Annotated in this window: 55 protein-coding genes (2 of these 55 only partly in view); 37 read left to right on the top strand and 18 right to left on the bottom strand. The window is 57.3% G+C overall.

Features of this window, described 5'->3' with window-relative positions; genetic code table 11:
• Nucleotides 1-1791, top strand: the 3' portion of a protein-coding gene (locus GOV90_RS10175; protein WP_171094630.1) for an adenylate/guanylate cyclase domain-containing protein. 1515 nt of this gene lie to the left of the window's left edge; only the last 1791 of its 3306 coding nucleotides appear in the window; its start codon lies off the left edge, out of view; it ends in the stop codon at nucleotides 1789-1791.
• Nucleotides 1792-1896: 105 nt separating this feature from the next.
• Here GOV90_RS10175 and GOV90_RS10170 read toward each other — a convergent pair whose 3' ends face one another.
• A complete protein-coding gene (locus GOV90_RS10170; RefSeq protein WP_171094622.1) occupies nucleotides 1897-2589 on the bottom strand; it encodes a Crp/Fnr family transcriptional regulator in 693 nt (230 codons plus the stop codon).
• A gap of 185 nt (nucleotides 2590-2774) precedes the next feature.
• Between GOV90_RS10170 and hemA the strand changes: the two genes are divergently transcribed.
• Complete coding sequence (hemA, locus tag GOV90_RS10165; protein ID WP_171094621.1) at nucleotides 2775-3998, top strand: 5-aminolevulinate synthase; 1224 nt, start codon at nucleotides 2775-2777, stop codon at nucleotides 3996-3998.
• A 56-nt stretch (nucleotides 3999-4054) separates the two neighbouring features.
• Here hemA and GOV90_RS10160 read toward each other — a convergent pair whose 3' ends face one another.
• From GOV90_RS10160 to GOV90_RS10135, 6 genes are read right to left on the bottom strand one after another with little or no spacing between them, the layout of a single operon-like run.
• A complete protein-coding gene (locus tag GOV90_RS10160) occupies nucleotides 4055-4342 on the bottom strand; it encodes a nitric oxide reductase F protein (RefSeq protein ID WP_171094619.1) in 288 nt (95 codons plus the stop codon).
• 4 nt (nucleotides 4343-4346) lie between these two features.
• Nucleotides 4347-4895, bottom strand: coding sequence for a cytochrome c oxidase subunit 3 (locus GOV90_RS10155; RefSeq protein WP_171094617.1), 549 nt, complete (start codon nucleotides 4893-4895; stop codon nucleotides 4347-4349).
• Complete coding sequence (locus tag GOV90_RS10150; protein WP_171094615.1) at nucleotides 4892-6817, bottom strand: nitric oxide reductase activation protein NorD; 1926 nt, start codon at nucleotides 6815-6817, stop codon at nucleotides 4892-4894. Before GOV90_RS10150 ends, GOV90_RS10155 begins: the two co-directional genes overlap by 4 nt.
• Before the next feature lie 9 nt (nucleotides 6818-6826).
• The gene (locus tag GOV90_RS10145) at nucleotides 6827-7642 is read right to left on the bottom strand and encodes a CbbQ/NirQ/NorQ/GpvN family protein (RefSeq protein WP_171094613.1); all 816 of its coding nucleotides are present in this window, start codon (nucleotides 7640-7642) and stop codon (nucleotides 6827-6829) included.
• Nucleotides 7642-9009, bottom strand: coding sequence for a cbb3-type cytochrome c oxidase subunit I (locus tag GOV90_RS10140; protein ID WP_171094611.1), 1368 nt, complete (start codon nucleotides 9007-9009; stop codon nucleotides 7642-7644). Before GOV90_RS10140 ends, GOV90_RS10145 begins: the two co-directional genes overlap by 1 nt.
• Before the next feature lie 16 nt (nucleotides 9010-9025).
• Complete coding sequence (locus GOV90_RS10135) at nucleotides 9026-9475, bottom strand: cytochrome c (RefSeq protein WP_171094608.1); 450 nt, start codon at nucleotides 9473-9475, stop codon at nucleotides 9026-9028.
• A gap of 241 nt (nucleotides 9476-9716) precedes the next feature.
• Between GOV90_RS10135 and GOV90_RS10130 the strand changes: the two genes are divergently transcribed.
• Entirely contained in the window at nucleotides 9717-10823 is a 1107-nt protein-coding gene (locus tag GOV90_RS10130; protein WP_171094606.1) for a Hint domain-containing protein, read from the top strand.
• Nucleotides 10824-10844: 21 nt separating this feature from the next.
• Here GOV90_RS10130 and GOV90_RS10125 read toward each other — a convergent pair whose 3' ends face one another.
• On the bottom strand, nucleotides 10845-12041 hold the full coding sequence (locus GOV90_RS10125; RefSeq protein ID WP_171094604.1) for an NnrS family protein: 1197 nt from the start codon (nucleotides 12039-12041) through the stop codon (nucleotides 10845-10847).
• Between the two features lie 244 nt (nucleotides 12042-12285).
• Between GOV90_RS10125 and GOV90_RS10120 the strand changes: the two genes are divergently transcribed.
• The 28 genes from GOV90_RS10120 to GOV90_RS09985 all read left to right on the top strand — a co-directional run bounded on the left by GOV90_RS10120 (nucleotide 12286) and on the right by GOV90_RS09985 (nucleotide 39388).
• Nucleotides 12286-13962, top strand: a complete 1677-nt coding sequence (locus GOV90_RS10120) for a cytochrome D1 domain-containing protein (protein ID WP_171094602.1) — start codon at nucleotides 12286-12288, stop codon at nucleotides 13960-13962.
• Nucleotides 13963-14086: 124 nt separating this feature from the next.
• Complete coding sequence (locus GOV90_RS10115) at nucleotides 14087-15871, top strand: NapC/NirT family cytochrome c (RefSeq protein WP_171094600.1); 1785 nt, start codon at nucleotides 14087-14089, stop codon at nucleotides 15869-15871.
• Between the two features lie 54 nt (nucleotides 15872-15925).
• Complete coding sequence (locus tag GOV90_RS10110) at nucleotides 15926-16327, top strand: plastocyanin/azurin family copper-binding protein (RefSeq protein ID WP_171094598.1); 402 nt, start codon at nucleotides 15926-15928, stop codon at nucleotides 16325-16327.
• Between the two features lie 187 nt (nucleotides 16328-16514).
• Nucleotides 16515-17276 carry a uroporphyrinogen-III C-methyltransferase gene (gene cobA, locus GOV90_RS10105; protein ID WP_171094596.1) on the top strand — a complete coding sequence of 254 codons (762 nt, stop codon included), beginning with the start codon at nucleotides 16515-16517 and terminating at the stop codon, nucleotides 17274-17276.
• Between the two features lie 64 nt (nucleotides 17277-17340).
• Nucleotides 17341-17649: a cytochrome c gene (locus GOV90_RS10100; protein WP_171094961.1), complete on the top strand. Its 309-nt coding sequence runs from the start codon at nucleotides 17341-17343 to the stop codon at nucleotides 17647-17649.
• The gene (locus GOV90_RS10095; RefSeq protein WP_171094595.1) at nucleotides 17646-18791 is read left to right on the top strand and encodes a cytochrome D1 domain-containing protein; all 1146 of its coding nucleotides are present in this window, start codon (nucleotides 17646-17648) and stop codon (nucleotides 18789-18791) included. Before GOV90_RS10100 ends, GOV90_RS10095 begins: the two co-directional genes overlap by 4 nt.
• Nucleotides 18792-18794: 3 nt before the next feature.
• The gene (locus GOV90_RS10090) at nucleotides 18795-19784 is read left to right on the top strand and encodes an AsnC family transcriptional regulator (RefSeq protein ID WP_171094593.1); all 990 of its coding nucleotides are present in this window, start codon (nucleotides 18795-18797) and stop codon (nucleotides 19782-19784) included.
• A complete protein-coding gene (locus tag GOV90_RS10085) occupies nucleotides 19781-20230 on the top strand; it encodes an Lrp/AsnC family transcriptional regulator (RefSeq protein WP_171094591.1) in 450 nt (149 codons plus the stop codon). Before GOV90_RS10090 ends, GOV90_RS10085 begins: the two co-directional genes overlap by 4 nt.
• Nucleotides 20227-20709 (top strand): AsnC family transcriptional regulator, encoded by a 483-nt coding sequence (locus tag GOV90_RS10080; RefSeq protein ID WP_171094589.1) that lies wholly within the window; start codon nucleotides 20227-20229, stop codon nucleotides 20707-20709. The genes GOV90_RS10085 and GOV90_RS10080 overlap by 4 nt, the downstream gene beginning before the upstream one ends.
• A 3-nt stretch (nucleotides 20710-20712) precedes the next feature.
• Complete coding sequence (gene nirJ / locus GOV90_RS10075; protein ID WP_171094588.1) at nucleotides 20713-21930, top strand: heme d1 biosynthesis radical SAM protein NirJ; 1218 nt, start codon at nucleotides 20713-20715, stop codon at nucleotides 21928-21930.
• Nucleotides 21931-22003: 73 nt separating this feature from the next.
• Entirely contained in the window at nucleotides 22004-23527 is a 1524-nt protein-coding gene (locus tag GOV90_RS10070) for a nitrite reductase (protein ID WP_171094586.1), read from the top strand.
• Nucleotides 23484-23747, top strand: coding sequence for a hypothetical protein (locus GOV90_RS10065; RefSeq protein WP_171094584.1), 264 nt, complete (start codon nucleotides 23484-23486; stop codon nucleotides 23745-23747). The genes GOV90_RS10070 and GOV90_RS10065 overlap by 44 nt, the downstream gene beginning before the upstream one ends.
• Nucleotides 23748-23835: 88 nt before the next feature.
• The gene (locus tag GOV90_RS10060) at nucleotides 23836-24300 is read left to right on the top strand and encodes a DUF2946 family protein (RefSeq protein ID WP_174825495.1); all 465 of its coding nucleotides are present in this window, start codon (nucleotides 23836-23838) and stop codon (nucleotides 24298-24300) included.
• On the top strand, nucleotides 24291-26471 hold the full coding sequence (locus tag GOV90_RS10055; RefSeq protein ID WP_171094582.1) for a NosR/NirI family protein: 2181 nt from the start codon (nucleotides 24291-24293) through the stop codon (nucleotides 26469-26471). The genes GOV90_RS10060 and GOV90_RS10055 overlap by 10 nt, the downstream gene beginning before the upstream one ends.
• Nucleotides 26472-26485: 14 nt before the next feature.
• On the top strand, nucleotides 26486-28393 hold the full coding sequence (gene nosZ / locus GOV90_RS10050; protein WP_171094580.1) for a TAT-dependent nitrous-oxide reductase: 1908 nt from the start codon (nucleotides 26486-26488) through the stop codon (nucleotides 28391-28393).
• Between the two features lies 1 nt (nucleotide 28394).
• A complete protein-coding gene (locus GOV90_RS10045; RefSeq protein ID WP_171094578.1) occupies nucleotides 28395-29651 on the top strand; it encodes a nitrous oxide reductase family maturation protein NosD in 1257 nt (418 codons plus the stop codon).
• Nucleotides 29641-30534, top strand: coding sequence for an ABC transporter ATP-binding protein (locus GOV90_RS10040; RefSeq protein WP_171094576.1), 894 nt, complete (start codon nucleotides 29641-29643; stop codon nucleotides 30532-30534). The genes GOV90_RS10045 and GOV90_RS10040 overlap by 11 nt, the downstream gene beginning before the upstream one ends.
• The gene (locus GOV90_RS10035; protein WP_171094574.1) at nucleotides 30531-31352 is read left to right on the top strand and encodes an ABC transporter permease; all 822 of its coding nucleotides are present in this window, start codon (nucleotides 30531-30533) and stop codon (nucleotides 31350-31352) included. Before GOV90_RS10040 ends, GOV90_RS10035 begins: the two co-directional genes overlap by 4 nt.
• A complete protein-coding gene (locus GOV90_RS10030) occupies nucleotides 31349-31864 on the top strand; it encodes a nitrous oxide reductase accessory protein NosL (RefSeq protein ID WP_171094573.1) in 516 nt (171 codons plus the stop codon). The genes GOV90_RS10035 and GOV90_RS10030 overlap by 4 nt, the downstream gene beginning before the upstream one ends.
• On the top strand, nucleotides 31861-32757 hold the full coding sequence (locus GOV90_RS10025; protein ID WP_171172841.1) for an FAD:protein FMN transferase: 897 nt from the start codon (nucleotides 31861-31863) through the stop codon (nucleotides 32755-32757). Before GOV90_RS10030 ends, GOV90_RS10025 begins: the two co-directional genes overlap by 4 nt.
• 133 nt (nucleotides 32758-32890) lie before the next feature.
• The gene (napF, locus tag GOV90_RS10020; protein WP_171094569.1) at nucleotides 32891-33406 is read left to right on the top strand and encodes a ferredoxin-type protein NapF; all 516 of its coding nucleotides are present in this window, start codon (nucleotides 32891-32893) and stop codon (nucleotides 33404-33406) included.
• Nucleotides 33403-33696, top strand: coding sequence for a chaperone NapD (locus GOV90_RS10015; RefSeq protein WP_171094567.1), 294 nt, complete (start codon nucleotides 33403-33405; stop codon nucleotides 33694-33696). The genes napF and GOV90_RS10015 overlap by 4 nt, the downstream gene beginning before the upstream one ends.
• Nucleotides 33693-36185, top strand: coding sequence for a nitrate reductase catalytic subunit NapA (gene napA / locus GOV90_RS10010; RefSeq protein WP_171094565.1), 2493 nt, complete (start codon nucleotides 33693-33695; stop codon nucleotides 36183-36185). The genes GOV90_RS10015 and napA overlap by 4 nt, the downstream gene beginning before the upstream one ends.
• 27 nt (nucleotides 36186-36212) lie before the next feature.
• Nucleotides 36213-37031 carry a ferredoxin-type protein NapG gene (gene napG / locus GOV90_RS10005; protein WP_171094564.1) on the top strand — a complete coding sequence of 273 codons (819 nt, stop codon included), beginning with the start codon at nucleotides 36213-36215 and terminating at the stop codon, nucleotides 37029-37031.
• Nucleotides 37028-37945: a quinol dehydrogenase ferredoxin subunit NapH gene (gene napH / locus GOV90_RS10000; protein WP_171094561.1), complete on the top strand. Its 918-nt coding sequence runs from the start codon at nucleotides 37028-37030 to the stop codon at nucleotides 37943-37945. Before napG ends, napH begins: the two co-directional genes overlap by 4 nt.
• A gap of 12 nt (nucleotides 37946-37957) precedes the next feature.
• Nucleotides 37958-38395, top strand: coding sequence for a nitrate reductase cytochrome c-type subunit (locus GOV90_RS09995; protein ID WP_171094559.1), 438 nt, complete (start codon nucleotides 37958-37960; stop codon nucleotides 38393-38395).
• A gap of 29 nt (nucleotides 38396-38424) precedes the next feature.
• Nucleotides 38425-39117 carry a NapC/NirT family cytochrome c gene (locus GOV90_RS09990; RefSeq protein WP_171094557.1) on the top strand — a complete coding sequence of 231 codons (693 nt, stop codon included), beginning with the start codon at nucleotides 38425-38427 and terminating at the stop codon, nucleotides 39115-39117.
• Nucleotides 39118-39130: 13 nt separating this feature from the next.
• Nucleotides 39131-39388 carry a hypothetical protein gene (locus GOV90_RS09985; protein ID WP_171094555.1) on the top strand — a complete coding sequence of 86 codons (258 nt, stop codon included), beginning with the start codon at nucleotides 39131-39133 and terminating at the stop codon, nucleotides 39386-39388.
• A gap of 46 nt (nucleotides 39389-39434) precedes the next feature.
• Here the strand turns inward: GOV90_RS09985 and GOV90_RS09980 are convergent, their stop codons facing one another.
• Together GOV90_RS09980 and GOV90_RS09975 are read right to left on the bottom strand one after the other, a co-directional pair.
• On the bottom strand, nucleotides 39435-40481 hold the full coding sequence (locus tag GOV90_RS09980) for a glycosyltransferase (protein ID WP_171094553.1): 1047 nt from the start codon (nucleotides 40479-40481) through the stop codon (nucleotides 39435-39437).
• 69 nt (nucleotides 40482-40550) lie between these two features.
• On the bottom strand, nucleotides 40551-41249 hold the full coding sequence (locus GOV90_RS09975; protein WP_171094551.1) for a class I SAM-dependent methyltransferase: 699 nt from the start codon (nucleotides 41247-41249) through the stop codon (nucleotides 40551-40553).
• A 466-nt stretch (nucleotides 41250-41715) separates the two neighbouring features.
• On the opposite strand from GOV90_RS09975, the gene GOV90_RS09970 reads away from it, so the two are divergent.
• Genes GOV90_RS09970 through GOV90_RS09950 form a run of 5 tightly spaced genes read left to right on the top strand, consistent with a single transcriptional unit; the run spans nucleotide 41716 to nucleotide 49859 of the window.
• The gene (locus tag GOV90_RS09970) at nucleotides 41716-44913 is read left to right on the top strand and encodes an adenylate/guanylate cyclase domain-containing protein (protein ID WP_171094549.1); all 3198 of its coding nucleotides are present in this window, start codon (nucleotides 41716-41718) and stop codon (nucleotides 44911-44913) included.
• A gap of 53 nt (nucleotides 44914-44966) precedes the next feature.
• Nucleotides 44967-45851, top strand: coding sequence for an encapsulin (locus GOV90_RS09965; RefSeq protein ID WP_171094547.1), 885 nt, complete (start codon nucleotides 44967-44969; stop codon nucleotides 45849-45851).
• 14 nt (nucleotides 45852-45865) lie between these two features.
• Nucleotides 45866-46690, top strand: coding sequence for a DUF3237 domain-containing protein (locus tag GOV90_RS09960; protein ID WP_171094546.1), 825 nt, complete (start codon nucleotides 45866-45868; stop codon nucleotides 46688-46690).
• On the top strand, nucleotides 46683-48785 hold the full coding sequence (locus GOV90_RS09955; protein WP_171094543.1) for an FAD-dependent oxidoreductase: 2103 nt from the start codon (nucleotides 46683-46685) through the stop codon (nucleotides 48783-48785). Before GOV90_RS09960 ends, GOV90_RS09955 begins: the two co-directional genes overlap by 8 nt.
• Before the next feature lie 3 nt (nucleotides 48786-48788).
• On the top strand, nucleotides 48789-49859 hold the full coding sequence (locus GOV90_RS09950) for a polyprenyl synthetase family protein (protein ID WP_216602343.1): 1071 nt from the start codon (nucleotides 48789-48791) through the stop codon (nucleotides 49857-49859).
• Here GOV90_RS09950 and GOV90_RS09945 read toward each other — a convergent pair.
• From GOV90_RS09945 to GOV90_RS09930, 4 genes are all read right to left on the bottom strand, one after another.
• Complete coding sequence (locus GOV90_RS09945; RefSeq protein ID WP_171094542.1) at nucleotides 49850-50320, bottom strand: hypothetical protein; 471 nt, start codon at nucleotides 50318-50320, stop codon at nucleotides 49850-49852. The genes GOV90_RS09950 and GOV90_RS09945 overlap by 10 nt on opposite strands.
• 66 nt (nucleotides 50321-50386) lie before the next feature.
• Nucleotides 50387-51166 (bottom strand): carnitinyl-CoA dehydratase, encoded by a 780-nt coding sequence (locus GOV90_RS09940; RefSeq protein ID WP_171094540.1) that lies wholly within the window; start codon nucleotides 51164-51166, stop codon nucleotides 50387-50389.
• 3 nt (nucleotides 51167-51169) lie between these two features.
• Nucleotides 51170-53185: an acetate--CoA ligase family protein gene (locus GOV90_RS09935; protein WP_171094537.1), complete on the bottom strand. Its 2016-nt coding sequence runs from the start codon at nucleotides 53183-53185 to the stop codon at nucleotides 51170-51172.
• 2 nt (nucleotides 53186-53187) lie between these two features.
• Complete coding sequence (locus GOV90_RS09930) at nucleotides 53188-54348, bottom strand: acyl-CoA dehydrogenase family protein (protein ID WP_171094535.1); 1161 nt, start codon at nucleotides 54346-54348, stop codon at nucleotides 53188-53190.
• An 80-nt stretch (nucleotides 54349-54428) separates the two neighbouring features.
• On the opposite strand from GOV90_RS09930, the gene GOV90_RS09925 reads away from it, so the two are divergent.
• Complete coding sequence (locus GOV90_RS09925) at nucleotides 54429-55361, top strand: GlxA family transcriptional regulator (protein WP_171094534.1); 933 nt, start codon at nucleotides 54429-54431, stop codon at nucleotides 55359-55361.
• A 22-nt stretch (nucleotides 55362-55383) separates the two neighbouring features.
• On the opposite strand, the gene GOV90_RS09920 is transcribed toward GOV90_RS09925, so the two are convergent.
• From GOV90_RS09920 to GOV90_RS09905, 4 genes are all read right to left on the bottom strand, one after another.
• Nucleotides 55384-55683 carry a DUF202 domain-containing protein gene (locus tag GOV90_RS09920; protein ID WP_171094531.1) on the bottom strand — a complete coding sequence of 100 codons (300 nt, stop codon included), beginning with the start codon at nucleotides 55681-55683 and terminating at the stop codon, nucleotides 55384-55386.
• Between the two features lie 43 nt (nucleotides 55684-55726).
• Nucleotides 55727-56089, bottom strand: coding sequence for a fluoride efflux transporter CrcB (gene crcB, locus GOV90_RS09915; RefSeq protein WP_171105422.1), 363 nt, complete (start codon nucleotides 56087-56089; stop codon nucleotides 55727-55729).
• Nucleotides 56082-56468: a CrcB family protein gene (locus GOV90_RS09910; protein ID WP_253284764.1), complete on the bottom strand. Its 387-nt coding sequence runs from the start codon at nucleotides 56466-56468 to the stop codon at nucleotides 56082-56084. Before GOV90_RS09910 ends, crcB begins: the two co-directional genes overlap by 8 nt.
• An 89-nt stretch (nucleotides 56469-56557) precedes the next feature.
• Nucleotides 56558-57333, bottom strand: the 3' end of a protein-coding gene (locus GOV90_RS09905; RefSeq protein WP_171094527.1) for an FMN-binding glutamate synthase family protein. Its footprint extends 805 nt past the window's final position; only the last 776 of its 1581 coding nucleotides appear in the window; the start codon falls outside the window, past its right edge; the stop codon is at nucleotides 56558-56560.

The following is a 57333-nucleotide window of genomic DNA, read 5'->3' as shown; positions in this document are numbered from 1 at the left end:
GCGCGCTCGAATGGGGTTCCGCTCTATGTTGAAGAAGTCACCAAGGATCTGCTGGAAGCCAGTTTCCGGCCGGATAGCCCGGATGACTATACACCTGATCAAACCTCAGCGTCGTCATCAGTTCCGAAAACTCTTCATGACGCCTTAATGGCCCGACTTGATCGATTGAGCTCGGCCAAGGAGGTCGCCCAGATCGGAGCGGTCATTGGCCCGCAATTCTCGTATCCCTTGATCGCGCAGGTTTCGCGTTTTGATGAAACGGCCTTGCGGGCAGGTCTGGATTTGTTGGTGGATGCAGGCATCATGACGCTGTCGGGAACAGAATACGAAGAAACCTTCAGTTATCGGCACGCGCTGATCCGCGACACGGCTTACAATAGCCTTTTAAAGCGAGAGCGCCGGACGCTGCACGCTCGCGTGGTTGAAGCTCTGAACCAGACTGAACATCAAGACACGGCTGTTGGACCTGAAATTCTGGCCCATCACTACACGATGGCGGATATGCCAGAACAGGCGATCGATCACTGGTATCTGGCGGGTCAACGCGCTGTGGAACGATCAGCGGGCGTGGAAGCTGTGACACAGCTGGGCAGAGCTATCTCTTTGCTGGAAAAAATAGAGGAGTCCGTTGACAGAGACCGCAAAGAAACGCGGATTCAAATTCTGCAGGCTGGCGTTCTTCGTTCAACCGCAGGAATAGCAGCAGATGAAACAGGGGCGGCTTACGCACGAATTCGCGACCTGTGCAACCGGTTGGGTGAAACTGAGCAGTTGTTTCCCGTACTAAACGGCCTTTACGCGTATCACCTTGTAAGGGGCGAGTACAATTTGGCCAGGGACACGGCTTCACAATTGCTGGACCTGGCACAGCTGACCAAGGAAACGCACCATATCATGATCGCCCATCGGGCCATGGGTGCGGTCTTGCTGCACATCGGGGATTTGGAACCGGCCTGCGATCACCTGAAACAGGCGCTGGAGTTATATGAACCGGAACAACACGGCCGCCTTGCTTATGTGTATGGCACCGATCACGCAGCCATCACATCGTGTTTTCTGAGCATCGCAGTCTGGATGCGCGGCCAGCCGGATCATGCGCTCGAGATTCAACAGCAGGCAGTTTCGGCGGCTCAAAAGTTGAACCATGCGCACAGCCTGGCGCAGTCTTTGACCTATCTTTGCATGCTGCACCTGCTCCGGCGCGAGCCTGAACAGGTTTATGATGTTGTGGCGCGGCTGGAAGCTCTGGCCATAAAGCACGCTTTTCCGTTCATGACGTTGACGGCAAATGTCTGGCGCAGCTGGGCGGATGCGTTGCTTCATCCGGACCAGAAAACTTTCGGCGCATTCCGCAACGCTGCCGAAGCGTGGTGGGCCAGTGGGGCGGGAAATTACAAACCCCTGTTCTTGACTGCATTGGCCGAGGTCTCATTGAACGCAGAGGATGTAAAAACAGCGCAAGATCTTCTGGGCGAGGCACGCATGCAGCAAGATTTGACCAACGAAGGGTGGGCGCAGGCTGAAACTGATCGAGTTGAGGCAATGGTGCAGTCCTCGGATCAACCTGCCGACGCCCTTTTTGCGCGCGCTCTGAAAACAGCGCGCGAACAGCAAGCCAGAATGTTGGAACTGCGAACTGCGGTGGAGTATTTGCGGACCTGCGAGCGCTGCGATTTTGCACCACAGTTTCCACCAGACGTGGACGGCATTCTAAGCACGATCACGTGGGGGGCACAGAACCGAGATATCGCAGACGCTTTGGCCCTGCTGGAACATGCGAAAACGTCGTAAGTGTATTTTCAAGCTGGAGAGTGAGTGAACCAGTTCAAAGTCTTCCAGGTTGAATTTTGCCGTTTAATTTGTCTCGACGTGACTTCGATTTACGAGTCTCCGAGGTTATCTCTCGCTCGGGTCGCTTTCCGCATAATCGCGCAAAACGTCAATATCCGCGATATCGGCATGATTTCTGTTAATCTTGACACCGACAGACTTCAAACGTGAAAACGCGCGGCTCAGGCTTTCGGGTTTCATTCCCAGACGGCCAGCTATCAACATCTTGTCGTAGGGCAGCTCTACTTCGCACGCACCGCTTTCGATTTCACATAGATTCAGCAGGAACTCTGCAACGCGCTGCGCGCCCGTTTGCGCCTTGAGCTGCTCGAGCTGCGCAACAAGAGAATGCAGGTGTGTAAAGGTAGACGCCAGGATCGATACACCTATTTCCGCGTCTTCCCGCATCAGCGCCAACAGTACGGGGCTGGGAATGTGCATCACTTCGCAAGGTGACACTGCTTCGGCCGAGACTGGGTACGGTACATCCCGAAGGGCCACGGCCTCACCAAAACTATCGCCTCGCGTGAAAACACTGACGACCGCTTCCGCACCCGTAGGTGTAACCCGGAACAGCTTGACCCAACCGGCCAGAACGACGTGAACGGCTTTAGCTTCTTCCTCTTGAAGAAAAATCGTCTCGCCCCGGTCATATTTTCGCCAGACGGCCTGACGCAACAAAGTATCGACATGCTGCTCGGGCAGGCTGCGCAATAGCAGTGATTGGCGTGCGATTGCCTTTTGTGCCTCATGCGACATGCAGGCATCCCCCTGTTAGTCCGTTCCGGGCCGACCCCGGGTTAGCATCCCTGGGCAAAGCTATGCCAAAGCACGCTTAGTGTTGCCAGCCCTATTCTTGCGCCGAAACTTGACAATTGTCATGTCACGACCAAGTCGACTGCCTTAAATTCAGCTCAAAGCCAGTTATCCGGGGAGTACGTCAGATGGACTTCGAGCGTTTTTTCAGCCAGAGCCTCGACACTTTGAAAGATGAAGGCAATTATCGCGTTTTCATCGATTTGCAACGACGTTGTGGGGCGTTTCCGAATGCGCGGCAGACGGATGGACCGGTTCAGCGGGACGTTCGAATCTGGTGTTCGAACGATTATCTGGGCATGGGTCAGCACCCCTCGGTGATCACTGCGATGCACGATGCCCTGGAGCGCTGCGGTGCTGGAGCAGGTGGAACCCGCAACATTTCAGGCACCACCCATGACCATGTGGTACTTGAGGCTGAACTGGCTGATCTGCATGGCAAAGAAGCGGCGCTACTGTTTACCTCGGGTTATGTTTCAAATTGGGCCGCGTTGGGGACGCTGGCTGCGAAAATCCCGGGTCTGATAGTTTTCTCTGATGCGTTGAACCATGCCTCGATGATCGAAGGCATCCGCCACTCACGGGCGCAGAAGGTGATCTGGAAACACAACGACCTTGCGGATCTGGAAGCCAAACTGGCCGCCGCCGATCCCAACGCGCCCAAGATGATCGCATTCGAGTCTGTCTATTCGATGGATGGCGACATTGCCCCGATCAAAGAGATTTGCGATCTGGCCGACAAATTCGGCGCAATGACCTATCTGGACGAAGTCCACGCAGTTGGTCTTTATGGCCCACGCGGAGGCGGTATTGCCGAACGCGAAGGGCTTATGGATCGTTTGACCGTTATTGAAGGTACGCTGGGTAAGGCTTTTGGTGTGGTGGGTGGGTATATCGCTGCCTCTGTCGCACTGTGCGATTTCGTGCGCAGCTTTGCCAGCGGGTTTATCTTCACCACCGCATTACCGCCATCCATCGCGGCAGGCGCTGCGGCCTCAATCCAGCATTTGAAGCAATCGACCACGGAACGTGACTTGCAAAAACAACGGGTAGCACAGGTTCGGGCCCGGCTGGACGTCGAAGGCATTCCGCATTTGCCCAACCCCAGCCACATCATCCCGGTGATGGTTGGCGATCCGGTGAAATGCAAGTTCATCTCGGACACCCTGCTGGAAGAATTCGGCATCTACATCCAGCCCATCAACTATCCCACCGTTCCCAAAGGCACCGAGCGGTTGCGGATCACGCCGTCACCGATTCATACCGACGAGGATATCGATCAACTCGTCGGTGCGCTGTCAGCCCTATGGCAGCGCTGTCAGATCGCGCGCATGCCAATGGCCGCACAATAGTTCAAAGCACCCCTTTGCTTGAAAAACTGCCGCCCTTCGGGGCGGCACATTTTTGTTCAGAGCAGATAGAGGACGAAGACGATCAGTGCAAAGCCTTTCAGCGCAACGGAAAACCCTCGCAGCCAGGCCGGGCTGGTTGCAAGGTCGAGGTACTGCGCCAGGATGATGCGGCATTTGAGAAGCGCAAGGCCCAGAATACCTGCACCAACGATTGTAGATCCAAGCGGTAACATGGTCAGCAGCGCCGACGTTATGCTGAGCGCCAACAGGGTGAACCACGCGCGTGTGAGTACGTTCGGGGGCCTCCGGCGGGAGTATTTGTGAAAAGATGAAGACGCGGGCATCTTTTTATCCCAACAGGTAGATCACGGGGAACAACATGATCCAGACCAGATCGACCATGTGCCAGAACTGCGCGCCTGCCTCGATGTTGCGCGGATCGTCGCGCCAGGCCACCAAGAGAAGGAGTCCGACCCCGGCCAAGACATGGGCGGCGTGGAAGCCAGTCAAAAGGTAATAGAACAGAAAGAAGGGATGGGTTTCATACGTGATGCCTTGTTCAGCCTTTCCAGCGTATTCCGCGCCTTTGATAACAAGGAATACAACCCCTAACGCAGCCGCAAACACAAGTGCAAACCGTACTTTGAACCGTTCCGCAGCGCGGCGCCAGTGCAGAGCTTGCGCGGCAAGGTAACCTGACGTAACCAGCACCGCAGTGTTGAAGGCAGCTCCGGTGCGGTAGAGATGCGATTTCGCCTCGGCAAAGCCCACAGGATCGGTCAGCCGCACGCCCATAAAGGCAATAAGGCCCGCACCGAAGACCAGCAGTTCCGATATGATCAGAACCCACATCAGCAACTCGCCGGGAAGCTCGTCGATCAAGGAAGCGTCGCTCATGCCCCGACCAGTTGGCGGTAGATCTGTGGCAGAGCCATGGTCAGGCGGTGTGGATCGGGAATGACCGCGAAACCGCCCTGACCGAACATGCGTGGGAACCAGCTTTTGCCGGTTTTGTCGATGGTTACGCCAAAAACCGATTGCCCGGCACGGCGCGCCTCACGTACCGCCATGCAGGTGTCTTCAATACCGTGGCGACCTTCGTAATGGTCGAGATCGTTGGGTTTGCCGTCTGTAATAACCAGCAGCAAACGGCGCTTGCGGGATTGGCTGGCCAGATCGGCAGAGCAATGGCGGATCGCCGCGCCGAGCCGGGTGTAGTGACCGGGTCGCAGTGAGGCAATGCGTAGCTCGACCTTAGCCCCCATTGGTTCATCGAACCGTTTACAGCGTTGTACATAAACACGTTGACGTTTCAGCGAACTGAACGCGTGGATGGAGAAATCGTCGCCACAGGCGTTCAGACCCCAGGCAAGCGCGGCCAAAGCCTCGCGTTCGATGTCAATCACGGCGCGGCCTGTGACCGCGCTTTCGGTCGAGCGGCTGACATCCAACAGAATCGACACCGCCAGATCACGGGCTTCGGGGCGCGATTGCATCCAGATGCGTTCGTTTGCTTCGCCGCTCGCCCTTCGCTCGGTCTCGGCGCGTACCGCAGCCTCAATGTCCAGCTGGTCTCCGTCCAGATGGCCGCGGGTCATCACCCGTCCGGGGCGGAGAGCCTCGAACTGGCGTTTCACAGCACGGATACGGCGGGCCGTGGCGGGATCCTTGCCAAACTCAGCCGCGTCTTCTCGGATGTCGGCATCTGAAAGCAGGACATTGACGTGATCCGGCAGGTATTGCCCGGTACGCACGTCCCATTCAGGGTACAGGATCCGACCTGACAAGCGTTCGCGGTTCACATCCTCGGGCGCAAGGTCCAGATGCAATTTCAATTTGGTCGGCGGCGCTTTTGAGATCTGGCCCAAGCCGATCTCTTCCTGATCGTCAGCGGCTTTCTTGGCATTGTCAGGATCGTCGTCATCGATGCGGCGGTTGATATTCAGGAACTCGGCCCAGCTGAGGATCGCTTCGAATTTGTGCAGGATGAAACTGTCGCTGCGCTCGGCCTGATCGGATTTTCGGCGGCGGGCCCGATGGGTTTTCTCACCAGATTCTTCAGGTTCGCCCTCGGTCTCGGGGTTTTCCACCTCGTTATGTTCTGAAAACCCAACCGCCCGCAATTCGGGCCACAGGGGAACCGGTCGGAAATGTTGATAGCCCCGCGGCGCAGCCAGTTCGTCATCATCCAGCGCCAGAAGATGCTCTGCCCTTGAAGACAGAAGGGCAGGATCGCCAAGCATATGACGGACAAGCTCTTCCACTGCTGCTTCATCGGGCGGCAGGTCGGGAATGTCACGGTGATGCAGAACGCCTTTGCACAGCTCGATATAAAGCGGACGTAGCCCCGGCGCATTTTCTAGTGTTGCATCGACCATATGTTGAGCAGCGATCAGGGCGCGCAGGTCAGCGCGTAATGGGTCATCTTCGTCGATGCGGGTTCCGGCATGAGCCGCAGCCGCGGCCAGCCAGACATAAAGCGCGCCATTTGCTTCACGCGCAGGGAACACAGCCAGGCGATCCGGTAGCCGAAGCACTTCACCGTCAAACGATGCGCGGGGCATCAGTTCGGCCTCAGTCGCCAATCGGCGGCGCCAACTTAAACGGTGGCGCGAAACCTCGGGTGAGACCGGGCGTAATTCTACGCCCGGGCTACCCCCAAGTCCTCGAAAGAGGACAGCCAGCCGCCCCGCGACCTGAGACAGGTCAACCGCGGCTCCTTCATGCACTTGGGGTGCATCGAGGCGGCTGGCAAGGGTGTGCCACAGTTTCCCGATCGTTTCTTCGGGTTCCCATGGCTCAAAGTCGATCTTGACCATCGGCCGGCCTCACCCAAAGACAGCCGTGACAAGATCGAGGAGCCCGCGTTTGATGTCCTCGTCATCTGTCAGAGGTTCAACCATAGCGGCGAGGATGGCGCGGTCAGTGGACATGCCTTGCGCGATCAGCGTCGCGGCATAAACGACCAGACGGGTGGAAACGCCTTCCTCAAGGTCCTGACCCTTGAGCCCGCGCAGCTTGTTCGCCAGTCGCACCAGTGGTTTGCAGCGTTCCAGCGGCAAACCACTTTCCTGAGCGACGACTTGCGCTTCCATTTCAGGCGACGGGAAGTCGAACTCGAGCGAGATAAACCTCTGACGGGTCGAGGGTTTCAGGGTTTTCAGGATATTCTGATATCCGGGGTTATATGAAGCCACCAGCATGAAGCCGGGCGCGGCCTCAAGCTCTTCACCTGTGCGGTCAATCGGCAGGATGCGTCGGTCGTCGGTCAGCGGGTGTAGGACGACGGTGACGTCCTTACGGGCCTCGACCACCTCGTCGAGGTAGCAGATCGCGCCTTCGCGCACCGCCCGGGTCAGGGGGCCATCGACCCAGACGGTTTCGCCACCTTTCAGCAAGTAGCGCCCGATCAGGTCGGCTGCGGCCAAATCATCATGACAGGCCACGGTGTAAAGCGGGCGGCCGAGTTTAGCCGCCATGTGGGCCACAAAGCGGGTCTTTCCGCAGCCTGTCGGACCTTTCAGCAGAACCGGCAGGTCGTTGTTATACGCGGCGCAGAACACATCGCATTCATCGCCTTGGGGCAGGTAGAAGGGGGCGTTCGCCGCCCCCTCATTCAGTTTCATGGAGCCGTCCATATCCATCACTCCGCAGGGGTTTCAGCTGCGCCGGGTTCAATGACCTCTTTCCGGGGCACCCAGATCGAGTAGATGAACAACAGTGCACCAAGAACAACAACCACACCGGAACCAAGACGCATCCAGTAGAAGACTGCGATTTGGTCCTGCACATCCATGAAATAGTCACCAACCACGCGCTGCATGTGCGTTTGCACGGTACCACCGAAGGTCAGCACGAAGGTCATGAAGACCATGCCGCTGGTCATCAGCCAGAACGAGCCCATGTTCAGTACCTGATTGTACGGATCCCGGTTTTTCAGGATTGGCATCGCGTAGGTGAAGATCGCCAGGTTGAGGCAGACATAGGCGCCGTAGAAGGCCAGGTGACCGTGTGCTGCAGTGATCTGCGTGCCGTGGGTATAGTAGTTCACCCCATGCAGCGTGTGCAGGAAGCCCCAGACACCGGCACCAAAGAAGGCAAGCGTGGCACAGCCCAGCGACCACAGCAGCGCAGCCTTGTTGGGGTGGTCGCGGCGGCCCTTCCAAACCATGACGAAGGCAAAGGCCATCATTGCAAAGAACGGGATCACCTCAAGGCTGGAGAAGATCGACCCGATCCACTGCCAGTATGCAGGTGTACCGATCCAGTAATAGTGGTGCCCTGTGCCAAGGATGCCCGAGAACAGCGCGGCGGCGACGATGACATACAGCCATTTTTCGACGATCTCACGGTCCACACCGGTCAGCTTCAGCATCAGGTAGGCCAGGATCGAAGCCATGATAAGCTCCCAGACGCCTTCCACCCACAGGTGGACAACATACCACCAGTACTGCTTGTCCAGGGACAGGTTGCCGGGGTTGTAGAAGGCAAACAGGAACAGCAAAGCCAGCCCCCAAAGGCCCAACAGAAGGATGTTGGAGATGGCGGTCTTCTTGCCCTTCAAAACGGTCATCGACACGTTGTAGAGGAACATCAGCGCGGCCACGACGATGCCCGCCTTGACCCATTTGGGTTGTTCAAGGAACTCGCGCCCCTCTTTGCCCAACAACCAGTTGCCTTCAAACAGGTTGAAGACATAAGTTACGACCACACCTAATGTACCGACCACAAGAATGATCAGCTGAAGGTAGGCCAGCGTTGGCGAATGGATTTCGCGCTCGGTCTCTTCCGGGATCAGAAAGTACGCCGCACCGAAGAAGCCGAGCAGCAGCCAGACGATCAGAGAGTTGGTGTGCAGCATCCGAACGATGTTGAATGGCAGAAGCTCACTCAGGAAGTTTGGGAATACATAGATGAAACCGGCCAGCAGGCCGCCGATCACCTGTATTGCGAACAAGGCCATAGCTACCGCAAAGTAGGCATAGGCGATTTTTTGGGATTCGTATTTCATTGCTCCGTTCCCTTTCTCAGCCTGCCTCGTTGGGCGGCCAGTCCTGAGCGTCGATATTGTCCGTCCAGATCAGGAAGTTGGTCAGGTCGCGGATCTCTTCGTCGCTGAGGTTGAAGTTGGGCATCTGCCGGCGGCCGGGAATGCCGGTCGGTTGTGCTTCCATCCAGCCCTTGAGGGATTCAAAGGCCGATTCCGGGTCATCCAGCACACCCCAGCGGGTCATCACATTGCCCACTTCGGGGGCATAGTAAGCCCCTTCCCCAAGGATCGTATGGCAGTTGATACAGGCGTGTTTTTCCCAGACATGCTTGCCGCGGATCACGCTTTCATCAAGTTTGGCGGCGTTTTCCGAATTAACGATATACAGGTGCGAATGGGCCGACAGGGCCAGAAAGATGAGGATGAAGAACAGTGACCCGCCATAGAATATGTTGCGAGCCATGCTCTTTGTCATGACTTCTCGCATCGCGCTCTCCTTTGCGCAGATTAGCTAGTGTTGTCAGCATGGCGGGCGGCGCGCATCCATGCCTTAACGAAAGTCAAGACATTGGATGTGACGCGATGATGTCTCTAAAGTTCTTTATGAGCACCCAAATCGCGCCCAGAAATTGACTTAAAATCACACGATGTTAACTGATATCGCGTGAGAGTAGCCGGAGAGTGTGCCAACGCTTCGGATCAGCAGTAAAATAGTGACGGGTTAATCGATGGCGAACTATTCATATATCGGCTATGTGCCGGGGGTTATTTCACTAAACTTCACTGGGTTTAACACCGGCAATATCACGCTTTCGGGGACTTACGATGCCGCGACAGATAGACGGGTCTTTGATGTAACTGACGCGGCCGGGGGTACGCTGGTCAATGGCGCCCCCGACAATGGGACAGACTTTAACGGCGATCGGTTCAATAACGAATTTGGCGATGACCTGACCCAGACCGGTGTCGTAACCAACCTTGATGGTTCTGTCACGATAGACACAGGTGCGATCTATCTCGAGGAATCGTACAGCCTCAGCAAGCCGGGTGGCGGCACCATAGACGTATTCCGTGTCGAGGTTGAAGGTAATCTGGTCGGATACATCACTTCAGAACCTCTGGTGGCCGGAACGACTTATTCCTTTGTCAGGTCAAACGTAACACCGACCAACGCACCGGACACATCAGACCCTACCGCGATCATAGATGTCCCCTGCTTCGTGGCCGGAACACGGATCACGACACCAGATGGCCCTGTTTCCATAGAAGATCTGCATGTCGGGGATTTTGTTGTGACAGCCGATAACGGGCCGCAAGAAATACGCTGGATTGGTTCGCGTGTGTTGGATGCGACCGATTTGGCCGCGCGCCCAAAACTTCTGCCAATTCGGATAGCAGCTGGAAGCCTTGGCAAAGGGCTGCCGGAACGGGACCTCTTGGTCTCGCCTCAACATCGGATGATGCTTCGTTCACCCATCGCCGTTCGAATGTTCGACAGCGCAGAAGTTCTGGTTCCGGCGCACAAACTGGTTGGCATTCCGGGCATAAATGTGGACGTGATGGCGCAAGACGTCGTCTATTTTCATATTCTGTTCGACCAGCACGAGATCATCTATTCCGAAGGCGCCCCATCCGAGAGCCTGTTCACCGGTGCCCAGGCCATGGCCAGTATCCACTCGGACGCGCGCGCTGAAATCCTCGAACTATTTCCAGAGCTTGCGCAACCAAACTACATCCCACAGCCAGCAAGACAAATCCCGGATAAGGGCAGGCGCGCACGCGCTCTAGTCTCTCGGCATATCAAGAATGAGCGCCCGCTGATTTCCGAATGCTAGGTCTCGGAGAGCCAGTTGGGCTCAAAGCGCCTTTGCCACCCGAGGTCCTGTCAAAGCAGGCCACATTGCGAAGACATACAGCCCAACAGCTGCAATCCAAAGGCCGTCAGCCATCAACATGGCGGTCATATAGCCGCCTGTCAGCTCTGACCCCAACCAACGCACCAAAGCCGCAGCGGCCATCAACCCATAAGCAATCACCATCGGAGACGGTGCAACAAGCGGGCGGCCACTGTGACCCAGAGCAGCGCGGCTCATGACCGCGAGGGTCATGCCGCCCACGCAACCGATCCCCAGCAGGTGAATCGCACCAACCTCGTTGCCAAACCCAATAGCTGCCAGCCCCCAAAGAATCAGTCCAAGAGCCAACATTCCGAGACCTAAAAACAAAGCCAGAAGGATTGGCTGGCGCATAGCCCATCGTGCTCTCCAACGGGCCATGCGCGATAGTTGCACGCAGCCCAACACCAGAGCAACAACACCTGCCACTGGACTTGTTTGCAGCGTCAGCACAAGCAAAGGCAGAAGCAGCGCCAGAAACATCGCCGCCTTGTCTAGCTGCGGCACCGAAACAGGCCAGGACGCCTCTGGCTGACCCGCGCGTTTCATTGCATTGCGGGTAAAAGCTGGTGTGATCCGGCCGCCCAGAATCGCGATCATCGAGCAAAGAGCAAGCAACCCCGCCCGGACCCCTGTGTTCAACGTATCAGTGGTTGCTCCGATCCATTCCAGATGGACCAACAGATTGGCGATCCAGATCAAACCCAGAAGATACACAAACACCATGTTTTGCGGCTTGGGTCGACGGAACAACTGACTCGCAACTTTAAGTGCCAGAATTGGCACAAAAATCAGATCCAAAAAGGCCACGAGCAAGGGCGACAATGAACCTGAAAACCAGACGGCCACCCGCCCGGCAATCCATAGAAACGCGACAACAGTAATAAAGCGTGCCCGTGCCTCGGGGGCACCGGTCCAATTTGGAACAGCGGTCAGGAAAAACCCACCCAAGGCTGCTGTCGCATAGCCAAATAGCATTTCATGGGCGTGCCACATAACCGGTGGCATGGCATAGCTTTGATCCCAAAATGGCAACAGACCGTCCAGCGAAGCCAACCATGCGCCCCAAGCTAAACCTGCGAACACACCATAAAGACCCGCCAAGAGGAAAAAGACCCGAAATCCCTCACTGAAAACGCGTTTTATCACAGACGCCATGACCGCTCTCCATAGCCTCACCAGTGGTTACGCAAGCTCTATCGCGGCGGGTCTTACGCGGCCTTAACCGAAATCAAGCATCGCTTAAACATGTGCGAAATTCTCAAGTTTTATTGGTGTTTCAACAGTTGAATTATTGCCTTTAAGTCTCAGTTTGCGCCCCTGCCGTTGACTTTGGTCAAGGATGACATCTCCGTGATGGCTCAGTCTCTGCCTTGCCTCACCACGCAAATGGAGAGTGATCATGTCACTTGGAATCAGCTACAACAAAACTGGCCGCGCATTGGGGGTCGGATTGGCAATGTTGTTGGGCAGCGTCGCTGCTCCAACCTTCGCCGAAGAGCCAACTCTCAGCAAGGAAGCCTTTGAATCATCCAAACAACTGTACTTTGAACGCTGCGCCGGCTGTCACGGCGTGCTGCGCAAAGGGGCGACAGGTAAAAGCCTTGAGCCATTGGTGGAAACCAAAAACGCCGACGGTACCGTAACCGAATCCGGCACCCTGAAGCTGGGTCAGGAACGGCTTGAAAAGATCATCGCCTGGGGGACCGAAGGCGGGATGAACAACTTCTCGGACGTTATGTCCGAAGAAGAAATCCGCGATATGGCAACCTACATCCAGATGGAGCCGCCCCAGCCACCGGAAATGTCGCTTGAACAGATGATGGCGACACGCAAGGTCTATGTTGAACCCGAGGACTACCCGACCGAGCCACTACATGGCCGCAACTGGGAAAACTTCTTCGTTGTCATCGAGCGTGACGTGGGCAAGGTGGCCGTGATCGACGGTGACACCAAGGAAGTCCTGGCGCACATCCCGACGGGTTACGCCGTGCACGTTCTGAAAGCCTCCGAACACCATAAACTGGAAGAACCCGAAAACCCGGGCCGCTTCTGGTACACGATGGGTCGCGACGGCAAGATGACCAAGATCGACCTGTGGCAGAACCCCGAGAACATGTTGGTGGCAGAAGTGACCATTGGCTATGACGCCCGCGATGTGGCCGTTTCGGGCGACGGTAAATACGTGATCGGTGGGGCCTATTGGCCGCCGCACTTCGCCATTGTCGACGCTGAAACCATGGAGCCTAAGAAGGTTGTCTCGACCCGCGGCTACAACGTCGATGGGGATTATGTGGAAGAGGCCCGCGTGGCTGCGATCTACACTACGCCAAACGAACCCACCTGGATCGTTGCCGTGAAAGAACTGGGTCAGTTGTGGCAGGTCGATTATACCGATCTGGAAAACCTGCGGATCGACAAGATCGACAGCGCCAAGTTCCTGCATGACGGGTTCTTTGACCCGACCGGCCGTTACTTCCAGATCGCCGCAAACGCGTCGAACAAGATGGTTGTGGTCGATACCGAAACCCACAAGCTGGAAGCTCTGATCGACACCGCGCCGCTGCCGCACCCCGGCCCGGGCGCCAACTGGGATGACCCGAACTGCGGCCCTGTTGCCGGTACAACCCACTTGGGCGAAGGCACCGTGACCGTTTGGAGCAACGACCCTGAAGGTCGCCCGGATGATGCCTGGAAGGTCTGCTACGAAGTCGAAACTGACGGACCCGGTCTGTTCATCCGGACACACCCGGAATCAGACTACATCTGGGCTGACCAGACCAAGCACCCCGAGCCTGAGATCCAGCAATCGGTGCAGGTCATCGACAAGGCAACCGGTGAGATCGTGAAAACGATCCAGATCACTGAAGAGGAAGGCAACGTCGCCGTCCACTTCGAGTTCAACCAGGATGGTTCCGAGGTCTGGGTTTCCAAGTGGAACCGTTCGACCTCGAAAGAACCAAACGGTGAGATTGTGATCTTCGACGCCAAGACGCTGGAAGAGATTGGCCGCGTGAAGGGACTGTTTGCGCCCACCGGCAAGTTCAACGTCTACAACCGGTCGAACCACGTCACCTGACGGGTTTGACACTAGAACCAGAAAGGGCGGGCCCCTCGCCCGCCCTTTCTTCGTTTTCCCCATCAGCTAATCGCGTCGGCCTGACACGCCGCGCCAGTCAAGACAGCCAAGACGGAGCCCGGATATGACCTCCGAACCTGATAAAAAACCACCGATCTGGCGCCGGTATTTCCTATGGGGGATGCCCGTGGCCGGCATTGCCGCAGCCTTTGCTGCCGGTATCATCTTCTGGGGTGGGTTCAACACCGCCATGGAAGCCACAAACACCAAGGAATTCTGCGTCTCGTGCCACGAGATGCGCGATTTCGTCTACGAGGAATACACCGGCACGATCCACGATGTGAACCGGTCCGGCGTAGGGGCTGTCTGTTCAGACTGCCACGTGCCCAAGGACTGGACCCACAAGATGATCCGCAAGATAAAGGCGTCCAGAGAGCTGTATGGCAAGATGGTCGGATCCATCAACACCCGCGAGAAGTTCGAGGCCAAACGCGTTCATCTGGCCATGAACGAATGGGAACGGATGAAAGCCACCGACTCGCGCGAATGCCGCAACTGTCACGATTTTGAATCGATGATGCCCGAGTTTCAGAAACCCCGCGCGCGTCAGCAGCATCTGAACGCAATGACGGTCGGTCAAACTTGTATCGACTGTCACAAGGGGATTGCGCATTCGGACGCCCGTGACCGGGCTGACGAGGAATATCTCGAAGAGCTTGAAGCCCCAAACCCAGCGTTCATTCGTGAGATCCCAGCCGAGTATCTGGCAAGCCTCGAGAAGATTGAAGCCCAGGAAGCCGCTGAAGCCGAAGCAGAAAAAGCTGCCAAAAAAGTACAGCAAGAGGCCGTTCAGGCGCAGATCGCAGCCGCTGTCGACGCTGCTGTCACAGAAGAACGAGCTAAAGCAGCTGGAGAAGAAGCCGCGGCCCCTTCAGGCGGTGGTGGAGATATCGCAACCAACATCGACTGGAACGCGGTTGCCAGTGCAGATCTGAAACTGTTCTATCCCGGTCAGGCTTCGTTTGAGTGGGTACAGAACGGCAAGTTCCACGGCGGGGCGCGGCCCCTGACCAAAGGTGGCGATCAGTGCACCACATGCCACGCCAAGGAACTGGACACGATCGGCAACAAGATCGTTGCAGGCGGCGAGCTTGAACCAACACCGATCCCCGGAAAACGCGGTGTGATCGACGCAACTGTTCAGGCGGCGCATGACGACGAAAACCTGTATATCCGCCTGCAATGGCCGGATGCGGGCCACAACCCTGCCCCGTTTGTGGACGGCGGCAAGATGGATCCCGACAACCAGATCAAGGTCGCCATGATGATCACCGGCACAGGTATCGAGTTGGGCGAACAAGTGGGCTGCTGGGCGTCTTGCCACGCGGACAACTCTTATATGCCGTTTGATCCCGGTGCCGAGGCAATCGGCGCCAATGGTGACGTAGCCGGTCGTCTAAATACGCAGGACACTGTTACCAAATACATCAGCGAAAGCCGCACGGATGTCGAAATCAAAGGTCGACGTGGCAAGGCACTGGGCGGTTGGGACAAGCTGCAGGCTGCGGAACAGATCGAGCAGTATCTGGCCGATGGCACCTATCTTGACCTGATGCGCGTCTATGCAGACGGCAGCGCCACTAACGGCTATCTGCTGGAACAGCGCGTGGTCAATGACGGTGAAATCGCCGCGTCGGCTGAATTGTCCGGCGGTATGTGGACGGTGGTCTTCACTCGCCCGCTGAACTCTGGCGCGCCCGGTGATGTGCCGCTGGAAGCAGGCCAGACTTATACCGTTGGCTTTGCGATCCACGACGACTTCAGCGCTGCCCGGTTCCACCATGTGACGCTGAACACCAGTCTCGCGCTGGACGACGACAGTGCATTCATCAACGTGGTCAAACAATAACGGATCGGGGCCGGGTCATCCGGCCCCCGTCACTTTGGAAGGGAGACATGGACTATGAAACCCCAACGCCTTCTTCCCGCGCTGCTGCTTTTGGCCGCGCCAGCCTGGGCGGATGAAACCGCCGAACTGTGTGCCGAGGCGGAAGACCGTTATGTCGAGCTGTTTGATCAGCCTTCATCCGCCGTCGAGGACGCCCAAGTGGTGCTGATGTATAAATACAATTTCTGCCCGTTTGAGCTGACCGTGAAGGCAGGCACAACTGTCCGCTGGGTGAATGTCGATAAACGCACCAGCCATTCGGTTCTTTTGAAAGACGGCAGCGAACCCGAAAGCGACCGTTTGTTCCCTGAGGAAACAGTCGACCTGACGTTTCTCACACCCGGCCCGCAGGAATATTTGTGCGGCCCGCATTGGGAAACACAGAACATGATCGGAATGATCACCGTCGAACCCTAAAGCAATAAAATACAGGCAAGAAAACAGGAGCGCGGGCGCAAATCCCGCGCTCCTTAACTTATGTCAAGGAGGTCGGTTTGCGATTGCGCCACCTTGTTCTCATGACACGCCCGGCAGGCCCAGCGACGTCCCGTTTACGCAAGGCAGATCCGGGTTTCGATGACATTCAGACCAAGCGAGTTTGCACATGAGCGGTAAGGTTTTTCTGATTGGCGCAGGCCCTGGCGATCCCGAGCTGATGACCCTGCGCGCATTGCGGATGCTGCAAGAAGCAGATGTAGTGGTCTATGATCGGCTGGTGTCTGCCGACATTCTAAACTTGCACACCGAGGGGGCACGGCTGATCCCGGTTGGCAAAGCACCTAAATGCCACACGGTTCCACAAGACCGCATCAACGAAATTCTGCTGGAAGAGGCCAGTGCGGGTCACACGGTTGCCCGTCTCAAAGGCGGCGATCCGATGATATTTGGCCGCGGCTCAGAGGAGGCCGCTTATCTGATGGCCCACGGTGTCGCTGTCGAATATGCGCCGGGCATTACGGCGGCACAGGGTGCGTCCGCTTCTACCGGCGTTCCACTGACCCATCGCGGTCTGGCGACCTCGGTGCAGTATGTCACCGGGCACCGTCAGGCCGACAAGGTGCTGGACCTCGACTGGAAACGTCTGGCCGATCCGGACTCGACGCTGGTGGTTTATATGGGTGTTGCCAATATCGGCCAGATCGCCATGGGTCTGATGACGGAAAATCTGCCGGGATCCACCCCGGTTCTTGCCGTCGGCAAAGCGACCACACCGGGTGAAAGCCGCATGGTATCTCGGTTGGACCAATTAGCCACTGACGTGCGCGAGGCCGGGTTAAAAGCACCCACGCTCTTTATAATTGGCAAGGTCGTATCGCTTTATGCCGAACGGCCCGTGGCCGAGCTTTTGGAGCAAGCCAATGGCTAAGCTGGGACGCAGAACAGTTGCGGCAGGATGTGGCGCGCAGCGCCCTGTCGCGCGACGGCATTCGATGCCGTCGGTGTTGCTGACAACGGCTGTGCTCATCGCAACATCCGCCTTCGCCGCTGACACCCTCGACCCCAACGCCCTGAAACGCCTAGTCCATCAGGATTGCGGATCTTGCCACGGTTTGTCGCTTAAAGGCGGTCTCGGCCCCGATCTGCGCAGCGAGACGTTGAAACATTATGATGCGGACGTCCTGACCGGCGTCATCCTTGATGGCATCCCAGACACCGCGATGCCCCCATGGCGACCTCTGATCAGCGAGGAAGAGGCCGAATGGATTGCCCGCTACCTGCTGGAACAGGAGGCACAATGAAACACCTCATACTCGGCCTTGCAGCCTCATTGATGTTGACCACCGCACACGCCGAACCCACAGCGACCGGCGATCTTGGTCTTGTGATCGAACGCGCCAAGGGATCGGTCCTGTTGGTCGATCAATCGGACCGGGCAGCTCTGGCTCGTATCGAAGGTTTGGGCGATTTGTCCCATGCCTCGCTGGTCTATTCGCCTGATGAACGATTTGCCTATGTCTTTGGCCGTGACGGCGGGCTGACCAAGGTTGACATCGTCACCCGCCAGATCGTGAACCGCGTTGTTCAAGCGGGGAACGCCATTGGCGGTGCCATCTCGGACGACGGTACACTTGTTGCCGTGTCGAATTATGAGCCCGGTGGTGTGCGGGTGTTTGATGCTGACACGTTGGAAATGGTTGCGGACATCCCCACCGACAGCAAAACCATCGGTCTTGTGGACGCGCCAGGACGTCGGTTTGTCTTCACCATGTGGGACACGGGCGAGACCTGGATTGCCAACTTCGCCGAAGGCGAACCCGCGATCACCAAGATACCTGACATGGGCAAGAACCCCTATGACGCGCTGATCACCGCCAATGGCCGCACCTATATCACCGGCCTGTTTGGCGAAGACGGCCTGACCGCGCTTGATCTGTGGGCCGACACCCCGGAACCCATCCGTGTGCTGCCTGATTATGGGCGCGGGCAAGAGGAAATGCCCGTCTACAAGATGCCTCATCTGGAAGGCTGGGCGCTGACCGGGCGCGAATTCGTTCTGCCTGCAGTGGGTCATCACGAGGTGCTGTGGGTCGATGCCGACACTTTGTCCGAAACCGGGCGCACCAAAACGCACGGCCAGCCGGTTTTTGCCATGGCGCGCCCGGACGGGCGACAGGTTTGGGTCAATTTCGCCCACCCGCTGAACGACACCATTCAAGTGATCGATAGCGTCAGCAAAGAGATCATTCACGAATTCAAGCCCGGCCCTGCGGTACTGCATATGGAATTCACACCACGCGGGCATGAAGTCTGGATCAGCGTGCGCGACGCCAACAAGGTGATGGTCTACGACACGCAAACGTTTGAGAAATTGCGCGAAATCGACGCCGACAGCCCTTCGGGCATCTTCTTCACGGCCCGCGCGCACAAAACGGGGCTTTGATGGATGCAGCATATCACCGACCCGATTGATTGCCGCCTGTTGGACGACTTTCAGCGCGATTTCCCGATCACAGAGCGCCCATTTCAAGTGCTGGGAGACGCGCTGGGGCTGGACGAAACCGAAGTACTTGACCGTCTGACCCGGATGCGTGCCACCGGTCGCATCACGCGGGTTGGCGCAACCATCACGCCCGGCGCGGTGACAGCCAGCACTCTGGCAGCTGTGTCCGCACCGGAAAATCGGTTGGAAGAAGTTGCCGCCCTGATCGATGCCGAACCTGGGGTGAACCACAATTATCAGCGTGAAGATGCATGGAACCTCTGGTTTGTCGCAACAGGCCCGGACCGCGAACATGTCAACGAGACACTGGCCCGGATCAGCCGGACCTCGGGGTTGCGGGTGCTGGATCTGCGCCTGGTCCGACCGTTCAACGTGGACCTTGGGTTTCGCATGACTGCTGGCGCCAAGAACGTTCCTAGTGCGCGCAAAGTAGACGCATCAGCCATGCGCGATGGGGATCGTTGTTTGCTGCAGACACTCAGCTCGGGCCTTTCACTGGTCGCAGAGCCCTATGAGGCTCTGGCCCGTTCCTTGAACCGGAACGTGGATGACGTGATGGCACGGATCGCCGCCTTGCACACTGCCGGTATCATTTCTCGGCTCGGCGTTATCGTGCGCCACCGGGCACTGGGGTGGTCTGCCAATGCGATGGTTGTTTGGGACTTGCCTGCGGAACAAATTGACACTGCCGGGCCAGCGCTGGCTGCCTATCCCGGTGTCACTCTGTGCTATGAGCGCAATCCGGTCGAAGATGTCTGGCCCTATCGCCTCTATTCGATGATCCACGCCCGGACCCGGAACGAGGCTTTGGACGTGCTGGCCGGTGCAATGGAGCTGCCCGAACTGGCTGGCGCGCGGAATAAGGTGTTGTTTTCGACCCGCTGTTTCAAGCAGACCGGGGCGTTGATTCAAGCGCGGGAGGTTGCCGCATGACTCTGGACGACAAGGACCGCGCGATCCTGAACCGGATGCAGGACGATCTGCCGCTCACCTCTCATCCTTTTGCGGCAGTGGCCGACGAGCTTGGCCTGTCCGAAACCGAGCTGCTGGAGCGTCTGACACGGCTGAAGAAAGACCGCGTTATCACGCGCTTTGGCCCGTTTTTCGACGCAGCCGCCATGGGCGGGGCCTTCTGCTTGTGCTCCATGGCTGTACCGACTGAAAATTTCGAAACCGTCCTGACCAAAGTCAATGCGCACCCGGAGGTCGCCCATAATTATGAACGTACGCACCGGCTGAACATGTGGTTCGTGCTGGCCACCGAAACACCTGAGGGGATCGAGGCCGCCGCCGATGCCATCGAACGGGAAACGGGGATCGATGTTCTCCGTTTCCCCAAACTCCAGGAATTTTTCATTGGCTTCCGGGTGGCAGCATGATCGATGCAACCGACAGACAGATTATCGAGGCGTTGCAAGGGGGCTTACCCTTGTCGCCGACCCCGTATGCGCAGGTTGCCAAGGATCTTGGGCTTCAGGAAACCGATCTGCTTGAACGGCTGACAGCCCTGAAAGCACGCGGTGTGATCCGTCGCATTGCTGCGGCCCCAAATCACTACAAACTTGGCATGACATCGAACGGCATGACCGTTTGGGATGTGGACGATGCCAGCATCACCAAGTTGGGTGCACAGATCGGCGCCCTGCCCTTTGTGACCCATTGTTATGAACGGCCCCGCGCCCTGCCTGACTGGCCCTATAACTTGTTTGCCATGGTGCATGGTGCCAACCCTGATGAGGTTGAACAAAAGCGCGCCGAAATCGCTGCAATTCTGGGCGATGCCTGCCGGGCCAAGGACATCCTCTATTCCACGCGCATCCTGAAAAAGACCGGTCTGCGCCTGAGAAAGAAAGGCTGAGACATGTTCCGCCTGACAGAATACATGCACCAACTCGTCACCCCGACTCCGGTGCGCAAACGCCGCCCCGGCCCAGTGAAACCTGTGGTGATCTGGAACCTGACGCGACGCTGCAACCTGAAATGCCGCCATTGCTATACCGTCTCGGCGGATGTGGCGTTCCCCGGTGAGCTCAGCCATGAGCAAGCCATGGTAACCCTTGAGGATCTTGGCCAGTTTCGCGTCCCGGCCTTGATCCTCTCGGGTGGGGAGCCGCTTGACCGGTTCGATTTCTTCGACATCGCCAAACGTGCCCGTGATCTGGTGCCGATGCTGGCTTTGTCGACCAACGGTACGCGGATTTATGATGAAACCGCCGACATGATTGCCGATGTGGGTTTCAACTACGTCGGCATCTCGCTGGATGGAATTGGAGCGACGAATGACTGGTTTCGTGGCGTCGAGGGCGCTTTTGCCGACGCCTTGCGCGGCGTGCGAGAGTGCAAAAAGCGCGGCATCAAGGTCGGCCTGCGGTTCTGCCTGACCGAAGGCACGCAGCATCACTTGCCTGACTTGTTAAAGCTCTGTGATGATGAAGGGGTCGATAAGTTCTATTTGTCTCACCTCGTCTATGCTGGGCGGGGAGACAAGAACCGAGGCGAAGATGCCGAACACCAGCGCACACGCAAGGGATTGGACCTACTGTTGGAGCGCGCGTGGGAGGCCGCGTCAGGCGGGCGAGCGTTGGATATCGTGACCGGCAACAATGACGCCGATGCAGGGTATTTCCTGAACTGGATCCGCGCGCATTTCGATGCCGAGAAGGCTGCCCATGTCCGCGAGCATCTGGCCGCATGGGGTGGAAACTCCAGCGGTTTGGGAGTCGCCAATATCGACAATCTGGGTCGGGTTCATCCGGACACATATTGGTCCGATTACACGGTCGGCAATGTAAAAACCAAACCGTTTTCGGAGCTTTGGACCAGCGATGACCCGATGCTGGCCATGTTACGAACTCGCCCACGCCCCTTAAAAGGTCGCTGCGGTGCGTGTGAGCTGAAGGACGTCTGCGGTGGCAACACGCGTATTCGCGCCTTGCAACTGACCGGCGATCCCTGGGCCGAAGATCCGGCCTGTTACCTTTCAAATGAAAAAATCGGCGTGGATGACGCGGGAGAGCGCCTGCAGGTCACGCCTTTCCGGGGGAAAAGCCATGATCCGGCGCATCAGTTCTTTGGATAACCCCTCCCTGTTCCGGCAAATCGTGCCACCTGTGGAGCCTGCGGGAGCCTCCGGCGGGAGTATTTGGAAAAAGATGAAGATCGGACTGTTGTGTTCCGTTCTGACGGCTGGTTCGGCATGGGCCGACGCGCCAGCGGATTACGCTGAGCACTGCGCGCCATGCCATGGCGAGAACCGCTTGGGCGGCGTTGGGCCAGCTTTGATCCCCGAGACGTTAAAGCGAATGCGGGGGCCGCGGGTTGCAGCGGTGATCGCCGAGGGCCGCACCGCGACACAGATGCCTGCGTTTTCACATGAGCTCGACGCTTTGCAGATCGAAGAACTGGCGGGGTGGCTAAAATCTCCGCTTGAGAGCGACCCGGAATGGGGTGAAGCTGACATCATGGCCAGCCGTATTCTGGACGAGGATTACACCCCGGTCGAAGCACCCGTGTGGGATAGTGACCCGATGAACATCACGCTGGCGGTGGAGACCGGTGATCATCACGTCAGCGTTCTGGATGGCGACACGTTTGAAGTGCTGGACCGGTTCGAGACCCCTTTTGCCGTTCATGGCGGGCCAAAATTCAGCCCAGATGGCCGATACGTTTTCATCATGTCCCGCGATGGCTGGGTTCAGAAATACGACATCTGGGCGTTGAAGCAGGTTGGACGCGTTCGCGCGGGCCTCAACAGTCGCAACATCGCCATGTCAGGCGACGGAAAATGGGTGGCCGTTGCAAATTACTTGCCCAACAGCCTGTCCCTGCTGTCGACCGCGGACCTCTCGGTTGCCACTGTCATTGAAGTCAAAAGCAAGAAAGGCGTGCCCAGCAGGGTGTCTGCCGTCTATCAGGCCCCACCGCGGGAGAGCTTTGTTTTGGCCCTGAAGGACGTGCCCGAAATTTGGGAGGTGTTCTACGGGGCCAACCCGCCACAATTTGGTATCGGGCATGATTTCCGCATTGAAGGTCAGTTCAAGAATCCCAACCCCTTCCCCGTGCGCAAGATCACCACGCCCGACTATCTGGACGATTTCTTTTTCGACCAGAGCTATGAGTTTGTCATGGGGGCGTCACGTGATGGCAAAGGCGGTCAGGTGATTGATCTGGTGATCGGTCACAAGGTGGCTGATCTTGACCTGCCGGGGATGCCGCATCTTGGGTCCGGTATTACATGGAAGCATGGCGATACGACCGTGATGGCCACGCCCCATCTGACCGATGGTACCGTATCCGTGATCGACATGGAAAGCTGGGAAACCGTCAAGCGGATCAAGACGGAAGGACCGGGGTTCTTCATGCGCAGTCATGAAAATTCACCTTATGTCTGGGCCGACGTGTTCTTTGGCCCGAACAAGGATGCGATGCATGTGATCGACAAGCAGAGCCTTGAAATCGTGAAAACTCTGCGCCCCGCGCCAGGCAAAACCGTGGCTCATGTGGAGTTCACCAAAGATGGTAGCCACGCGCTGGTTTCGATCTGGGAAGATGATGGCGCGGTGATCGTCTATGACGCGCAAACGCTGGAAGAAGTCCGTCGCCTGCCGATGCGAAAACCATCTGGAAAGTACAATGTCTGGAACAAAATCACCTTCTCGGAAGGCACCAGCCACTGACGGCAAATGGCCGGTTTGGAAGCTGGCCATTCTGCTTTATCCCGCCACGGCACTGACCGTGGCTATCAATCTGTTTTTGCTGGGTTTAATTTTACACAGCGCCGGGTTTGGAGCGATTGAACCTGTTCCCGCACTTCTGTGGTCCGTCCCTTTGGGCATTCCAGCGACATGGCTGGCAGGGCGCTGGATACGCGGATTGATGGACGAGGCAGACGGCTAAGCAAAGAATCTGTCTGCCTAACCAAAGTCAAGTATCGGCTAGTAGGAATCCCATACGGTTCAGGAAAGACTTCCGAGTTGGATTCTCCATGTCCGCCTTTCACTTTCTCCACATCCTCCCTGACCGCGTCTTGCGTGCGGCATGTGGAGTGGCGGGCATCCTTCTTCTGTTGTTGCAAATGCTTGCTCCGGCGCTGGCGAGTCCCGGACAAAGCATGTGGGTGGAGATCTGCTCGGAGGCAGGCGCGGTTTGGGTTGAGGTCGACCTTGAGGAGGAAAGCACCCATCCAACCGCGCCCTGCCCGAAATGCGCCGACTGTGCGCTATGCGCGGTAACGACGGCAGGACCTGTGCCAGACACTCCGCTGCTGATCGCGGACCGCACCCTGCAAATTGCACGCCCTGGGATTGGTGATCCGTGTATTTACTATAACTCGAAACGACTGTGGCCCGAAACCCGAGGCCCCCCGTTTGCGACCGAAGAAGAATCTGAACGCGCCCTGCGCGCGTCCATGGCGTCCACCCAAATAATCGGAGGTGCGCCGTGGTCGTAAGTCGCGCAATCCATTTTCTGCTGGCTTTCTCCCTGTCCTGCCTGATTGCGATCAGCGCCCATGCCGACAGTCTGGCCAGTTTCCTGCGTGAGATTGAACCCGCCGATCTGGCCCCCGGTGCCGATGCATTTGGTCCGGTGCGCGATGACATTCCGGTCGCGCCGATCACGAAGGATGGCGAGACCATTGCCTGGGCATTCCTGACGTCTGATTTTGTGGGCACGACGGGATATTCCGGCAAACCCATCCATGTGGTTGCCGGAATCGATGAGAATGCGGTGCTGACGGGCGTGCAACTGGTCAAGCATTCGGAACCCATCGTTCTGATCGGGATCCCCAATTCCCGCATGGTCGAGCTGACCGAAGGCTATGCCGGTCTGGACCTGAAGGTCGAGGCCGAAACCGGTGGCGAGGGGCATGACCTCGACATCATCTCGGGCGCGACGGTCACGATCATGGTCATCGATGACAGCCTTGTGCGCGGCGGCATTAAGGTGGCGCGCGCGCTGGGGTTGGGCGGGTTGTCTCCGCTACAAGCTGATGGGCCGAAACGCGAAGTCGATATGGCACAGGACGAGGTCTTTGACTGGACCACCCTGTCCGGGGACGGATCGGTACGGCGGTTGACGCTGGATATCGGGCAGGTCAACGCAGCGTTTGAAGCAACCGGCGATCAACGGGCGATCAAACGCCCAGAACCGGGCGAACCCGATGACACCTTCATCGACATGCATATGGCGCTGGTTTCGGTCCCATCGATCGGCAAGTCGCTGCTGGGTGCGGCAGAATACCAGAACCTTGTAAACTGGCTGGAAGAAGGCGAGCAGGCCATTCTGGTGCTGGGTCGCGGAGCTTACAGCTTCAAGGGTTCAGGCTATGTGCGGGGCGGTATATTTGACCGAATCCAGCTGATCCAGGGCGACAGCTCGGTTCGGTTCTTTGACAAGCAACAGCGCCGTTTGGGCACAGTTGCCGCGTCGGATGCGCCGAGTTTCACGGAATTGGACATCTTCAAAATCCCTGCTGATGCCGAGTTTGATCCGGCTGAGCCGTTCCGCCTTCAACTGCTGGTACAGCGCGCGATTGGTGCTGTCGAAAAGACGTTCTTAACCTTTGACCTGGGCTACAAGCTGCCGGAACAGTACCTGCTGCCGGTCGCCGCGCCCGTGGTGGTCAATGACGCCACCGGCGAAGCTGCCGCCAAAGCTGCCCTGTGGCAGCGCATCTGGAAGGACCGCACAATCGAGATCGCGGTTCTGGGTGCAATGCTTCTGGTGCTGACTGCGACATTCTTCTTCCAGTTCCACGCCACTATGAACGCGCGCGTCTTCTACTGGTTCCGCATCGGATACCTGACCCTGACGCTGTTCTTCATCGGCTGGTACGCCAATGCGCAGCTGAGCGTGGTGAACCTGATGGCGCTGGCAGGCAGCCTGCGCACCGGTTTCAGCTGGGATGCTTTCCTGCTCGATCCTCTGGTCTTCATCCAATGGTTTGCCGTCGCCGCAGCGCTACTGTTTTGGGGCCGGGGTGCCTATTGCGGCTGGCTCTGCCCGTTCGGTGCGCTGCAGGAACTGACCAACAAGGTCGCGCGGGCGCTCAAGGTCCCGCAATGGACCCTGCCCTGGGGCCTGAACGAACGGTTGTGGCCTGCGAAATACATGATCTTTCTTGGCCTCTTTGGCCTCAGCTTTGTGTCGATCCCGCTGGCCGAGACCTATGCCGAGATCGAGCCGTTCAAGACCGCGATCATTCTGAAATTCATGCGCGACTGGCCTTTTGTGGTCTTTGCGCTGGCTCTGCTGGGGATCGGGCTGTTCATCGAACGGTTCTACTGCCGCTACCTCTGCCCGCTGGGCGGGGCGCTCGCGATCCCCGCTCGTATCCGCATGTTCGACTGGCTGCGCCGTTACAAGGATTGCGGCACCCCTTGTCAGACCTGCGCCAACGAATGCCCCGTTCAGGCGATCCACCCCACAGGCGAGATCAATCCGAACGAGTGCGTCACCTGCCTGCATTGTCAGGTGCTCTACCAGTCCGAGGACAAATGTCCCGTCGTTATCCGCCAGTTGAAACGGCGGGCCAAGACAGGGTCGGTCACACCTAAGACCCCCCCCCTCGGGCAACCACCGGCGAACCATCCGAACGCCAAACCGCAATCCGTTTCCTAAAAGGAGGAACGATCATGTCGGAACACGATAAGAAACTGAACATCACACGCCGCGGGATGCTGGGGGCAACCGCCACCGGCGCGGTGATTGCCGGGACCGGTCTGGGATCAACCCTGATGACCGCGCGCGAGGCAAGTGCTGCTGCGAACGCGCATCTGGAACCGGGCGAGCTGGATGAATATTACGGCTTCTGGTCCTCGGGCCAGACCGGTGAGCTGCGTATCCTCGGTGTGCCGTCCATGCGCGAACTGATGCGCGTTCCGGTGTTCAACCGCTGCTCGGCCACCGGCTGGGGCCAGACCAATGAATCGCTGAAAATCCTGACCGAGGGCCTGCTGCCCGAAACCAAGGAATATCTGGCCGCAAACGGCAAAGTCACTTATGACAACGGCGACCTGCACCACCCGCATATGTCTTTCACCGATGGCACCTATGACGGTCGCTATTTGTTCATGAACGACAAGGCGAACACCCGTGTTGCCCGTGTGCGCTGTGACGTGATGAAATGCGACAAGATCATCGAGATCCCGAACGCACATGACATCCACGGCCTGCGCCCGCAGAAATACCCGCGCACCGGCTACATCTTCGCTAACGGTGAGCACGAAGCACCGCTGGTTAATGACGGCCAGATCCTCGACGATCCGTCGCAATACGTGAACATCTTCACCGCCATTGACGGCGACACGATGGAGATCGCATGGCAGGTGATGGTCTCTGGTAACCTCGACAACACCGATTGCGACTATCAGGGCAAATACGCCTTCTCGACCTCGTACAACTCAGAGATGGGTATGAACCTGGCCGAGATGACCGAGAACGAGCTGGACCATGTGGTCGTGTTCAACCTCAAAGGCATCGAAGAGGCTGTGGCTGCCGGGAACTATCAGGAACTGAACGGCGTCAAGGTCGTCGATGGCCGGAAAGAGGCCGGCGGCAACCTGACCCGCTATATCCCGATCCCGAACTCGCCACACGGTGTGAACGCAGCACCCGACAAGAAACACATCATGATCAACGGGAAACTGTCGCCGACCGTGTCCGTGATTGATGTAGAAAAAGTCGACGCTCTGTTTGCTGACAACGCTGATCCGCGCTCGGCCATCGTTGCGGAACCGCAGCTGGGTCTTGGCCCGCTTCACACTGCGTTCGACGGTAAGGGCAACGCCTATACCACCCTGTTCCTGGACAGCCAGGTGGTGAAATGGGACATCGCCAAGGCCATCGAAGCCTATGGTGGTTCGGACGTTGATCCGATCCTCGACAAAGTGGATGTGCAGTATCAGCCTGGCCACAACTCGACATCGATGGGTGAGACCGCCGAAGCAGATGGCAAGTGGCTGATTTCGATGAACAAGTTCTCGAAGGACCGCTTCCTGAACGTGGGCCCGCTGAAGCCGGAAAACGAGCAGTTGATCGACATCTCGGGTGACAAGATGAAGGTGGTTCATGATGGCCCGACCTTCGCGGAACCGCACGACTCGATCCTCGTGCACCGGTCCAAGGTGAACCCGGTCAATGTCTGGGATCGCAATGATCCGATGTGGGAAGATGCCCGCAAACAAGCCGAGGCAGATGGTGTCGATCTGGACGAAGGTGCCGAAGAACCCATCCGGGACGGCAACAAGGTCCGCGTCTACATGACCTCGACCGCACCCGTGTTCAGCATGGAGAAGTTCACCGTCAAACAGGGTGACGAGGTTACGATCTATGTCACCAACCTGGATGATGTGGACGACGTGACCCACGGGCTGTGTCTGTCGAACTTTGGCATCGCGATGGAGATCGGGCCGCAGGCCACCGCCTCGGTCACCTTCATCGCCGACCGTCCAGGTGTGCACTGGTACTATTGCCAGTGGTTCTGCCACGCGCTGCATATGGAAATGCGCGGCCGGATGTTTGTTGAACCCCGGAGTGCATAAAATGCGTTGGTCCCTGCTCATACCGCTCCTGCTCGGCTCGCCTCTTTGGGCGGCGGATTGGGATGTGCCCAACCGGGCGGGGGCCATCAACGAGATACTGGCGCAGGCGGCGGATGGAGATACCCTCCGCCTGCGCCCCGGTGTTTATACTGAAACGCTGGTTCTGGACCGGCCCGTTACCCTTGACGGGCTGGGACAAGCCACCATTGACGGTCAAGGCGAAGGCAGCGTCATCACCGTGACCGGGCCGGGCGTGACAGTGCGCGGACTGACGGTGATCGGATCGGGCTCGGACCATGACGGGATCGACAGCGGCATCCAGTTGACCAAGACGGCCTACGCGCCGGTGGTTGAAGACAATGTGCTGCTGGGCAATCTCTATGGCATCGACATCCACGGGGCAAAGGACAGCATCGTGCGGCGTAACCGGATCGAAGGACGGCAAGACCAGCGTATGAACGACCGCGGCAACGGGGTTTATGTCTGGAATGCGCCCGGTGCGCGGGTCGAAGACAATGACATCCGGTACGGTCGCGACGGGATCTTTGTGAACTCGTCCAAGAAGAACACTTTCACCGGCAACCTGTTCCGCGATCTGCGTTTTGCCGTGCATTACATGTATGCCGACAATTCGGTGGTCAGTGACAATGTCTCGATCGGTAACGATCTGGGCTATGCGGTGATGTTCACGACCAATGTCACAGTGGCCAACAACGTCTCGATCGGGGACCGCGAACATGGTGTGATGCTGAACTATGCCAACAAGAGCGTCATCACCGGCAACGTTGTGAAAGGCGCGAAAGAGAAATGCACCTTCCTGTATAATTCGAACAAGAACGAATTCACCGACAACTGGTTCCAGGGATGCGGCATCGGCATCCATTTTACCGCTGGCAGCGAGCGCAACAGGATCGTTGGCAATGCCTTTGTCGGCAACCGGACGCAGGTAAAATACGTCTCGACCAAATGGGTCGAGTGGTCTGAAGACGGGCGCGGAAATTACTGGTCCGATTTTGCTGCCTATGATGTGGATGGTAACGGCATCGCCGATGCCCCTTATCGCCCCAATGACTCGATGGACCATGTGCTGTGGACCCAACCCGCAGCCAAATTGTTGCTCGGCTCACCCGCCGTGCAGCTGGTGCGCTGGTCTCAATCGGCCTTCCCGGCACTGCTGCCGGGGGGTGTGATGGACAGCAATCCACTGATGCAAGCCCCTGAACCCCCAGCTATGAAAAAGGTGCCTCATGACGGATAAGGCCCTGACGATTGACCATGTTCTCAAGGATCGAGGCAAAACCCGCGTTCTTGACGATATCACCCTGTCTCTTGCCCCCGGTCAGCGCGTTGCGCTGCTCGGCCACAACGGCGCGGGCAAGTCGACTCTGATCAAATCCATCCTCGGCCTGACGCCGATCAACGGTGGAACAATCCGGATTGGAGAAACCGCCCCCGGTAGCGCCCAAGCGCGGCGCGAGACTGCGTATCTGCCCGAGGCGGTGTCGTTTCACCCGGCCCTGACAGGCCGCGAGCAACTGACTCTGTTTGCGAAACTGTCCGGCGCAAAAGCTGATGTGCCCGGCCTTCTGGAACGCGTTGGCCTGAGCGACGCGCTGGACCGACGGATCGGAGCTTATTCCAAAGGAATGCGGCAACGTCTGGGTCTGGCGCAGGTGCTGCTGGGCCAGCCGAAAGTGGCCCTGTTAGATGAGCCGACAAGCGGGCTGGACCCGATTTCTCGGCAGGACCTTTATGCCATCATCGACGAGCTGGCTGCCCAAGGCACTGCTGTGTTGATCGCATCCCACGCGCTGACCGAGGTCGAGGCCCGCACGGATCGCATCGCCATCATGCGCAAGGGACGGATGGTCGCCGACGACACGCTGAACAGTCTTTCGGCTCTGGCCGGTCTACCGATCCGCTTGAAAGTACGCGCCAGCGTCAATGCTGATGCCTTGGCCGCCGAATTGGGCGGCAGCCGCATCAACGGCGCGTCGGTGGAACTGCTCTGCAGCCCGGCCGACAAGATGGAAGCCCTGCGCCGCATCGCCGGCATGGGCGACGCGGTGGCGGACGTCGAGATGACACCGCCGAAACTGGAAGACCTCTATCGTCACTACGCACAGGAGGAACTGCAATGACCCGTTTCCTCGCCATCACCCGCACCGAAATGTTGATCCTGCGCCGCAACCGCTGGCTGCTGGTCGCCACACTGATCATGGTGCTGTTCGCTTTGGCGCTGACTTTCGCAGGCAGCGCTCCAACCGGAACACTGGGCGTTGACATGCTGACCGTCTCGGTCGCGTCTATGACTACGCTGTCGGTCTATCTTGCCCCCTTGCTGGCGCTTATGATCTCGTTCGACGCCATTGCGGGCGACGTGGACCGGGGCAGCCTGTCGCTGCTTTTGTCCTACCCGGCAGGACGTGGAGAAATCCTGTTGGGTAAGTTCACAGCACATCTGGCCGCATTGTCCTTTGCCATGGCCGTAGGCTTCGGCACCGCTGGCGCTGTAGCCGCGTTCTTTGGTGGCGCTGGGCCAGAAAGCCTATTGGCTCTGGCGCGTCTGATCCTCACATCCATCCTGCTGGGCGCTGTCTTTCTGGCGCTGGGATACCTGCTGTCCGCCCTGGCAAAAGGGGCCACGGCGGCGGCGGGTCTGTCGGCCGGGCTCTGGCTGGTTTTTGTCGTCCTCTATGATCTGGGCCTGTTGGGGGCTGTCGTCATGGACAAGGGCGGCAGCTTCACCCAATCCGTCTTTCCATGGGTGATGGTGGCCAACCCGGCCGACGCATTCCGACTGTGGAACATCGCCGCGACTGAGGGCGTGGCCATGGCATCCGGCATGACCGGGGCTGCGCAGGCCCTTCCCGTCTGGGCAGCACCTGCGTCACTGCTGATCTGGCCCGTGGTGGCTTTCGCCCTCGCGCGGCTTGCATTTCGGAGGGTTGAACCATGAAACATCTCGCCCTAATCGCGCTGGTCGCGCTGGCGGCCTGCAAAGAAGAGGTCGCAGAGGCCCCCAATCCGGTTGATCTGACACCAGACGCGCTGAGCTATTTCTGCCAGATGAACATTGCCAAGCATGGCGGCCCTAAGGGTCAGATCCATCTGGAAGGCTACCCCGCTCCGCTGTTTTTTGCGCAGGTGCGTGACATGGTGGCATACCTCAAAAGCCCCGAACGTGATGCAGAAATAACGGCTGTATACGTCAGCGACATGGGCGTCGCGCCAAGCTGGCGTCAGCCTGGAATTTCGAACTGGATCGCCGCAGATGGTGCGACCTTTGTTGTCGGTGCCAATGTCGCTGGCGGCATGGGTGCGCGAGAGGTGGTGCCGTTTGCCACTCCTACAGACGCCGAATCCTTCATCACTATTTACGGCGGCGCGGCAATGAGCCTGCCAGACATCCCGGATGCCGAAGTGCTTGGTCCTGTTGATCTTGATCTACCGCTGGAGACACCCGCATGACTGCCCTGACACGCCGACGGTTTTTGTTCATCTCAGCTGCCTGCTCTTTGTCCGGTCCGGCTTGGGCGTCGGATGCACGGTGGAATGGAACTGCGCTTGGTGCCGCCGCAAGTCTGCGGCTGGTCGGACTTTCGGATACCGACGCTGCGCCAATCATCAAGGCCGTGGAATCCGAGATGGCGCGGTTAGAGGATATCTTTAGCCTCTATCGTCCTGACTCACAGATCTGCAAGTTAAACAGGTATGGTACACTGAGCGCACCGGCTCCTGAGTTGTTGAGTGTACTGGGCTTATGCACAGCCTTGCATCAGGCCTCGGAAGGTGCGTTTGATCCAAGCGTACAACCTCTGTGGTCGGCAATGGCGACGCAGCCCCCTGCTGAAAATCTGGATGAAGTACAGCAGCTAATCGGTTGGGGAAAGGTCTATTTCGACGCTTCAGTAGTGCGCCTGCCTGTGCCCGGTCAATCGGCACTGACGTTGAACGGCATCGCACAGGGCGCAATTACAGATCGGATCGCAGCACTTCTGCGTGGATTTGGTTTGCGCGATGTTTTGGTTAACATGGGAGAGGTCGCCGCTTTGGGCACGCGGGCCGATGGCACCCCCTGGAACGTCGGGATCGCCGCACCGGATCAAAGAGTGTTGAAACGCATTTCGTTGCAAAACCGCGCAGTTGCCACATCGTCGTCCTTAGGCTCGGAACTGGGCCCTGGACTTGGCCACATCATCACCCCAAACGGGCCAGCCCGCGACAACAGGACGGTTTCGATTTCTGCCCCGGACGCCAGTCTGGCGGATGGTCTATCAACCGCACTTTGTGCCGCTCCATACCGGCAAGCGAACGAAATCGCGCGGCAGTTTCCAGGCGTCCGGATCGAATTAGACGCATGAAAATCCCCCTTCAAGTCTCAAAGTGATCAATAAAATTTCTGAACAAATATGACTTAGGTCAAATCGCGACCACGATGGGGCGGTTATGAAAACAAACACGCGAACGAAATTATCCAACTTCGAGTCACCAGCAATGAGCCAGATGACGAGTAGACGCGCTTTCCTAAGCGCGCGCATCCTTCGGGAAGATCGCAACGCGATCCGACCGCCGGGCGCTGCCGTGTCGGACTTTGCGGAACTGTGCACACGGTGTGAGGATTGCGCCGAAGCCTGCCCCGAAGACGTCATCACTTTCGACGACAGTGGTTTTCCGGTTCTGGATCTTTCCGCAGGCGGCTGCACCCTGTGTGGTGAATGCGCTGGCGCGTGCCCGACACCGGCGCTTTTGCCCGAGCTTGTCGCCGAGTGGCCTTGGCGCGCGCAGATTGAGGCCGAAAACTGCCTGTCTATGAACGGGGTGAGCTGCCGTTTGTGCCAGGACAATTGCGAGCAAGACGCCATCCGCTTTCGCCTACAACTGGGCGGACGTGCGGAACCTGCGCTTGATACCGAAGTCTGTATCGGTTGCGGCAGCTGTTCCGCCGCATGTCCCGCCGGGGCCATAGCGCTTCACCGTCCCACCCCACAACACCCGGAGGTGACCCAATGAACATCTGTGGCTGTCTCGTCCACATCGCCCCCGATCACACCGACGCCGCGCGCGCGGCCATGACCGGCACCCAAGGCGTCGAGGTTCATGCCGAAGCCGAAGATGGTCGGTTTGTGGTGGTTGTCGAGGATACCGCCGACCGGCTGGCCTCGGAAACCATCATGGATCTGCATCAGATTCCCGGCGTTATCTCACTGTCGCTGACCTATCACCATTTCGAAGATCTCGCGGAGGCATCTCCGCAATCCAATGCCCAAAGCCAACCGACCAGCAGGAGGCCCATGCAATGACTGTTTCTGAATCCCGCCGCACTTTCCTGAAGGCATCTGCCGCTGCCGCAACGGCATCGGCCGCCGGCATTCCCATGGCGGCCGGCCAGGCCAATGCTCAGACCGGTGCACCCGATATTCGCTGGGATAAGGCCGCCTGCCGGTTCTGCGGCACAGGCTGCTCGGTTCTGGTCGGCACAAAAGATGGCCGTGTGGTCGCCACCCAAGGGGACCCGGACGCGCCGGTGAACCGGGGTCTGAACTGTATCAAGGGCTACTTCCTCTCCAAGATCATGTACGGCAAGGATCGCCTGACCACCCCACTGCTGCGCAAAACCAACGGCGAATACGACAAGAACGGTGAATTCGAGCCCGTCAGCTGGGATGAAGCCTTTGATGTCATGGCCGCCAAATGGAAAGAGGCCCTGGCCAAGAAAGGCCCGACCAGCGTCGGCATGTTCGGCTCGGGTCAGTGGACGGTGTGGGAAGGCTATGCCGCCGCCAAGATGATGAAGGCGGGCTTCCGTTCGAACAACATCGACCCCAACGCACGTCACTGCATGGCCTCGGCCGTTGTGGGTTTCATGCGCACATTCGGCATCGATGAGCCGATGGGCTGCTATGACGACCTCGAACACGCGGACACCTTCGTGCTGTGGGGTTCGAACATGGCTGAGATGCACCCGATCCTGTGGTCGCGCCTGACAGATACCCGCCTGACCAAGCCGGGATGCGAGGTGCACGTGCTGTCGACCTTCGAGCATCGCTCGTTCGAATTGGCCGACAATGGCATGGTGTTCGAGCCACAGACAGACCTGGCAATCCTGAATTATATCGCCAACTACATCATTCAGAATGGTGCGGTGAACGAGTATTTCGTGCGAAACCACGTCAATATCACCAAAACCGCAACGGATATCGGCTATGGCCTGCGTGAAACCAATGCGTTGCAGCAGGAAGCCGCGAACCCGAACTCGGGCAAGCTGGAAACCATCAGTTTCGAGGAATACGCCGAGGCTGTCGCGCCCTACACGCTGGAATACACTTCTGAATTGTCGGGCGTCCCTGCCGACAAGCTGGAGAAACTGGCGCAGCAATATGCAGACCCAACCCGCAAGGTCATGAGCCTGTGGACCATGGGCTTCAACCAGCACACACGCGGGTCCTGGGTGAACTCGCTTATGTACAACGTTCACCTGCTGGTGGGTAAGATATCGGAACCCGGAAACTCGCCCTTCTCGCTGACCGGCCAGCCCTCGGCTTGTGGTACCGCGCGCGAGGTCGGCACCTTTGCCCATCGCCTACCCGCCGACATGGTCGTCGCAAATGATGAGCACCGGAAGATTTGCGAGACTGCTTGGAACATCCCGGAAGGGACAATTCCTCCCAAGCCCGGCTTCCACGCCGTGCTGCAGCACCGCAAGCTAAAAGATGGTGAGCTGAACGCTTACTGGGTTCAGTGCAACAACAACATGCAAGCCGCACCCAACATCAACGAAGAAGGTTATCCCGGTTACCGCAACCCGGAAAACTTCATCACCGTGTCTGATCCCTATCCGACAGTTACAGCGGTGTCCGCCGACCTGATCTTGCCCACCGCGATGTGGGTCGAGAAGGAAGGCGCGTATGGCAATGCAGAACGCCGCACACAGTTCTGGCGGCAACAAGTACCAGCACCGGGTGAGGCCAAATCAGACCTGTGGCAGTTGATGGAGTTTTCGAAACGCTTCACCGTCGAAGAGGTTTGGGGCGAAGAGCTGTTGGCCAAGATGCCCGAACATCGCGGCAAGACCATGTATGACGTGCTGTTCGCCAATGGCAAGGTTGACCAATTCCCGCTGTCCGAAACCGCGGAAGGCTTCGACAACGACGATGCCGAGCATTTCGGTTACTACGTCCAGAAAGGCTTGTTCGAGGAATATGCCGATTTCGGACGTGGCCACGCGCACGATTTGGCTCCGTTCGACATGTACCATCAGGCGCGCGGCATGCGTTGGCCGGTCGTGGACGGTAAGGAAACGCTCTATCGCTTCCGCGAAGGCTATGACCCCTACGTACCCGAAGGCGCGGATGTGAAGTTCTACGGTCACAAAGACGGCAAGGCCAAGATCATCTTTGCACCGTACGAACCTGCCGCCGAAGTGCCCGACGAGGAGTACGATCTGTGGCTGTCAACGGGCCGCGTTCTGGAGCACTGGCACTCGGGCTCGATGACACGCCGGGTTCCTGAACTGCACCGCGCTTATCCGTCGGCTGTGGTGTATATGCACCCCGAAGACGCCAAGGATCGCGGTTTGCGCCGTGGGCAAGAAATTGTTCTGTCTACCCGCCGAGGCGAGGTCACCAGCCGCGTTGAAACACGGGGTCGGAACAAAGTGCCGCGTGGTCTGGTCTTCATGCCCTGGTTCGATGAACACCAGCTGACCAACAAGCTGACGCTGGACGCGACCTGCCCGCTGTCGAAAGAGACCGACTTCAAGAAGTGCGCCTGCAAGGTCGAACGTGCGTAACCAGCAAGGATTGTGCGGGTAACTCCTATGCCTCTTGTCGACACACCCCTTTCGCCGCAACGGCGCCGGTTCCTGCAGGAATCGGCCCGCGCAGCGGGCGGCTGCGTTGTCGCCGGGTCGGTGCTGGCCTATCTGGCCCGCGACGCCCGCGCGCTGCCAGCCGAGGCTTTGCGCCCGCCCGGCGCATTGCCGGAAAAGGAGTTTCTGTCGGCCTGCATTCGCTGCGGTCTGTGTGTGCGGGATTGCCCCTACGACACCCTGAAACTGGCCGAGCTTGGATCGGATGAGGTAGCAACCGGAACGCCGTTTTTCACCGCGCGGGATATTCCCTGCGAAATGTGCGACGACATTCCTTGTGTGGCCGCATGTCCAACAGGGGCATTGGACCCCGGGCTGGACGATATCGACGATGCAAAAATGGGCGTCGCGGTGCTGGTCGATCAAGAGAACTGCCTGAACTTCCTCGGCCTACGTTGCGATGTCTGTTACCGCGTTTGTCCGGTGATTGATGAAGCGATCACGCTCGAGACCGAGCATAATACTCGATCCGGTCATCACGCGCTGTTCATTCCAACCGTTCATTCCGATCGCTGCACAGGCTGCGGCATGTGCGAGAAAAGCTGCGTTCTACCCGAAGCCGCCATAAAGGTTCTGCCGGCACGGCTGGCGCGTGGTCGTTCGGCAGAACACTACCGCAAAGGCTGGGAAGAAAAGGCCGCCAAGGGCGCGCCGGTGGTCGAAGGGATCATCGATCTGCCCGACCGCTTGCCAGGACCCGGTACCGACAACTTGGTCGCTCCGGGCGGGTTTGCACCCGGCTATGATTTGCCCGGGGTCGGGCAATGAGTACCCGTACACATATGCCTGTCGGTCAGGAGGCTGTCGACAGCAAAGGCTGGATCGGCGCACATCGCTATCTGTTATTGCGCCGCGCAAGTCAGCTGTTCTTTCTGATCCTATTTCTGCTGGGCCCATGGTTTGGCATCTGGATCGTGGAAGGAAACCTGGCGGGATCACTGACGCTGGGCGTGTTACCTCTGACTGACCCATTCATCCTGTTACAAAGCTTCATTGCGGGTCATTGGCCCGAGATGACTGCGTTGATTGGCGGGCTGATCGTCCTGGCCATTTATGCGCTGATTGGTGGCAGGGTTTATTGTTCCTGGGTCTGCCCTATCAACCCTGTCACCGATGCCGCGAACTGGCTGCATCGAAAGCTGGACCTGCCCAAAGGTTGGCAGCCCAAGCGCAGTTCGCGCCTGTGGGTTCTGGCAACTGTCCTGCTTGTGTCGGGCCTGAGCGGTGTGATCGCGTGGGAGCTGGTAAACCCAATCACCATGCTCCATCGCGGGCTGGTTTTCGGCATGGGCTTTGTTTGGGCCATGATTGCCGCAATCTTTATCTTTGACGTGATTGTCTCACGTCATGGCTGGTGTGGTCATCTGTGCCCAGTCGGTGCGTTCTATGGCCTGATTGGGTCAAAAAGCCTGCTACGTGTCAGCGCCACCAATCGCGCCGCCTGTGATGACTGCATGGATTGCTATGCAGTCTGTCCGGAAAATCAGGTGATCTCACCCGCGCTGAAGGGCAAGCCCGGAAGTACGCCAGTAATCCTATCGCCCGACTGCACAAACTGCGGACGCTGCATCGATGTCTGCGCAGTCGACGTCTTTAACTTTACTCACCGGTTCGACGACCACCTCGTCCAACCTTCCGATCCAGTTGCCGCGCCCGAGACGCGCGCTGCCAGACCTATCTAGGGGAGTGCCAAGATGAAAAGATCAATCGTTACAGGCGGAATTGCCCTTCTACCCGTATTGTTGCTAAGCGGATGGGCCCTTGCCCAATCCGCTCAGGTCGAAACCCTGCGAGGTGCGGAAGTCGATGAGCCAATCCCGCTGGATCAAATACACAAAACTGTGGAAGGGCGCATGCAGCGCAACTATCGTCAGCAGCCGCCTTTGATTCCGCATTCGATCGAGCAATATCAGATCGACGTGCGCACCAATCAATGCCTGTCCTGCCATGACTGGTCCAAGGCGGGTGAGCGTAACGCTCCTACACTTTCAATGACCCATTATCTGGATCGCGAAGGGCGCGAATTGGATCGCATCGCCGGGACCCGTTACTTCTGCAACCAATGCCACGTCCCACAAGCTGACGCGCCACCGCTGGTCGAAAACGTGTTCCAGCCCTCCACCGGCAACTGATCCAAAGCAAGACTGAAAGGAGCACCAACATGGCAGACTCCCCTGAAAAACGCGGCATGCTGGGTCGCCTGTGGAACGCGATATGGACACCGGCAGTGATGTTCAGCTCGGGTTTTCTGATCCTGGCCGGCTTTCTGGCCGGTATCCTGTTCTGGGGTGGATTTCACTGGACGCTGGAACTGACCAACACTGAAGAGTTCTGTGTCTCGTGCCACACGATGGAAACCAACCTGGGCGAGTACCGCGAAACGATCCACTACAACAACCACTCTGGTGTGCGTGCGATCTGTTCCGATTGCCACGTTCCCGATGAGTGGAACCACAAGATCAAGGCCAAGATCATGGCCGTGAAAGACGTTTATCACGAGCTGGCTGGCACCATCAGCACGCCCGAGAAATACGAGGATCACCGTCTGGCAATGGCCTCCGCCGTGTGGAAAAAGATGAAGGCATCCGACAGCCGCGAATGCCGGAACTGTCACAACTTCGACTATATGGACTTTACTATTCAGGAAACCCGCGCCGCATCAGAACACCAGCGCGCTATTGATACCGGCATGACCTGCATCGATTGCCACCAGGGCATCGCGCACAGCCTGCCGCCGAACTACCTGGAAACATATGAGAATGTGACAGCGGGACTTGAAGGCGAAGTTCTGGAAGAACATGCGAATGCGTCGGGTGACGATATCCGCGACTTCCTGGACAACAGCTCGAATTGATGGGGGAGCGGAGATGCTAGAGATACTGGGAACCATTGGCGGCAACATCTTGAGCCTGCCCGGCATTCTGGGGCTGGCCCTTGGTATGATGACCCGCAAGTTGTGGCTTGGGGCGACATTGGGCGGTGCGGTTGGTGTGTTTGAAACGCTGGTTTTTGCTGGATTTCAATTCGCGCACGTCGAAGCGTTGGAACTGATGATCGCTATTGTGGTTGGCCTCTGCGCAGGCAGTTTGGGCACAGCCATTCGTCTCAAGGGAGCTACCGCCTGACATTGGTCCGGTTCCGCCCTCCTGGCGGGACCGACGCACGCAAGGTTCAATCAGGCTTCAATGCAAAGAAGTTAAACAGGTCAGGAAACGGAAAATCCTGCCTGTCGGTATCTGCCCCAAAAGCAAGAATGCCGGATTGGCGATCCGCAAAAGTACCGTCTGAAAAGTAGGGCAAGCTTTTGTCGTATCTGGACAGGGTGTTTCCTGAAATGCCGTGCGTCCTTTTCATGTAGTGCGTCAGGCGTTTCTTCGGATAATTCTCGACCGTCATCGCATTATGTACATCTTCAAGTCCGAAATGCTTTAGAAAGGCCAAAAGGGACAGGGTATAGATCTCTTCTATTTCTCGGGTCGTGTTAGCCCAGGGTTTGACCGGTCCTGTAAAATGAACATAACGAGGGTTCAGTAAGGCTATGATCTTGCCCGGCAGGTATGAGTGCTGCCAATTCCACGATGGTGACAACTCCAGCCAGTTTCCGTCCACAGCAATGTTCAGTGCGCTTTGATCGGCCAAAGGCAAAGGATCAGACGCATCTGTTAACGCTTCAAGCGCCTTTTCAAAGGTGTTTTCCGCGATCAAAGCCCTGCTGTTGACGAACAGCATACCGGCATTGAAGTACTTTTGCTGCGCGCCTGCAGGTAACACGTTGAAATCCGCATTTTTCCAGAACCTACCCTGCGTCCAGCGTGTGTTATCGGCCACGGCCGCAATGGGCTGTTCGAAACCCTTCAACCGCATCAGATCAGCCGGCGACCCCCAGCGCTGCACGATGTCGTTATCGAGATACAGCACAAATTCGTGCAATTGAGACAGATCGCCCAGTGCTTTCAGCCTGAGCAAAGTCGCCTTGGACACATAACCATGCGATTTGAATTTTTCGGGTGGGACAATGTCGTCCAGACAATAGACGATCCTGAAATATCTAGAAAACAGGGCGTCCAACCGCGGATCGACCTGAGCCGAGACATAAAGGTAATGCTGAATCTCGTTGGTCGTGTCGAGCAAGATAGATCGCACCAACGCATAGGCCGCCTGCCAAATCTGGTTTTCGTCCGTGCACAGCACCACGGCCATTTTTTTATCGCTGGTCATCGGGAACAATCCCGTGGGCCACAACTTAAACGCACAATCGGGCCGGACACTACAGCGAACGGTGGGATATCAATCATACTGGCCAAGAACTTTTTGCATCGCCAGGATTTTGGGAGCACCGCGTCGCTTGAACCTGTCAGGGAAGACGAACGCAAACCCAATTTCACCCGCAAGGGCGTTCAGGTCGCGCTCGATCTCCTGATCCGAGTGCGCAAACCTGCGGGTGCGTTGGAAGTCATGGAATAGATCTCCCGTCTTGGGAAAATCCGGGTTTTCAAACGTGCCCGGTTGCCAGTGGAGGTCCTCGATAATGTAAATCCCGCCATCCTTGAGTTTTGGCCACATCTCCAATAGCGCGAATTGCTGATGATGCGAGGCGTGCGAAGCGTCGTCGATGATCACGTCAAAGGGCTGTTCAAACTGAGCGGCCGCAGCTTGGATGTTTTCACGTTTGTCCATATCGCATTGGACGAAATCAAACCTAGGCCCTCTGCGCCAGGAAAAATCCGAAATATCCAGACCCGTGACATGAGCATGTTCAAAATACTCCAGCCACATATCGACCGATGGAACGCGATCCGTTTGGCGGTCTGCCTGTCTTCCACGCACCTCTGGGCCACCACGCAACAACCCCATTTCCAAAAGCCGAATTGGTTTATCCCGAAGCGGGTGAAACAGAAGCTCGTATAGCCGTGTGTAACCATGAGCCAGATCTGTCAGCCCTTTGTCAGTACCGTGTTTTTTGGCCAGTTGGGTGAGATTGGGCATTTTGGGGCCGCGCTCCGTGAATTCAGACTTGCGATCATCCCTACCGCATTGAGCGAGGGTTATGAAATTGTCAATTGGCGAAACTGCTGGTTTTGAACGCAATAAAGGTGGATCATCAACAGCGACGGGTAGAGCGCGCATGCAGCCTTCTTTCCGTGCAATCAGGCAGGATGAGTTCATTTCTTAATCTGAACCCTTTTGGGAAGCCAAGAAGTTAAAACTGGATAGAAGAAAGTGATATGAACCTCGAAAGATCACATTGAAACTTAAATTCAGGGTTTCTATGCAAAGCAAACCAAAGAGTATTGAAATCTCAAAAGGAATTCTTCAAACAAGGTAACACGTTAACGAATGCACCCTCGCGTAAGATGGATTCCATAAAAATTCCTCTCTATTTTTGCCTATACAAATACAATATATACGTGTGGAGCGATGAGGGGAAAAATATGAGCAGGATCGCAGAACAATGACGCGGGTCCTTGAGGCAAAACGTATATCCAAAATACTTAATCTGGCTGGCCTGAAGGATCATCTTTCGATGTTCCGGCAAGAAGGTGTCGACGACCTGCTTCTGGACGAATTGACAGACCCGGAACTGCGCGACCTTGGGTTAAGTGTTGGGGAAAGAAAACGGTTTCGCAAAGCGCAAGCGGAACTAAGAAGCAAAGACACTTCGAATAATGATGGTGTTCGGTCCGAGGCTGAACGCAGGCAACTGACGCTGGTGTTTTGTGATCTCGTAGGTTCCACCCAGCTGGCCCAGCGGTACGACCCCGAAGACCTGATGCAGATTATGAACCTGTATCTGGACACGGCGATCGGCACATTGAAACAGCATGGCTGTCATTTGGCCTATCGTCAGGGCGATGGAATCATGGTGTATTTTGGTTACCCCAAAGCCATGGAAGATGATGCAGAACGCGCCGTGCGTGCAGTTCTGGAGACGATCGAGGCAGTTCAGAACCTCGAGAATAAGTTCGGCGAAAAGCTGAATCTGCGTGCAGGAATCGCAACCGGCATGGTTGTTGTTGGGGTGGTATCCTCGAAAAGTCTGGGGTCAGAGGAATTCCTGGTCGGCGAGACCGCGAATCTGGCGTCCCGGCTACAAGGTTTGGCCGAACCCGGCGAGGTAATTGTATCCTCAGAAACCATGCGCCTTACGCAAGGCACATTCGAGTTCGAACCGCGTGGCAGCCACGATCTTAAAGGCTTCGAAAATCAGCGCAAAGTTTATTGCGTGTTAAAGGAAACTGTATCCACCAGCCGTTTTGACGCCCGAACAGGGCGAACTGCTGTCAAGCTTGTAGCCCGGAACGACGATCTGTCGGCTCTGAGGCAGCTCTGGTCTGAAGTACAGGACGGGTCAGGCCGAATGGCCCTTGTCGGCGGCGCAGCGGGCATAGGCAAGTCGCGGCTTATCAGGTCGTTGTCGGAATCAATTGGAGTCAGGCCCCTGACACTGCAGTGCACACCGCATTTGGCCAGCCTTCCTTTGCACCCCGTGGTCAGTGAACTGAGGCGTGTGTCTGGGGACCAGACGGACGACAATATCAAAGCTGCAATATCTGGTTTTGTTCAGTCCGCCCCTCGAATCAACGAAACAGACTTGCCTGTCCTGTTGGATTTGGCAGGCATCGACTCGGGTGCACCTGTCGAACCGGATCCTCTCAAAAAAGCACGCAAATCCATGGACGTGCTGCTGCGCAGCCTCGGCAGCATTTGCGACAGGCGTGGCACGTTGCTGTTGGTGGTCGAGGACATACACTGGGCCGATGCAACCACTCTGGATCTGCTGGACGCGCTTGCGAACAATCTGGTTGGCTTCCCGGTTCTAATGGTTCTGTCTCATCGACCTGAATACGAACCGCCCGAGCATTTTCAGGACAAGGCGACAAGCGTTGATCTATCACCGCTGGCACGCACCGAAGCGTCCGAACTGGTTCGCCGCGTGGCCGAACCCTATAGCCTGCCGGTTATTCTGATCCGTCAGATCATCGAAAAAGCGGACGGGGTGCCTCTGTATATCGAAGAAATGACCAAAGCAGTTCTGGACCAATTGCCCGATGACGCACCGATCAATGCAAAGGTTCTGGACGCACTCAGCGTGCCATCCACCCTTCAGGATTCGTTGATGTCGCGCCTTGACCGGATGGAAAACGCCAAACCAGTTGCGCAGCTGGGTTCCGTCATTGGGCGTAGCTTTTCCGCCCATATGATCAAGGCGGTCGCGCAGGCTGACATGGATGTCGACCGCGCCTTGCTGCAATTGATTGCGGCCGGTGTTTTGTTGGCCACCAGCGATGAAGGATCGGCCACCTATACGTTCAACCATGCACTGGTTCAGGACACAGCCTATAACTCGTTGCTGCGGGAAGACCGACAGAAACTGCATCTGAAAATTGCCAAAGCCCTGCTGGATGGGAATAAGGCCTTTGGCAGCCCTGCCCCTGACACCATCGCGCATCACTGCGATTTGGGAGGGCTAAAGAACGAGGCCGTCACCCACTGGTTCACGGCTGGAGAACTGGCCCTGTCCCGACTGGCAAACCTTCCTGCGATATCGGCGTTTCGGGCGGCACTGCGTAATCTCGGAACAATGCCCGCCACTGACGAACGAGATGGATTCGAATTGCGGGTTCAGATGAACATTCTACCCGCCTATATGGCGATTTATGGCTGGTCTGCGGATCAGGTCGGGGAAACAGCCGCCCGTGCGATGGAACTTGCCCAGGCTCTGGGCGATGGAGAGACGCTTTTTGCGGCTACCTTCTGTCGCTGGACCAACTTCTTTGTCGGCGGTCAAATGAACCATGCCATGGAGATGGGACAAGCGCTAAATGCAATGGCCGGAATGACCGAAGATCCGGTCGCCAACGTTCTGACGGCCCGAGCCCTTAGCTTTACTCACTACTTCCGGGGTGAATTCGCCGATTGTGAACACCAGCTCGACCGCGCCTTTGCCGTCATCACGCCCGAACTTGATATGGCGATGATGCCGATGACGCAGTCCTCGACCTTGGCCTCATTGCTGGCCATCCAGGGGTGCCTGTTGTGGCAGCAAGGCAAGTTCGACGACGCCGAAGCCGCACGCCTTCAGTCTATCGAGGTAAGCAAAGCGCTGAACCATGCGCCTAACCTTGTCTATATTATGGGGGCTTGTTGTATGTTCCTGCCCTATGCGGGTGAATGGGACAGAATGGACGCCACAATGAAGGAAGCCCGCAAAATCGCGGATGAAGAAGGGTTCCTGTATCTGCATGCCATGCAGGACATCTATATGGGCCTTGCACAGGCCGGAAAAGGTAACCTTGCTGGCGTTCAGGAACAAATCGAAGCGCGTATGAACCTGATCTCCAAATCGGGCGGTAACTTCACATTCCCGCAGAATCAGATCGTGCTGTCGGAAATCATGATCGACCATGGTGACATCGATAAAGCTCTGTACCGTCTTGAGGCGGTCTGCACCCCGGGCTGGGAACGCGGAGAAACGCTGAACAAACCGGAATATCACCGAGTGCGAGCCAAAGCCTTTGCCGCACGCGGAGAATTAGGCGCCGCCCGGGATGAAGCAGAATTGGCGCTAAAGCTGGCCAGCAGTATCGGCGCTGTTGTCCAGGAAGATCGCGCCAAGCGACTTCTGGATCGACTGAACGAAGCAAATTGAACAAAAACCAAGTGCCTCACCGATGAAGGCAGCACAACCAAGAGGGATTTGAAATGACCGACGCATTGGACTGGGGCGACGACCAGTGGAACGCTGTAAACAAAGCCGTCCATGATGAAGCGCTGCGTGCTCGGGTGGCCGCAAGTTTTCTGCCACTGTACGGGCCGTTGCCGGCTGACACGCAATCTGTCCCGCTGAATCGGCTTGAGTTGATCGACAACGAAAACGGCACCGCAAAACGTCTTGGTGTGAACGACTTTGACACCACGCGCCTGACCACAGTTTCAGTAAACGTCTACTTGAAAAGTGCGCAAATGGCCGACCCCGAATTGTCGGCAGCAATGATCATGTTCCGCCGTGCTGCCGCAATTGTGGCCCGGGTCGAAGATGACATCATTTTCAACGGTCAACCCGGTACAGGAGAAGGTCCCAAACCAGCCACTGGCGCGCCAGCCTCGTTGCCGCCGATTTACACCGTCACCGGAGGTGGTAAATATGAAGGCTTACTGGAAGCAGGCGAGAAGTCTTCTGGGTCGTCGTCTTCCAAGAAGAAAACCTGCACCGGACCCGAAGTGTTCGAAGCCGTGGTTGCGGGTATCAACGAATTGGAATCGCGCGGGTATCTGGGCCCATACGCTTGTGTGATGGGCAATGGCCTGTTCCAGGCTGTTACAACGCCGATGGACAACTCGATGGTCCTGCCACGCGACAGCATTCTGCCGTTTCTGGATGGTCCATTGCTGCGTTCGGGTACATTACCGGCAAACAAAGCGGCGCTTGTGTCACTGCAAGGGGCGCCGGTTGAAATCGTTGTGCCATCCGAAATCTCGGTCAAGTATCTGCAAACGTCGGCCGAAGGCGAGCATGTCTTCCGCGTGCAACAAAAATTCCGCCTGCGGATCAAGGAAGAACAGGCAATCCACACCCTCATCTGCTGACCGAGGATTTGGTCGTGCGCGAGTTTACAGACCGCGGTGTCACCCTGCGCTGGTCAGAAACGATCAGTGCGGCAGGAGACAAGCGTGCCTTGATCGAGGCCGGACCATCCGTATCGCCTCATGACACGGTGCGGCTGATCTGTTCGCAAGCTGGCGGCCCCGAGCGGGCCATTCGCGGCTGGCCTCTGCACCGCGATCCCAAAACAGGTCTTCAGCACTTTGCGGCCACCTTGCCATCGGTGATGCAGGGCAAGTCGCTCAACTGGCGTCCGGTTTTGACGTCCGGGGGCCGCGAATATGACCCGGGACCTGACACGGCTCCGAGTGCGGCACCTGCGCAACAGCCAAAGCCAGCGCAGCAGTCACCGGTTCTGGAGCATATCGCCAAATTCACTGTGCCCTTCACCGGCGACTTTCATATCTCGGGCGAGACACCAGACGGTATCTGGCTGCATTTTGCGATCAAAGAAGGCGGAACAGTCGAAGGCCCGCACCTGAAAGGGGTGATCGAGCCGGTTGGCGGCGATTGGATGCGCGTGCGCCCTGACGGCGTGGGGCTGCTACATGCCAGAGCGTTGATCAAGCCAACCGAAGGGGGTGCGCCAATCCTGTTTGAAGATACCGGCGTGTGTGAATTTGGTCCCGACGGTTACGCCGCAGTGTTGAAGGGTAACCTGCCCGCCACGGCCCCTGTGCGGCTCGCGCCGCGTTACCTGACATCGAACCCGAATTATAGCTGGATGAACCGGGTGCAGGGTTTTGGCATCGGCGAAGCCAGCCTGTCGGACATCACCTTGCGCTTTGACGTCTATTCCGCGAAAGGAACATCAGATGGCTGAAAAAGTTGTCATTCTTGGCGGTGGCGTGGCCGGCATGAGCGCCGCGCACGAACTGATTGAACGCGGGTTCGAGGTTGAGATCCACGAACGTCAAATGATCCCCGGCGGCAAGGCACGCAGCATTCCGGTGATGAAGGGTGAAGGCGATCACGGCTCGAAGGCGAAGCACATCAAGGCGCTGGAAAAATGGGCCGAGATGGACGGGGCCAGCTATCCTCCCGGCGTAAAACGCCCATGGTTGCCCGGCGAGCACGGGTTCCGGTTCTTCCCAAACTTCTATCGGCACATCACCGACACGATGGCCCGTACGCCTTATTACGACAAAGGCACGTGCTTTGATAATCTGGTACCGACCACTCAGGTTCTGGTCAGTCAGTTCGACAAGCCCGGCATTATTGTGCCCGAGCGATTTCCTCGCACCCTCAAAGACGTGGCAGATGCGTTCAAGACAATTGCCTTTGCGCTCTCGCCACGGGACCAGATCGCATATGAGGATGTCGAGCACTTCGTTGCCTGCATGTGGCGGATAGCGACATCCTGCAAGGAACGCCGGTTCGACGAATACGAACGGATCGGATGGTGGGATTTCATCGGGGCGGAAGACCGCTCGGAAGCATATCAAAAGTTCCTTGCCATTGGCCTGACCCGGTCTTTGGTGGCCGCCAAAGCCACAACTGCCAGCACCAAGACCGTGGGCGACATTGCTGTACAGTTGCAGTTGGGCATCGCCACCCCCGAACCGCAGTGCAACAGGTTGCTGAATGGGCCCACAAACCTTGTCTGGATTCAACCCTGGCTGGATTATCTCAAAAGCAAAGGGGTCGTTTACAAATTTGACTCCAAGGTGACTGGCATCGAATGCCAAAACGGGCGGATCACCGGTGCGACGGTCGAACAGGATGGCAATGAGCAGAAAGTCACTGGCGACTGGTTCGTCAGCGCCATGCCGATCGAACGTATCGCGCCACTTCTGACGCCCGAGATGATGGCGGCCGATCCGGCGCTTGCCAAACTGCCGCTTCTTGCGAACGACGTGCAGTGGATGAACGGCATTCAGTTTTATTTGACCAAAGAGGTCACGCTGACCAACGGCCACGTCATCTTCATTGATAGCCCGTGGGCTTTGACCGCCGTGTCGCAAAAACAGTTCTGGCCGGGGATCAACTTTGACAACTGGGCTGAAGGCAAAACCAAGGGTCTGCTTTCAATTGACATTTCGGAATGGGACAAGCCGGGTCTAAACGGCAAGACCGCGCGCAATTGCACCCGGGAAGAGATTGCAAAAGAGGTTTGGGAGCAGCTCAAGCGCAGCCTCAATGTGGATGGCGCGACTGTGCTGCGGGATGAGGATATGCATTATTGGTTCCTCGACCCCGACATCGTGCAGGACCCCGAAGATCCCAAACGACAAAGCAATGTGGAACCTCTGCTGGTCAACCGCATCAACAGTTGGCGGCTGCGGCCAGATGCGGCCACATTGATCCCGAACTTCTTTCTGGCCTCCGATTATGTGCGCACCTTCACTGACCTTGCCACAATGGAAGGAGCGAATGAGGCCGCGCGCCGGGCGGTCAACGCGATCCTGCAACGCAGCGGGTCGGATGCCGAGCCCTGCCAGATCTGGGACCTGCACGAGCCTGATATACTGAAACCGCTGCGCGCCTATGACTACGCGCGTTATCAAGCGGGTCTGCCTTGGGACAACAGGTTCGCGGTTGCGGTTGAGGCTGCACTCAAAATGGGTCAGGACACGACAGGGGTTGATCGCGGCGGCGACGGACCTTTGGCGGTCATTGGGGAACCGACTGCTGAATACTCCAAGCCCGGCGGGATCATCGAAGACCCGGCCATCGCCGAAGCGCTGCGCATGATTTGCCCGCCTAAAGAACTGTTTGATCTGATGGCCAGCTATGAGCCCACCGCTGATCTTCCGATCCCCGGAGATGAGGTGGCCGAAGATCTAGCCTATGATCTCGGACGCGACAGCGGTCAGTCTGATGTTCTGTCCAGGGCTCTGCCAATGACGGATGCCCCCTTCGCTTCTGACCGTGCACAGAACAGCAAACCCCGCGTGATCATCACGCAGAAGGGTTAACCATTGAAACCCGGAACCGCGCATCTGGACCCTGCGGCACAGCAGGAGTTTCTGAAACAGCTGACCTCTTACGGGGATCGCGCGCGTGAAACTCTGTTGGGACTTTTGCCAACGGGTGAGCCCCAGGCTTATCTGTATGGTCCGATACGGGATTATATCGAAACATCAGGCAAAGGACTGCGGCCCGCGCTATTGCTGGCCACCTGCGAAGCCTTTGGCGGCAACACCGAGGAAGCACGGGTGTTCGCAGCTGTGCTGGAGCTTTTGCACAATGCCTTTCTGATCCACGACGATATCGAAGATCAAAGCGATTTCAGGCGTGGGCGGGCATGTATGCACCAGCGGCTTGGTGTCCCTTTGGCCATAAATACAGGCGACGGGATGCAAGCGCTGGCCCTGCGGTTGTTGCGGCAAAATCTGGGTTCGCTCGGGCTGGAAACCGGAATGCGCGTCGTCGATGAGTTCGACCATCTGCTGCAGCAATCCATTGAAGGTCAGGCGTTGGAGCTGGGTTGGATACGGGACAATCGGCTGAATGTGGACGCCTCGGACTATTTACGGATGTGTCTGAAAAAGACTTGTTGGTACAGTTTCATTCACCCCATGCGGATCGGGGCATTGATTGCGCGGCCGCAGGATGTAGCGTCTGGCGCGTTAAATCTGGATGATTTCAACGCGTTCGGCTTTTTTCTGGGCGCAGCGTTTCAAATTCAGGACGATGTTCTGAACCTTGTTGGTTCGCAGGACAAATATGGCAAGGAAATTGGCGGCGACATCTATGAGGGCAAGCGCACGCTGATGTTGGGTCAGCTTGGCCTGCACGCCGATGAACCGGAACAGAAGCGATTGACCGAGATGCTGTCAAACCCGCGTGAAAACCGGTCAAATCAGGATGTTGAATGGGTGCTTGAGCGTATGGGCCATTATGGCAGCATCCGATTTGCGCAAGATGCGGCCAACGATCTGCTTGCATCTGCCCGTCAGGAATTTGCGCAGGTATTTGCAGGCACCCAAGACGCCCCGCGTGCATTTCTGGTGCAGTTCATGGATTACCTCGTGACCCGTCAGGTCTGAGCACCCGTAACCTCAAACACTACAACGATCGAAGTATGCTCGGTCCCGGTGCAGGCAATCCGGCCATGGTAAGCGCCCGGTTCTGTCAAATCCGGCACGGTGACTACAATCGCTACATCTGTGGTCTCTCCGGCAGCCAGTCGGATCTGGGATGGAACAACGTTGACGCGGTTTGCAGGCAGAATATCCCCATTCGGATTGGTCAGATCACCGGGTTCGAACTGCATTTCAACCGGCTCGTCACCTTCAGCCGCAGCAAAGGACAACAAGATTGTAGCCGTACCGCCAGGGTGGCAGATCTTGCGACAGGTAAAAGGCCCTTCGAGGTGTTTTTGGTTGCCGCGCTCTGTCTCAAGCACGCGGCGCGCGATATCCGAAATCGGTTGCGCGTCCGGTTGTGGCGCAACAGAGCTAATTACGCGTGACGGGTTTTCGTAGGGTTTACGCTCGAAGTAAGGCATAACTTAATGTGCACCCGCAGCGTGGATCAGTAAATGGAAAATCCACCTACTGATCGCCGGGTTTGTTTATTTCCCTTTCCAAACCGGATCGCGTTTTTCGGCAAAGGCGCGGGCACCTTCCAGTTGATCTTCACTGGCATAGAGTACGTCCACAGTGCGCAGCTGACGTTTGGTGATGTGGTTCATCGCATCCTGGAATTTGGTATCCTCGGCGTCGCGCACGATCTCCTTGATTGCCGCATAAACCAGAGGCGGCCCCGAGGCCAGAAGGCGGGCAAGTTCCCAGGCACGGTCCATGAGTTGATCGGCAGCGACGATCTCATTCACCAGCCCCCAACGATTGGCTTCTTCCGCATCGAACCAACGCCCGGTCAGCAGCAGTTCCATGGCAATGTGGTATGGAATGCGTTTGGGCAGCTTGACGCTGGCAGCATCTGCCACAGTGCCCGAGCGGATTTCCGGCAGGGCAAAAGTGGCGTGATCAGCGGCAAGGATCATGTCCGCTGAAAGGGCAAGCTCAAGCCCGCCCCCACAGGCGATGCCGTTCACGGCTGCGATCACGGGCTTGTTCAGGTCGCGCAGTTCTTGCAGACCTCCAAACCCGCCAACACCATAATCTCCGTCCACCGCGTCACCATCGGCGGCAGCTTTCAGGTCCCAGCCCGGGCAAAAGAATTTATCGCCCGCGCCGGTCAGAATGGCTACGCGAAGCTCTGGGTCGTCGCGAAATGCGGCAAAGACCTCGCCCATGATTCTGCTGGTGGCAAGGTCAATGGCATTGGCCTTGGGGCGGTCCAGCGTCACCTCGAGGATCGTTCCGTCGCGGCGGGTTTTGATTGGGTCCATTTTTCAGGCCTTCCTTATAAGTGCATCCACCGCAACCGCGTCGTCCCGCGTGCAGAGGAGAGGGTTAATCTCGACCTCGCCGAGCGTGTCGGCGTTTTGCAAAACATAAGCCTGAACAGCATCGACTGCGGCAATGATCGAATCCATATCAGCCCCCGGTTGGCCGCGATAGCCTGCAAGCAGAGGTGCGATTTTCAGCTGGTCAAGAGCCGTGCGGATGTCTTCGGGCACGCTGGGCACCAGCAGAGAAACAGTGTCACGCATGACTTCGGTCAGTACGCCCCCTGCCCCAATGGTCAATACAAACCCATGCGCCGGATCACGAACAACACCAACCAAAAGTTCCGCAACGGTCCCCGTGATCATCTCTTCTATCAGAATGGCTTCGGTGCCGATTTCGGCCGCTACATCGGCCACGTCTTCGGCCTTGATGCCCAGCCGAACGGCGGCGTGTTCTGATTTGTGCGCAAGCCCTACGCCTTTCACTGCAAAAGGGGCGCGCATGTCATGCACCGCTTTGCTGATTTCTTCTGCGCCACTGACTGTGCGGTTTTGAGGGATGCGCAAACCGTACTCAGCCAGCGCCTGTTTAGACACCCCCTCGGTAAGGGTTCCGGACGCCTCGACGCTGCCTGGCAGCAAAACGGGCTGCAAACAGGGGGCACGGACCTGACCCGCCGCGCGCGTGGCGGCAAGCGCTTCACTGATACCCATAAAAGGCACGACGCCGCCTGTCATCAGGTCTTTCGCCACATCTTCAGGCAGTAACTCTGGCAGGGTCGCGACAATGGCAAACCGTGCCCCAGTGTCCGCACGAACTTGTAAGGCCGCCCGCGTTGCACAGGTCCAGTCTGTGGCGTCGGTGGTCGGATAATCGACGATAGAAAACGTCAGGTCGATATCCTCACCCGTCATACCGGACCATGCCTGCGACATCGCGCGTTCATCGCGCCAGATATAGGTGTGATAATCCAGCGGATTGTTCAGCGCCACCATAGGACCTAGCGCATTGCGTAGATGGGTCTTTTTATCATCACTTAGCGGTGGGAAGGTCAAACCGGTGCCGACCGCCATGTCTGCAATCAGGCTCGCCTCGCCCCCCGAACAGCTGATCGAGGCTATGTTACCGCTGGGTAATGGACCGTAGCAGTGCAGCAGTTTCAACGTTTCGAGGAAATCCGGTAGCGACGAAAGACGCGGGATACCAAGCCGGTCCAACAACGCCTGCGCGCCCGCATCACTTCCTGCCAGAGACGCGGTATGAGACACCGTCGCTGCCTGCGCCTGTTCCGAAGCGCCGACCTTTAGGGCGACCAGCGGAATGCCCTTTGCATGGGCCTTTGCGGCCAGCGCCTCCCACTCGCGGATGTCCTTAAAACCTTCGACGTGCAGACCCAGGGCTGTCACGCGCGGATCATCAAGCAAGGCCGCAGCAATCTGCGCCTGACTGGTTTGCGCCATGTTTCCGCAAGCCACCATATAGGCAATCGGCAAGCCGCGTTTCTGCATGGTCAGGTTGATCGAGATATTCGAACTTTGAGTCAGGATCGCGACGCCTTTGTCCACCGGCGTCGCCCCGTGCTGATCCGGCCACAACAGCGCACCGTCCAACGCATTGATATAGCCATAACAGTTGGGGCCAAGAATGGGCATGTCACCGGCTGCGGCGATCAGCTGCGCCTGCAAGTCCCCGCCGGTGTCGTCTTCAGCGACGGCTTCGGAAAAACCCGAGGCAAAACAGACCGCCCCGCCCGCGCCCATGCTAGAGAGGACCTGAACCGCCTCAATAGTGGCGTGGCGGTTGATACCAATGAACACCGCATCCGGGGCTTCAGGCAGGTCTTCTATCTGCCCAAAAACCTTGTGTCCCGCGATCTCGTTGGCTTTGGGATGCACCGGCCAAATCTGCCCGGCATAGCCCATACGTTCGGATTGCAGAATAACCTGCTGACACCAGGCACCACCGCCAATGACAGCGATAGTTTTCGGGCGCAAAAGCCGGGTCAGGTCTTTGTTCATGGTCAGGCGCCCAGTGGACGCAGAAGATCACGGCTGATGATGTGGCGCTGAATTTCACTGGTGCCGTCCCAGATGCGTTCAACGCGTGCATCGCGCCAGAAACGCTCGATCGGGAAGTCGTCCATCAGACCCATACCACCATAGATTTGCAGCGTCGCATCCGTCACTCGCGCCAACGTTTCAGAAGCATAAAGCTTGGCCGAGGCAATCTCACGGTTCGAAGGCAGGTTTTGGTCCAGACGCCAGGCGGCGGCAAGGGTCAGCCAGTCGGCGGCGTCGATCTCGGTGATCATGTCTGCGATCTGGAAGCCGACGCCCTGAAACTTTCCGATAGGCTGGCCGAACTGCTTGCGCTCGGCCGCATAGTTCAGCGCATAGTCAAAGCAGCGCCGCGCGCGCCCAACCGAGAACGCCGCAACCGTCAGGCGAGTTGCGTAGAGCCATTCGTTCATAACGGCAAAACCACCATCGACTTCGCCGAGAACCTGTGCATCCGGCAGACGGCAATTGTCGAAATAAAGGATATAATTCTTGTAGCCCTTGTGGCTGACCGAATTGTACCCTTCGCGCACTTCAAAGCCCGGGGTGCCGCGATCCACCAGGAAAGTGGTAATGCGCTTTTTGGGGCCTTTGGGGGTTTCGTCCTCGCCGGTTGCGATAAAGACAATGAAGAAATCCGCGTGTTCCGCACCAGAAATGAAGTGTTTCGAGCCGTTGACTACCCAGTCACCCCCATCGCGCACTGCTTGACATTTCATGCCGCGCACGTCCGACCCGGCATCCGGTTCGGTCATCGCCAAAGCATCCATCTTTTCACCGCGTACGGCAGGCAGCAAATAGCGTTCGCGTTGCTCATCATTGCAGGCCATCAGGATGTTTTGCGGGCGTCCAAAGAAATGCGTCAACGCCATCGAGCCGCGGCCAAGCTCACGCTCAACAAGAGTGAAATCCAGATGGGACAAGCCCGCGCCACCAACCTCTTCAGGAAAGTTACAGGCGTAAAATCCCAGATCGATGCATTTCTGCTTGATCTCGTTGCCCAACTCGAGCGGGACGGTACCACTGCGCTCGACCACCTCTTCATGCGGGTAGATTTCGTTTTCAACAAAGCTGCGGACCGTCGAGACGATCATTTCTTGTTCTTCGGACAAACCGAACTGCATGGCGCTTATCCCTTGGATCAGTAGTTGACCAAAAGAACGTCATCCCTCAAATTCTCGACATGCAGCTTTAGGCGTACATCATGCAGAATTCGAAATTTTTGCCACGGCGATACAACATTCTGCTCTTCAATGGGTTTTCGAACCATTGCCTAGCAAACATGGTCGAACCGCTGCGAGCGGCGAACAACATGTCACGGCACACGCTCTATGAGTGGAGGTTCTGCTCGCCGGACGGAACACCGGTCCAAAGCTCGAGCGGGCTGAGTGTCACGCCGGATGGAGCGATTGGGGATCAAAGGGGCGATGTCCTTGTGGTCATGCCGTCTTATGGTTTTCTAAAACTCGATACACGGGCAACTATTCGGGTCGTGCTGGCAGCGGCAAAACGGCATACGCAGATCGCAGGGTTGGATACCGGCAGCTGGCTTTTGGCGCGGGCGGGATTGCTGGACGAGCATCGGGCAACCATTCACTGGGACGAGTTATCTCGGTTCGAAGAACAGTTTCCGGCGGTTGAAACCGTGCGTGAACGCTTTGTCATCGATGGCAATCGGCTGACCTGTTCCGGGGCGATGGCGGCGTTCGATCTCGCCTCAGCACTTATTCGGCAGGATCACGGCCCGCTATTGTCTCTGGAGGTGGTGCAATTACTGATGGGGCGAAACGGGCGCAATCCCTATTCTTTGCCATTGAAATCCGAAGACAAGCTGGTCAATCGGGCGTTGGACGTGATGCAGGCAAATATCGAAACCCCATTGTCAATCACACAGGTCGCCCGGCGCATCGGATGTTCGCAAAAACGGATTGAAACCCGCATACGTGCCGAACTGAAAACCACACCGCAGGCACTTTATAGGCGTCTGCGACTGACGCTAGCGCGTAATCTGGCAGAGGAAACAGAACAATCCATCGCCGAGATCGCTGGGCGTTGCGGGTACGAAAACGCCAGCGCGATGACCCGCGCGTTCAAAGCAGAATTCGGTCAGACCCCGACCGCGTTTCGGTCAAGCTGACCCTGTATCCGATGGCTCACCCTCAGACCCGCGCGTCACGCTTTTCCTGTTCGATCTGGCGACGAATATGGATGTAGTCGATGATTCCATAGACCAAAATCAGAACCGACACAGGCAGAACAGCCATTCCAACCCAGACAAAAACCGAATCCGCATCCGCAAACTGCATTAATCCAAATCCTGCAATCGCCACTCCCAAGGCGGTTTTTACATAGGCCAGCAAGGTGCGCCGGTTGGCCAACTCGGTTCGTAGAAAGGCCAGCACCGTATTGTCCAGTGCGCGTCGGGACTTGAGATCGGAAGGAGGGGTTGGGTCAGCCATGCCTTATGGATGCGAAATTCGCAGCCGGACTCAAGTGAAAACCTCACCACATCGCTTGAAGGCCGAACCAGAACGCAATCCAGCACATAGCCACGCTCAGCAAAATGTTTCCTGCTGCCATCAGGATGGTACGCTCACGGTGGAGTTGCAGGGACTGATAGGCAAAGCTGGAAAACGTGGTGAAGCCTCCGCAGAAACCAAAGACCAAACGGCGTTCTTCCTCGGGCATTAAGTGGGGTTCACCCAGATAACCCGCCCACAAACCCAGAAACAGGCAACCCACCACATTCACCACGAGTGTCGAAAGCGGCAGTTCATGCGTGATCATACGGTTGAGCATATGCCGAGCGACCGCGCCCAGACCGCCGCCCAAAGCAAATGCTGCGTGCAAATAGAGATCACTCATCCGGGTGCTCTCCTGCATGATACTTGCGCCCGATCGCTTCACCCAGGATGGCGGCGGCAAGACCAAAAACAACTTCAAGGGCCAGAGCTACGACCATATAGGCGATATCTGCTTGGGACAGCCGGTCGAGCTCGGCTACGAATGAGGAAAAGGTCGACAACCCACCGCAAAACCCAACCGCGCCTAGATGGATGACATGGGCATGAACCCTGTGCCGCACCGCATAGAGCCAGCCGATGAACAGACAGGCGGCAATATTGATCCCGAAGGTTGCAGTCACGAAGGGCACGCCGGGTATTTCAAGCGACAGCATTTCGCGCAGCACCGACCCAAGCGCACCACCGACAAAGACGGCAAGGTACATGAGTGTTCGCTGCAAGTCCTTGGCCCCCTGATCAGAATCGCATTCTTCAATCTATGTCCATACAGGCTTGGGGTTTAAACGCCAATGATCGACCCGTCGGTGCTTCAAAACCGTTGGGCCGATGCACGCTCCCAATCGCTTGCAAATCCCGCAGGGACACTGTCTGACAGCAACCCACCTTCGGGAAGCCGTTCATAAAGGTCCGCATATGTGAACTCTTTTTCGTCTGTTGAGCGGCGCAGAATATCCGAAGGGTGCAAGTCCGTGACCTTTTCGTAGCCCATTGCACCCAGAATTTCGCGGAAGCTTTCCAGCGTGGCATCATGATAGCGATGCACCCGCTGACGCTTTTGCGGCACATTCACGGCCTTTGCACGTTCCTGATCCTGAGTGGCGATGCCCGTGGGACAGCGGTTGGTATTACAATGCAGCGACTGGATACAGCCCACGGCAAACAGCATCGCGCGGGCCGAATTGCACATATCTGCGCCCAAGGCGAGTTTTTCGATCATGTCATAGCCTGTTGCGACCTTACCGGAACAGATGACTCGGACCTTGTCGCGCACACCGATGCCACGCAAGCAGTTATCGACAAAGATCAACCCTTCGTTCAACGGCATCCCCAACCTGTTGGAATATTCCACCGGCGCAGCGCCGGTGCCGCCTTCGGCCCCGTCGACTGTGACAAAATCGGGCAAAATCCCAGTATCCAGCATTGCCTTGCAGATACTCATGAATTCGGACCGTTTACCGATACACAGCTTGAAACCCACTGGCTTGCCGTCCGACATCTCACGCAGATGCTGCACAAACTCCATCAGCCCGGTGGGGGTATCAAATGCCGAATGTGCAGGGGGTGAGATCACGTCTTTATGGGGTT

This window comes from Ruegeria sp. HKCCA5929 (genome assembly GCF_013034525.1).
GTDB lineage: Bacteria > Pseudomonadota > Alphaproteobacteria > Rhodobacterales > Rhodobacteraceae > Ruegeria.
This window is presented reverse-complemented; position numbering and strand designations above follow the sequence as displayed.

What these genes read in the sequence shown, in the direction of transcription:
- GOV90_RS10170 (WP_171094622.1), bottom strand. Translation starts at nt 2,589, where the DNA reads ATGTCGCATGAGGCACAAAAGGCAATCGCACGCCAATCACTGCTATTG.
- hemA (WP_171094621.1), top strand. Translation starts at nt 2,775, where the DNA reads ATGGACTTCGAGCGTTTTTTCAGCCAGAGCCTCGACACTTTGAAAGAT.
- GOV90_RS10160 (WP_171094619.1), bottom strand. Translation starts at nt 4,342, where the DNA reads ATGCCCGCGTCTTCATCTTTTCACAAATACTCCCGCCGGAGGCCCCCG.
- GOV90_RS10155 (WP_171094617.1), bottom strand. Translation starts at nt 4,895, where the DNA reads ATGAGCGACGCTTCCTTGATCGACGAGCTTCCCGGCGAGTTGCTGATG.
- GOV90_RS10150 (WP_171094615.1), bottom strand. Translation starts at nt 6,817, where the DNA reads ATGGTCAAGATCGACTTTGAGCCATGGGAACCCGAAGAAACGATCGGG.
- GOV90_RS10145 (WP_171094613.1), bottom strand. Translation starts at nt 7,642, where the DNA reads ATGGATATGGACGGCTCCATGAAACTGAATGAGGGGGCGGCGAACGCC.
- GOV90_RS10140 (WP_171094611.1), bottom strand. Translation starts at nt 9,009, where the DNA reads ATGAAATACGAATCCCAAAAAATCGCCTATGCCTACTTTGCGGTAGCT.
- GOV90_RS10135 (WP_171094608.1), bottom strand. Translation starts at nt 9,475, where the DNA reads ATGCGAGAAGTCATGACAAAGAGCATGGCTCGCAACATATTCTATGGC.
- GOV90_RS10130 (WP_171094606.1), top strand. Translation starts at nt 9,717, where the DNA reads ATGGCGAACTATTCATATATCGGCTATGTGCCGGGGGTTATTTCACTA.
- GOV90_RS10125 (WP_171094604.1), bottom strand. Translation starts at nt 12,041, where the DNA reads ATGGCGTCTGTGATAAAACGCGTTTTCAGTGAGGGATTTCGGGTCTTT.
- GOV90_RS10120 (WP_171094602.1), top strand. Translation starts at nt 12,286, where the DNA reads ATGTCACTTGGAATCAGCTACAACAAAACTGGCCGCGCATTGGGGGTC.
- GOV90_RS10115 (WP_171094600.1), top strand. Translation starts at nt 14,087, where the DNA reads ATGACCTCCGAACCTGATAAAAAACCACCGATCTGGCGCCGGTATTTC.
- GOV90_RS10110 (WP_171094598.1), top strand. Translation starts at nt 15,926, where the DNA reads ATGAAACCCCAACGCCTTCTTCCCGCGCTGCTGCTTTTGGCCGCGCCA.
- cobA (WP_171094596.1), top strand. Translation starts at nt 16,515, where the DNA reads ATGAGCGGTAAGGTTTTTCTGATTGGCGCAGGCCCTGGCGATCCCGAG.
- GOV90_RS10100 (WP_171094961.1), top strand. Translation starts at nt 17,341, where the DNA reads ATGCCGTCGGTGTTGCTGACAACGGCTGTGCTCATCGCAACATCCGCC.
- GOV90_RS10095 (WP_171094595.1), top strand. Translation starts at nt 17,646, where the DNA reads ATGAAACACCTCATACTCGGCCTTGCAGCCTCATTGATGTTGACCACC.
- GOV90_RS10090 (WP_171094593.1), top strand. Translation starts at nt 18,795, where the DNA reads ATGCAGCATATCACCGACCCGATTGATTGCCGCCTGTTGGACGACTTT.
- GOV90_RS10085 (WP_171094591.1), top strand. Translation starts at nt 19,781, where the DNA reads ATGACTCTGGACGACAAGGACCGCGCGATCCTGAACCGGATGCAGGAC.
- GOV90_RS10080 (WP_171094589.1), top strand. Translation starts at nt 20,227, where the DNA reads ATGATCGATGCAACCGACAGACAGATTATCGAGGCGTTGCAAGGGGGC.
- nirJ (WP_171094588.1), top strand. Translation starts at nt 20,713, where the DNA reads ATGTTCCGCCTGACAGAATACATGCACCAACTCGTCACCCCGACTCCG.
- GOV90_RS10070 (WP_171094586.1), top strand. Translation starts at nt 22,004, where the DNA reads ATGAAGATCGGACTGTTGTGTTCCGTTCTGACGGCTGGTTCGGCATGG.
- GOV90_RS10065 (WP_171094584.1), top strand. Translation starts at nt 23,484, where the DNA reads ATGTCTGGAACAAAATCACCTTCTCGGAAGGCACCAGCCACTGACGGC.
- GOV90_RS10060 (WP_174825495.1), top strand. Translation starts at nt 23,836, where the DNA reads ATGTCCGCCTTTCACTTTCTCCACATCCTCCCTGACCGCGTCTTGCGT.
- nosZ (WP_171094580.1), top strand. Translation starts at nt 26,486, where the DNA reads ATGTCGGAACACGATAAGAAACTGAACATCACACGCCGCGGGATGCTG.
- GOV90_RS10045 (WP_171094578.1), top strand. Translation starts at nt 28,395, where the DNA reads ATGCGTTGGTCCCTGCTCATACCGCTCCTGCTCGGCTCGCCTCTTTGG.
- GOV90_RS10040 (WP_171094576.1), top strand. Translation starts at nt 29,641, where the DNA reads ATGACGGATAAGGCCCTGACGATTGACCATGTTCTCAAGGATCGAGGC.
- GOV90_RS10035 (WP_171094574.1), top strand. Translation starts at nt 30,531, where the DNA reads ATGACCCGTTTCCTCGCCATCACCCGCACCGAAATGTTGATCCTGCGC.
- GOV90_RS10030 (WP_171094573.1), top strand. Translation starts at nt 31,349, where the DNA reads ATGAAACATCTCGCCCTAATCGCGCTGGTCGCGCTGGCGGCCTGCAAA.
- GOV90_RS10025 (WP_171172841.1), top strand. Translation starts at nt 31,861, where the DNA reads ATGACTGCCCTGACACGCCGACGGTTTTTGTTCATCTCAGCTGCCTGC.
- napF (WP_171094569.1), top strand. Translation starts at nt 32,891, where the DNA reads ATGAGCCAGATGACGAGTAGACGCGCTTTCCTAAGCGCGCGCATCCTT.
- GOV90_RS10015 (WP_171094567.1), top strand. Translation starts at nt 33,403, where the DNA reads ATGAACATCTGTGGCTGTCTCGTCCACATCGCCCCCGATCACACCGAC.
- napA (WP_171094565.1), top strand. Translation starts at nt 33,693, where the DNA reads ATGACTGTTTCTGAATCCCGCCGCACTTTCCTGAAGGCATCTGCCGCT.
- napG (WP_171094564.1), top strand. Translation starts at nt 36,213, where the DNA reads ATGCCTCTTGTCGACACACCCCTTTCGCCGCAACGGCGCCGGTTCCTG.
- napH (WP_171094561.1), top strand. Translation starts at nt 37,028, where the DNA reads ATGAGTACCCGTACACATATGCCTGTCGGTCAGGAGGCTGTCGACAGC.
- GOV90_RS09995 (WP_171094559.1), top strand. Translation starts at nt 37,958, where the DNA reads ATGAAAAGATCAATCGTTACAGGCGGAATTGCCCTTCTACCCGTATTG.
- GOV90_RS09990 (WP_171094557.1), top strand. Translation starts at nt 38,425, where the DNA reads ATGGCAGACTCCCCTGAAAAACGCGGCATGCTGGGTCGCCTGTGGAAC.
- GOV90_RS09985 (WP_171094555.1), top strand. Translation starts at nt 39,131, where the DNA reads ATGCTAGAGATACTGGGAACCATTGGCGGCAACATCTTGAGCCTGCCC.
- GOV90_RS09980 (WP_171094553.1), bottom strand. Translation starts at nt 40,481, where the DNA reads ATGACCAGCGATAAAAAAATGGCCGTGGTGCTGTGCACGGACGAAAAC.
- GOV90_RS09975 (WP_171094551.1), bottom strand. Translation starts at nt 41,249, where the DNA reads ATGCCCAATCTCACCCAACTGGCCAAAAAACACGGTACTGACAAAGGG.
- GOV90_RS09970 (WP_171094549.1), top strand. Translation starts at nt 41,716, where the DNA reads ATGACGCGGGTCCTTGAGGCAAAACGTATATCCAAAATACTTAATCTG.
- GOV90_RS09965 (WP_171094547.1), top strand. Translation starts at nt 44,967, where the DNA reads ATGACCGACGCATTGGACTGGGGCGACGACCAGTGGAACGCTGTAAAC.
- GOV90_RS09955 (WP_171094543.1), top strand. Translation starts at nt 46,683, where the DNA reads ATGGCTGAAAAAGTTGTCATTCTTGGCGGTGGCGTGGCCGGCATGAGC.
- GOV90_RS09945 (WP_171094542.1), bottom strand. Translation starts at nt 50,320, where the DNA reads ATGCCTTACTTCGAGCGTAAACCCTACGAAAACCCGTCACGCGTAATT.
- GOV90_RS09940 (WP_171094540.1), bottom strand. Translation starts at nt 51,166, where the DNA reads ATGGACCCAATCAAAACCCGCCGCGACGGAACGATCCTCGAGGTGACG.
- GOV90_RS09935 (WP_171094537.1), bottom strand. Translation starts at nt 53,185, where the DNA reads ATGAACAAAGACCTGACCCGGCTTTTGCGCCCGAAAACTATCGCTGTC.
- GOV90_RS09930 (WP_171094535.1), bottom strand. Translation starts at nt 54,348, where the DNA reads ATGCAGTTCGGTTTGTCCGAAGAACAAGAAATGATCGTCTCGACGGTC.
- GOV90_RS09925 (WP_171094534.1), top strand. Translation starts at nt 54,429, where the DNA reads ATGCAGAATTCGAAATTTTTGCCACGGCGATACAACATTCTGCTCTTC.
- GOV90_RS09920 (WP_171094531.1), bottom strand. Translation starts at nt 55,683, where the DNA reads ATGGCTGACCCAACCCCTCCTTCCGATCTCAAGTCCCGACGCGCACTG.
- crcB (WP_171105422.1), bottom strand. Translation starts at nt 56,089, where the DNA reads ATGAGTGATCTCTATTTGCACGCAGCATTTGCTTTGGGCGGCGGTCTG.